A 54,798-nucleotide genomic window follows, 5' to 3' on the forward strand; every position below is an offset into this window, starting at 1 on the left:
TCACCTGCCGCACCACCTGGTCGAGGCGTTCCGCTCCACGATGGAGGAGGTCGGCGAGTCCGACCTGATCCTGCACGTGGTGGACGGTTCGCACCCGGCTCCGGAGGAGCAGCTGGCTGCCGTGCGCGAGGTGATCAGGGACGTCGGCGCCACCGACGTACCCGAGATCGTCGTGATCAACAAGGCCGACCTGGCCGATCCGCTGGTGCTCCAGCGGCTGATGCGGATCGAGAAGCGGTCCGTCGCCGTCTCGGCGCGCACCGGCCGGGGCATCGACGAGCTGCTCGGCCTGATCGACAACGAGCTGCCCCGACCGTCGGTCGAGATCGAGGCGCTGGTGCCGTACACGCACGGCAAGCTGGTCGCGCGCGCCCATGACGAGGGCGAGGTGATCTCCGAGGAGCACACCGCGGAAGGCACCCTGCTCAAGGTGCGGGTGCACGAGGAGCTGGCGGCGGAGCTCACGCCGTACGCTCCGGCGTCGCTCGCCTGACGCTCGGCGTCGCTCGGCTCGCCCGGCCGTCGATCGTACGAAGGCCCGCCCCCGTTCACGCGGGGGCGGGCCTTCTGCGTGTGCGGGTCACTGACCGCCGTACGCCTCGCTCATGTTCTCGTACATCGCCTCGGCGTCCCGGCCCAGCTGCGGGCCCGCCAGCCAGGTGTTGTCGGCCGGGCCGATCGAGGTGTTGGAGACCAGCTTCGTCTCCCCGTCCACCACCCGGAACCAGCCGCCGCCGGAGGAGCCGCCCGTCATGGTGCAGCCGATGCGGTACATCGTCGGCAGGGACGGGCTCAGCGACAGCCTGCCGGGCCGGTCGGCGCACTTGAACATCTTCAGGCCGTTGTAGGGCGCCGCGGCCGGATATCCCCAGGCGCCCATGCTGGAGACCTCGGTCGCGGACGGGGCCGAGAAGTCCACGTCCAGCGCGGCGCCGACCGTCTCCTCCAGGGACTTGGCGCCCTGCTCCGGCTTCACGTGCAGCACGGCGTAGTCGTGGGCGGCGCCGTCGCCGCCGGTCTCCGAGCCGCCCTGGATCCACTGGTTGGACGTCGACGCCCAGTCGGCCCACCAGGTGCCGTACGGGGCCATCTCCGTCGTGCTCGCGTTCGCCAGCTGCGCCTCGGACTTGCCGAGGTCGTTGTACGCCGGCACGAACGCGATGTTGCGGTACCAGCCGCCGCTGCCGCCGGCGTGCACGCAGTGGCCGGCGGTCCACACCAGGTTGGACTTGCCGGGGTGGTTGACGTCCTTGACGACCGTGCCCGAGCAGACCATCGACCCCTCGGGGGAGTCGAAGAAGACCTTGCCGACCGGGGCGGCGTTCTCGTGGTACGGCGTCTTCTCCGCCTCGGCCTCGACGGGAGCCGGCTCCGGGTCGCTGACGCCCTGGTCGGCGGCGGCGTCCTGCGTCGTGATGGTCTTGTCGGCCTCCTTCGCGGACTTCATCCGCTCCGGCTTCCACAGGCCCTCGATCACCGGGTTGACGAAGTCCTTGGCCTCACTGAGCCACTTGTCCTTGTCCCAGTCCTGCCAGCCGCCGTCCTTCCACTGGTCGACGTCGATGCCGTGCTCCTTCAGCCGGTCGGCGATGTCGGCCGGGATCTCGACCTTGCCGTCGCCGGCGCTGCCGGCGTCGGCGGCCCGCGAGGCGCCGCCGGTGGGCCTGGCGTCGGCCTCGTCCTTCTCCCCGCCGCCGCAGGCGGTCGCGGTGAGTGCCAGGGCCGCGACCAGGCCGGCGGCGGCGAGTGCGGTGCGCCGCCCGCGCCGTGGCGCGGCGGGCACAGGTGTGGAACGCATGGTGTGGTGACCCCCGTTGTTGTCGATGAATGTCATGTGCTTGTCATTAATTGACCGGTTCCGGCCGTGGAGCGGTGGGGCGCCGGCGACGTCCGTCGCGCGGCACACCCCACCGCGCCCGGGCTCAGCGAGCGGTCACTGGCCGGCGAACTTGCCGCTGACCGCGTCGTACACGCCCTTGGCCTCCTCGCCCAGCCGCGGACCGGCCAGCCAGCCGGCCGTCACCGGGCCGATCGAGGTGTTGGACACCAGCGCCGGCTTGCCGTCGGAACCCGTCCCGACCCAGCCGCCGCCGGACGAGCCGCCGGTCATGGTGCAGCCGATGCGGTACATCGTCGGGTCCGACGCGCTGATCGACAGCCGTCCCGGCTTGTCCTCGCACCGGAACAGCTTCTGACCGTCGTAGGGCGGCGCGGCCGGGTAGCCGATCGCCGTGAGGTTCTTCGACTGCGGCACCGCGGGGGCGTCGAAGTCCACCGGCAGCGCCGCGCCGACCGTCTCCTCCAGCGACTTGCCGGTGCCGCCCTTCTCCGGCGTCACGTGGATGACGGCGAAGTCGTACGAGGCGCCGTCGCCGCCCGTCGCACCGCCCTGCTCGATCCACTGGTCCGAGGTCTGCGCCCAGTCACCCCACCAGACACCGTAGGGAGCGACCTCCTCCTTGGTGGCGTTCTGCAGTTCCTCGGTGGACTTGCCCGAGTCGTTGTACGACGGCACGAACGCGATGTTGCGGTACCAGCCGCCCTTCTTGCCCGCGTGGACGCAGTGACCGGCCGTCCACACCAGGTTGGACTTGCCGGGGTTGGCCGGGTCCTTCACGACCGTCGCCGAGCAGACCATCGAGCCCTCGGGGGAGTCGAAGAGCAGCTTTCCGGCGGTGGCGGCGTTGTCGTGGTACTTGGGCGGTACGGCCTGCGCCTGGACCGGCGCCGGCTCCGGATCGGTGACGCCCTGGTCACCGGAGAGGTCGCTGTCGTCGACCTGCTGGTCCGGCTCCTGGGCGTCCCGCATGCGGTCCGGGTCCCACAGGTCCTCGATGATCGGGTTGACGAAGTCCTGCGCCTCGCGCAGCCAGTCGTCCTTGTCCCAGTTCTTCCAGGCGCCGTTCTTCCACTTGTCGATGTCGATCCCGTGTTCCTTGAGCTTGTCCTTGATGTGGTCCGGGATCTTGATCTCGCCGTTGCCGTTGCTGTCGTCGGCGACGGACGCGGAGGCCGAGGCGTCGCCGCCCGCCTCGGCGTCGCCCTCGCAGGCGGTCGCGGTGAGCGCGAGCGCCGAGGCGAGCGCCACGGCGGCCGGCAGGGGGAGGGTTCTGCGCCGCCCGCTCCTGTGTCCGCGAGTGGTGAACGACGGCCGTATGGATCGCATGGTGTTGACTCCCCCTGCTCTGAACGAACGTGCTGCTGCGGTCGTGCTACCGCATCCGGTTCCGGGGCGGGTTCGTAAGGCCTCGTGACGCCCGGGAACGGCACCACACACTATGCGTTCGCTGTGGGGGAGTTCCGACGGAACGGCAACGGTTCGGACACAGCCTTCTGACCTGTGACAACTGTCTCAACACGTGGTCGGGCCGCGGTCCTTCGGCTCGTCCGCGCACGCCTCGGGCACCGCCGTGATCCTCACCGTCCGGGGACGGCCCGGCGTCGCGGCCCGCGTTCCCGAAAGCCGCCACCGCCTCCGGCAGGACGCGTGCACGCGCCTGTCGACGCCGCCCGCGCATGGAGGCGATCAGTCCCGCGCCGGGAGGCGGTCAGTCCCGCGGCGGATGATCGCGCATCACGGCGCGTTCGGCCGCCTCGACGTCCAGCCGGCCGACCGGATCACCACCCCGCGCCAGCACCGCGGCGCGGACCAGAGCGAGATGGAACAGCGCCGGCGCGCACGGCGTCCAGGCCTCCGCAGGCTCCTGGGCGATGAACTCCAGGACGCTGCGGGCGTCGCCGGGGACGAAGGCGTGCCGTTCGTGCTCCCACTTGTCCTCGACGCCCTTGCTCCACCGGTCGCGCAGGTCGTCCTCGCCGAGACCCGGCAGAACCGCCCTGAAGAAGGCCGCCCACTGGTGGTTTCGCAGGTCCAGGCCGAAACCGAGGAGTTCCAGCTCCGCTTCGCCGGGCAGGACCGCCAGTTCCTCCTTGAGCGCCCGGCGTGCGACGGCGTGCAGGCTGATCGGCGTGCCGTCGGCCGGCAGGTCGTGCTTGCGGGCGAGGCCCTCGTTGGCGGAGGAGTTCCACCTCCTGCGGTTGCGGCCTTCGACGTTGCCGCTGCGGAACGAGAAGAGCATCTTCCGGTCGACGCCGGTCTCCACCGCGATGTTCACGCCGAAGCTGCAGGACATGTAGGCGGGGGCCAGGACAGGATCGCCGTGCTCCAGGAACTCCTGCCGCAGCGTCAGGCCGTTCTCGCGCACCCGGTCCAGGTGGTGGGAGGTGGCCATGAAGTCGTAGTAGTCGGCGGCGGACAGTGACAGCGTGACGACCGGCTCCTCGTCGGTGTGGGTCCGCGTGCTCACGAACCCGGTGACGGCGAACCGCTCGTTGTTCCAGGCGTGTTTCTCGCCGGCGGCCTCGCGGCGACGCTGTTCCTCCTCGATCTCGCGTCGCCAGGCGCCGATCTCCGGGGGGAACTTCACCCGCTCGTCGGTGAAGAGCACCCGGACGTTCTCCTCGGAGATGGGCCGCGTGCCGTCGCCCTCGATGACGTGGCAGTCCGTCTCCCTGCCGACCAAGCGGAACCTGTCACGATCCGACAACGGTCGCTCCTCCCCCGTCTGTCACCTGGTGCCCGAGGCGTGCGCCCCAGGTTGCTGATGCGCCATCATATGTGGCCAGGGGGAGGTGAGGTGGCGGTGTCAGGGGAGGCAGACGTCGAGGTGGCACGGTCGTCCGTCGTCGGCACGGTGACCATCGACCGGTACGGGTGTCCGCGATTCGACCGGGAGCACCTGGCCACGGCGCGGGAGCGTTTCGTCCAGGCCGCGCGCCGCCTGGGCTTCGCACATGACAGGGCGCTGGAGGGCTCCGGGCGGCACGAGGACGTCTACGACGCGGTCTCCGCGTTCGCCCGGCAGCCCGCCGAACGCAAGATCCTCTACTGGACCGGGCACGGTCAGATCGACGACCCCCATTACCGCCTGGTGTGCGCCGACGGCTACGACGCCGAGGGGAAACTCGTACGGAGCAACACCGTGACGTTCGACGACGTCGTCACGATGTTCTCCCACGACCCCGCGGACGTCCTGCTGGTGATCGACGCCTGCTATTCCGAGCGCCGCCTCGGCCACGCCGCCATGGCGGATCTGCTGAACCAGTGGGAACGGCGTGAGGCGAACCGGAGGGCGGGCACGTCTCCCGGCCTGGCCGTCGTCTGCACCGCCCGTGCCGACCAGCAGGCGGAAGCCGGCCAGTGGGTCGACTGGCTGGTCGACACCGTCAACGACCCCCACGCGGCCGTCAGGACCGAGCACCTCGACGAACGCCTCTTCCACCCGACCGCCAAATCCGTCGAGCTCAGTCACCTGCTCCACGCGGTCGACGGGCACGTGCCCGACGACGACTGGTCGCAGCGCCCGGTCGCACGCGAGATCCGCCGGCTGCGGCCCGGGTTCCTGCACAACCCGTACTTCACGAGCAGGCGCTTCCCGCCCGCTCGACGCCCGCCGGACGACCGGTCGTGGTTCAGGCTCGGCCCGGGTCCCGGATCCCGGGGGGCGTTCAGCACGGGCGGTGACCTGAAGCACTTCTCGGGCCGGCACCGAGCCCTGGGCCGTGTCGTGCGCTGGATGGAGACCCACGACCACGGTCTCCTGGCGGTCACCGGCCCGGCCGGATCCGGGAAGACCGCGTTCATCGGCTGCCTCGTGCACCTGACGATCCCCGGTTTCCCCGAGACGATGGCGGCCCAGCCGCCGGCCGTCGTCCAGCCGCGCCCCGACTCGGTGCACGCCGCCGTGCACTGCGCCGGAAAGTCGCTGCACGAACTCGCCGACGACGTCTGCAAGGCCCTGGAGCCCATGCTGGGACCGCCCGGACAGCAGACGGCGCCACCCGCTCCGGGGGCGGGCGCCACGATCGCCGAACGTGTGGCCTGGGTGGGCGCGCTGGTCGACGGGGCCGGCAGTCTGGTGCTCGTCTTCGACGGTCTGGACGAGGCCGCCCCCGGCCAGGCCACCGACATCGCCCGGGACTTCCTCAACCCGCTCTCCGCCGTGCCCGGGGTGAAGGTGCTCGTCGGCACCCGGGACCGGCCCAGACGCACGGCGCCCGGGCGGGTGTCCGAGGAATCCCTGCCCGAGGCGCTGCGGCAGACCGTTCCGGCGGTCGAACTCGACCAGGACGACGACAGCGAGGCGGACATCGCCCGTCACGTGGGGCGCGTCCTGGCCGCCGAGGGATCGCCGTACGCGGCGCGCGTGGACGAGCGGATCCAGGCCGCGCAGCGGATCGCGGCGCTCAGCCACCGCAACTTCCTCGTCGCGGACCTGTGCGCCCGGGACCTGGTACGGCGCGACGAGACCCTTCCCCCTCAGGCGCTGGACGAGATCGCCCGCCGCGGGACCCGCGACCTCGATCCCTTCCTGGACCGGGAGCTGATGGCGGTCGCCGACGTCATCCCACCGGTGAGCGGGGACGACTGGGAGGACGAGGACGACCCGGACGCGGAGCGCGGACGACGTCTGCGCGACCTGCTGCTGCCCGTGGCGGCGACGCAGGGCGCCGGACTGCCCGCATCCCTGTGGCTGGTGCTGGCCAACGCGGTGCGTCAGGAGCCCTCCCCGGAGTTCACCGGCGAACTGCTGTCCAGCGTCGCGAACCGCACGCAGGGTGCCCTGACCGCGTCGGTCTCCGACGACGACCGCGTCCTGCACCGCATGCTGCACCCCAGCTTCGGCGCCTGGCTCCTGGCGGACACCGACCAGCAACGCCTGCACCGGCGCATCTTCCAGGCCCTGCACCGCCACGCCCGCGGGGACTGGGCCGGCGCCGACCCCTACATCAGGCGGCACCTCGCCGCTCATGCGGCACTGGGCGGACGGGACCTGCTCGCCCGGCTGCTGGACGACGACGAGTTCCTGGTCCATGCGGACCCCGACATCCTGCTGCCGCTGGTCGGCACGGGCCCGGACGCGGGACGGCGGGAGCAGCTCTACCGCCGGGTGGCCGGCGAGTTCCAGCAGCGGCCGTCGCCGCAGGACCGCAGGGCGCTGCTGCTGGCCGAGCGCCGGGTCCACTACCCGGAGGACTACGTTCCGTCCCGTGCGCAGCTGTGGCGCGACCAGTGGACGGACGCCGGCCCCGAGCCGCTCCACCAGCAGTGGCCCGGCCCGGCCGGTGCCGTCACCGCGGTCCACTGGTCGGCACACGGGAGCGGCGACGACCTGATCACCGCCGCGGGGCGGGGCGAGGTGGCCAGCCGCCGGCCCCGTACGGGTCTGCGCACCCGTGTGCACCGGTCCTCGGCCGTGCCCTGGGAGACCGGTGGCTTTCTCTTTGGCGTGTGCGAGGTGGGCTCGGGCCTCGGACGGATGGTCGCCGCCCTGGACGGCCGGGGCGTGCTGCTGTGGCGCGGTGACGCGAACCTCCCCGTGCACCGGCTGTTCTGGGGCGGCCGCCCCCAGAGCCTGACCGCCGCGGAGTTCTACGGGCAGTCCTACCTGGCCGCCGCGGACGGGGGCCGGGCGTGGCTGTGGCGCTGGCCGGCCCGGCACCCGCCCGCCGACCACGAGATCACCCGCGTCTCTCTCGGACTGCCCGCCGCGCGGGTCGCTCTCCTCGCCCTCGACGAGGCCCTGCTGCTGCTCACCGCTGAGCACGGCGAACTCGTCGTGCACCGTCTCCCGTGGCGCCACAGACCCGGCGGCCCGGCCGTGGAGCTGAGCCGTCATGTGGGCACGGTCGGGGAAGTGACCGCGGTGGCCGCGCTCGCGACCGGCCCCGACAGCGCGTGGCTCGCCGCCGCCGGCACGGAGGTCCGCCTGTGGCGGCTGACGGATGCCGGCCGGACCCTCACGGCCGGCGAAGAGGAGTCGGCCGGTGTCGCGTGCACCGCGCGCGCCATCGCGCTCGGCCGGGCCGGCGACCGGCCGGTGCTCGCCGTTCAGGACGACGACGACCTGGTCACGGTGCGGCACATGGGCGAGGCCGCCCCCTTCACCTGGTTCCAGGCCGGGAAGAAGTACGCGTCTTTGAGCTTCGACCCGCGCGGCAGCGGGAGTCTCGCCGTCGCCGACGAGAGCCATGTCCGGGTGGTGCCGCCCACGCGCCGCGCCGGCGGACCGCGGCGCCGCCGCCGGCAGGACGAACGCTCCCTCGTCCACCTGACGGCCCACTCCGACGGGTCCGTGCTGCTGAGCCGCGTGCGGGGCTCCGACGTGCTCCTCGGCTCCCGTACGGCGACCGGCACGCTGTACCAGGACGCCGGCGTGCTGGCACACCAGGACAAGGAAGCGGTGGTCGGCGCGGTGACCGCGCTGGCGACCCGTGACGGCTGGGCCGTCGCCTCGGCGGCCGGACGCGTGATCCGCCTCTGGCACGTCCCGTCCCGGCCCGGCCCCGCACACCTGACGAAGGAACTGAGGCTGCCCGGCGACCAGAAGGACGAGCCCCTCAGCGGCGCCCTGTGCGAGACCGGCGGGCGCCTGCACTGGTTCGTGCCCCGCTCGCAGCGCCTGGAGCACTGGGCCACCGAGAACGACGGCTGGGGGGCGGACGGCTCGGGTGCGAATGGCTCCGGTGCGGACGGCTCCGGTGCGGACGGCTCGGGCGGGACGCACTGGCGGACGCTGCCGGCGGTGAACGTCCAGGACACGGCGAAGATCCGCTGGACCCAGACACTGGCGGCTCCCGACGGCAGGCTCTGGCTCGCCGCCGAGTGCGGAGCCTCGGTGCGCCTTTGGTGCCTCGACGAGGAGGCGAACCCGTCCGCCGACCGCAAGCCGCTCACGGTACGGCCCCCCACACCGCCCCGCCACCTCGCCCTCGGCGTGCTCTGCGAGGACGACCGGGTCACCCCGCTGCTCGCCGGCGCCGACCGGCAGCACATCTGGCTGGCCGTGGCCGGACCCGGCGACCGGGCCGCCCCCACGACGCTGCCGCCGCCGGCCCGGATCCCCGACCCGACCGGCGTCGTCCTGGTCGGACCGCCCTATCACCCGTTGCTGGTGGTGTGCGGGAAGGGCGCGGACTCGGCCGCGGTGTGGGACGTCGTCGGCCGGCGGTGGGTGGCCGCCGTCCCCTACCGGGGCTACGACGTCGAGGCTGCCGCCGCCGTGTGGGACGGACGTGACGTCCGCCTCGTCCTCCAGGGCGAGGACCGGTGCGACGAACTGGTCCTGGACGGTGACCGGTTGGCCGATCTCCTGGGCATCGAGACCGGGTGGTTCGGACGCCGGTGGTACGGACCGGTGGGAAGCTGAGGAAGGGAACTCATGGAACACGATCTCGTCGTCTTCGTCCCCGGCATCGGGGGAAGCCGGCTCACCCGGGACGGCGTCGATCTCTGGAACATGTCGCTGCAGGCCATGATGAGCCTGCGCAATCCCCGGCGCGCGCTGGAGGGCCTTGCGCTGGAACCCGGCATGGAGGACGGCCACCCGGAGGGACGCGACGCCGTCGAGGTCGCCGGACTGGTCCGGGAGCCGTTCGTCCTCAGCGGCCTCATGCGGCACCTCGGTTACCTCCGCATGCCCCAGGTCGAGGAGCACGCCAAGCCCGGCCAGTACCGCGAGTTCGCCTACGACTGGCGGCTTTCGAACCGCACGACCGCCGAGGACCTGCAGAAATGGACGGAGCGGGCGCTCGGCCAGTGGCAGGAGCAGGCGCGGACGTGGTACCCGGACATGCCGGACGATCCCAAGGTGGTCTTCCTGTGCCACTCCATGGGCGGCCTCGTCACCCGCTACTACCTGGAGTGCCTCGGCGGACGCGAGATCACCCGGAGTCTGACCACGATCGGCACGCCGCACCGCGGCGCCGCCAAGGCGGCGCGGTTCCTCACCGGCCATGCCTTCGGAACCCGCCATCCGCTCCGGTGGTTCGGCGAGAACATCACGGAGCTGTGCCGCCGGCTGCCGTCCGTCTGGCAGCTCCTGCCCGTCTACGAAGCGGTGATCAGACCCGGTGAGCCGGACCGCCGCACCCTCCTTGAGGAACCGCTGGGCCTGGACAGCGACCGTCTGCGGTACGCGTTCCGCTTCCACGAGCAGTTCGAGGAGGCCGCCGCGGCGAACCTCACCGCCGAAGGGCGCCCCTACCGGGTGCACTGCCTCGCCGGAAACGCCCATCGCACCTGGCACGGCGTCGTGGCGCGGCCGGAGGGCCCCCGCTATGTGAAGGAGCTGGACAACTCCGGTGCCTGGCGTGGCGACGGAACCGTGCCCGCGGGGTCGGCGGTGGCCGACTGGCACATGACGAGCTCGTCGGACGCCGTCTGGTACGGACACAAGCACGCCTCGCTGCACGGCGAGAAGCCGGTCGGTCGCCAACTCGCCCAGATCTTCCTGGACAAGCCGGTGCGCGGCATGCTGGCCGACGAGGAGGAGTTCGGCTTCGAGGCTCCCGACCTGGCGTCGGCCGACACACCGTTCGAGGTCGTGGTCGACCGGTGCGAGAGGCGTCGTCACGTGGTCGCGCGACTGCGCGGGAACGGCGTCGACCTGCCCTGGACGGAGCTGATCCCGGACGGGGCCGGCAGACGGCGCGGCAGCCTCAGTGCCCCCGCGGGCGTGTGGACGCTGGAGGTCCGCGCCGACAACCCCGACACCGTGCGGCGCGACGCGGTGCTCGTGATCGACGAGTAAATCGACAAGTAACCGGCACGGCGCCCGCCACCGCAAGGATCTTGAGACGACCCGTAACCCGGTGAACAGCCGGGGGTTGGTAGCGGTGGGGGCCTGCTGCCCGGGTGCGGTCCCCTGTGCCGATGGCGACGCGATACGTCGACTCGCCTGTGGACAGCGGGAGGACACAGAGCCGTGGCGGAATCCGCGTACGGGGGTTTGGCGGCCGGGGAGCAGGACCCGGCGGCAGCGCGTGCGGTGCCCGAAACCGCGCCGAGGTGCCGGCCGGCGCGCGAGCCGGCAGCGCGCACCTACGCCCGTGCGCTGCCGATCGTGCCGGTCCGCGCCCGGGGTCTGACCATCGAGGGCGCGGACGGCCGCCGCTACCTCGACTGCGCCTCGGGCGCCGGGACGCTCGCCCTCGGCCACAACCATCCGGTCGTGCTGGAGGCGATCCGCAAGGTCCTCGACTCCGGCGCCCCCCTTCAGGTCATGGACCTGGCGACCCCGGTCAGGGACGCCTTCGTCGCCGAGCTGCTCCGCACGCTGCCACCCGGGCTCGCCGACCGAGCGCGCGTGCGGTTCTGCGGGCCGGCCGGTACGGACGCGATCGAAACCGCCGTCGGACTGGTCCGGGCCGCGACGGGGCGAACCGGGACGATCACGTTCGCCGCCGCCGACCCCGCCGATGCCGCCGCCCACGCCGGTGTCGACTCCCACGCCGATGTCGATGTCGACGCCGGACTGACCGGCCGGGCGGTGACCGGGCCCGACGACGCCCGTGGCACCCCGCGCGCACGGCTGCCGTATCCGCGGGACTACCGCTGCCCGTTCGGCCTCGGCGACCAGCGCGGGGCCGAACTCGCCGCCCGGTGGACCGAGTCCGCCCTCGACGACGCTGCGTCGGATGCGCGGCTGCCCGCCGGGATGCTGCTCGAACCGGTCCAGGGCGGGGGCGGGGTGGCGCCCGCGCCCGACGCCTGGATGCGGCGCATGCGGCAGATCACGGCCGAACGGTCCGTCCCGCTGATCGTCGACGAGAGCGATACGGGCGTCGGGCGGACCGGCGCCTTCTGGGCGGTGGAGCACAGCGGTGTCACCCCCGACGTGATGGTCCTGTCCAAGGCGATCGGCGGCAGCCTGCCGCTGGCCGTCGTGGTCCACCGTGCCGACCTCGACACCGGGGAGTCCGGCGCCCACACCGCCTTCCGCGGCAACCAACTCGCCCTGGCCGCAGGCACCGCGACCCTCGCCCACGTCCGTGAGAACCGGCTCGCCGAGCATGCGGCGGCCCTGGGCTCCCGCATACTGAGCCGGCTTCGGGAACTGGCGCGGGAGTTCCCCTGCATCGGTGACGTGCGCGGGCGTGGCCTGATGGCCGGGATCGAACTGGTGGTTCCCGACGGCGATCCTGAACCCCTCGACGAGCGGACTCCGGCCGACCGCGCCGCCCCGCCGGCCCGGTCTTTGCACCGTCCAGGCCCCGCCGCCCCCGAACTCGCGGCCGCCGTCCAGCGCGAGTGCCTGCGCCGCGGACTGATCGTCGGCCTCGCAGGCCGCCGCATGAACGTCGTACGGCTGCTGCCACCGCTGACGATCAGCGAGGAACAGGCGGCGGCGGTCCTCGACCGACTGGCCGACGCGGTGCAGACGGTGGCCCGCGATCACGCCGAACAGGCTCCATCGCGACACCGACGTCGACCGGGCCGAGATCCCCGGTGACGCCCTGGTGACGCCCTGGTGGAGGTCGCCGCCGTCCTGCCGGATCGGTCGCGGACGGCGCCGACACCGGCAGGGTTCGCCGTCGCCGCACTCGCCGTCCCTGCCCGCTCGCGGTGCGGGACACCGAACGTCACGAGGACCCACCATGAACACCATTCCTGCCCCCAAGGACCACGCCGCTGTACCGGGTGCCGCTGCGCCGGCCGCCGCCGAAGGGACCGCCGCCGTGCCGGGTGCCGCGGTGCCGGCTGCCGTTGGGCGGGGCCCCGCTGTGCCGGGTGCCGCCGTGCCCGGTGCCGCTGAACGGAGCGCCGCAGTGCCGGGTGTCTTCACTTCGGCCGCCGTCGGGCGGGCCGCCGCCGTGCGGGCCGGCTCCGCGTCGGCTGCCGCCGGGCCGGACTCTCGTCGGCGGGAGCGGGCGCAGGGTGCCGAGACGTCCGGCGGCGTCACCACTGGTTTCTGGGACCACGCGGACCCGCGCACCACCGCCCAGGCCGCAGCCGTGGAGAACCTGCTGCGCTGCTGGACACGGGAGACCAACCTGCCCGCGCCCGGCGACGGCGTCCTGCGCATCCCGCTGCCCGCCACCGGAACGTGCCTGCTCGTGCCCGTCCAGTACTGGTCCCCGACAGGCCTGCACCGCTTCGGCCTTCCGCGCCTGGCCGGCGCCCCGGAATCCTCCCCACCGGTGGATGCGATCACCGCCGCCGCACTGCTCGTCCGGGAGACGGCCGGCGGCACGGACTCCGACGGCGTGGACCTCGTCGCACGCGTCGCCGACTCCGTCCGTCGTACCGCTGTCTTCATCCGCGACCGCAGGGAGCACCCCCGCGACGACTCCGATCTCTTCCTGGCCGCCGAGCAGGCTCTCGTCCTCGGCCACCCGCTGCATCCGACCCCCAAGAGCCGCGAGGGTCTCACCGACACCGAGGCACGGCTGTACTCACCCGAACTGCGCGGCTCCTTTCCCCTGCACTGGATGGCGGTCGCCCCCTCCGTCCTCGCCTCCGACTCGGCCTGGACCGAGCACGGCCGTCGCGTCACCGCGTCCCGTCTCACCGGACGCCTCGCCGGCCCCGGGCCGGCGCTGCCGGACGGATACGCGCTTCTGCCCCTGCACCCCTGGCAGCTCCGAGAGGTCCGGAACCGACCGGAGATCCAGGCCCTGCTCGACGCGGGGCTGCTCCGGGACCTCGGTGCGCACGGCGCCCCGTGGTGTCCCACCTCCTCTCTGCGGACCGTCCACCGCACCGGTGCCCCCGCCATGCTCAAACTGTCCCTGGCACTGCACATCACCAACTCCCGCCGTGAGAACCTCCGCAAGGAACTGCACCGTGGCGTCGAGGTGCACCGTCTGCTCCGCACCGGCCTGTCCCGGCAGTGGCACGCCGCACATCCGGGTTTCGACATCGTCCGCGACCCCGCCTGGCTCGCCGTCGACGCACCGGACGGCACGCCTGTGCACGGGCTCGACGTCGTCATCCGGCACAACCCCTTCCACCCGTCGGACGACGTCTCCTGCATCGCCGCACTCGTCGCGCCGCGGCTCCACCCGGGGGAGGGCGGCGCAGCGGGCACCTCGGAGGCGTCGGCGCCCGGTCGCGTCGAGCCGTCCCTAGTGGCCGAGACCGGCGAGCTTTCCCGACTGGCCGAGATCGTCAGACGGCTCGCCGCGCGAACCGGTCGCCCCCGCGAGGCGGTCGCCGCCGAGTGGTTCCTGCGGTACCTCGAACAGGTCGTACGTCCCGTGGTGTGGCTGGACGGCGAGGCCGGAGTCGCCCTTGAAGCGCACCAGCAGAACACGCTGGTCCTCCTGGACGCCGACGGCTGGCCCACCGGCGGCCGCTACCGCGACAACCAGGGCTACTACTTCCGCGAATCACGGCGTGCGGAACTCGACGCCCGCCTGCCCGGCATCGGCGAACACAGCGACACGTTCGTCTCCGACGAGGTCACCGACGAGCGATTCGCGTACTACCTCGCCATCAACAACGTGCTCGGCCTCATCGGCGCCTTCGGCTCCCAGCACCTCGCCGACGAGCGACTCCTGCTCGCCGCCTGCCGCCGCTTCCTCGGCGGACTCGCCTCGGGGCCGGCCCCGCTGCGCAGCTCGCTGCCCGCCCGCCTGCTCGACTCACCCGTACTGCGCTGCAAGGCCAACCTGCTGACCCGCCTGCACGGCCTCGACGAACTCGTCGGCCCGGTCGACACCCAGTCCGTCTACGTCACCATCTCCAACCCCCTTCACTGCTGAACCAACCCGAGATCCATGCCCGACCCCGCCCCCGAGAGGAGCGACGCCGTGCCTTCCACCGATGCCGGCACCGACGCCGGTACCGCCCCGACCGCAGACATGGGCGCCGACCCGGGTCCCGGCAGGGGCGCGGACAGCGAGGACACACTCGATCTGCACCTGCCCGGCGGGCTCGCCATGCTTCTCGCCGCCGAGGAGACCGCCATCACCGACGGGCCCCTGAGCGCCGGCGACGACCTGCTCGACCGCGTCGCCGACTGGGGACCGGCCGTCACCCCCGCGGGCGTGTTCCACCTGGTGCCGGTCCGACTCGGACGGGATCTCACGCTCATCAGCCGCTGGATGAACGACCCCGCCGTCTCCGCCTTCTGGGAGCTGACCGGACCCCAGAGCGTGACCGAGCACCACGTACGGGCCCAGCTCACCGGCGACGGGCGCAGCGTTCCGTGCATCGGCGTGCTGGACGGCGTGCCGATGAGCTACTGGGAGATCTACCGGGCCGACCTCGACCCGCTCGCCCGGTACTACCCCGCTCGACCCCACGACACCGGAATCCACCTCCTCATCGGCGATGTCGCCGACCGTGGACGAGGCCTCGGCGCGACCCTGATCAGGGCTGTCGCCGACCTCGTGTTCGACAAACGGTCCACCTGTTCACGTGTCCTCGCGGAACCCGATCTTCGCAATACCCCCTCCATCGCCGCATTCCTCAGCGCAGGCTTCCGGTTCTCCGCCGAGGCCGACCTGCCCGCCAAGCGAGCCGCCCTCATGGTCCGAGACCGGGCCCTGCGGCATCTGCTGTAGCGCCGTGCCGCAGCACCATCACTTCTGGTACACCGCTCGTGCCGCCGCGGTTCCCACCGCTGCGTCCCGAATGCGCTCGTGGCGCGGCAGCACCCACCGCGCATTGCTCCGTCGCCCACCGCGCATGTCTCCGTCGTCCGTCGTGCACGGCCTCTGCGCCATCTCCGCCATCTCCGCTCGTGCCGCCCGCCCCCACCGCCAAGGAGCCCGCGTCTTGTCCCCGCCCCCGCCTCCGTCCGTGCCCGTGGTCCGGGCCCGTCCCTCCCTCTCGCCCCTCATGTCTCCGCCACCTCTCCAGTCCCTGGTTCCCGCCTTGATCGCCCGTTTGTCAGTCCCGGGCCGTAGGGTGGTCGCGCTATGACGAAGCCCTCACTCCCCGAACTCCTGCACGCTGCAGTCACTGCCGTCGGCGGCACGGAGCGCCCTGGCCAGGTGGCCATGGCCGAATCCGTCGCGGAAGCGATCGACGGCGGCTCCCATCTGCTGGTCCAGGCCGGCACCGGTACCGGCAAGTCGCTGGGATACCTCGTGCCCGCGCTGGCGCACGGGGAGCGGGTCGTCGTGGCCACCGCGACCCTGGCCCTGCAGCGCCAGCTCGTCGAGCGGGACCTGCCGCGTACGGTCGAGGCACTGCACCCGCTGCTGCGCCGCCGCCCCGAGTTCGCGATGCTCAAGGGCCGGTCGAACTATCTCTGTCTGCACCGCCTGCACGAGGGCGTTCCGCAGGACGAGGAGGAAGGGCTCTTCGATCAGTTCGAGGCCGCGGCCCCCAGCAGCAAGCTGGGCCAGGACCTGCTGCGGATGCGCGAGTGGGCCGACGAGACCGAGACGGGCGACCGGGACGACCTCACGCCCGGCGTCTCGGACCGGGCCTGGTCGCAGGTGTCGGTGTCCTCGCGGGAGTGCCTGGGCGCCTCGAAGTGCGCGTACGGCGCCGAGTGCTTCGCCGAGATGGCCCGTGAGCGCGCCAAGCTGTCCGAGGTCGTCGTCACCAACCACGCGCTGCTGGCGATCGACGCCATCGAGGGCGCCCCGGTCCTGCCGCAGCACGAGGTGCTGATCGTCGACGAGGCCCACGAACTGGTCTCCCGGGTCACCGGAGTGGCCACCGGCGAGCTGACTCCCGGCCAGGTCAACCGCGCGGTGCGCCGTGCCGCGAAGCTGGTCAACGAGAAGGCCGCGGACCAGCTCCAGACGGCCGCGGAGGGCTTCGAGCGGCTGATGGAGCTGGCGCTTCCGGGCCGTCTGGAGGAGATCCCGGAAGACCTCGGGTACGCGCTGATGGCGCTGCGCGACGCCTGCCGCACGGTCATCTCCGCGATCGGGGCCACGCGGGACAAGTCCGTGCAGGACGAGGACGCGGTCCGCAAGCAGGCCCTCGCCTCCGTGGAGTCGGTGCACGACGTCGCGGAGCGGATCACGAACGGCTCCGAGTGGGACGTCGTCTGGTACGAGCGGCACGACCGCTTCGGCGCCTCCCTGCGCGTCGCCCCCATGTCCGTGTCGGGGCTGCTGCGGGAGAAGCTCTTCACCGACCGCTCGGTCGTCCTGACCTCGGCGACCCTGAAGCTCGGCGGCGACTTCAACGGTGTCGGCGCCTCCCTGGGGCTCGCCCCGGAGGGCACGGAGGGCGAGGACGTCCCCCAGTGGAAGGGCGTCGACGTGGGTTCGCCCTTCGACTACCGCAAGCAGGGCATCCTGTACGTCGCCAAGCACCTGGCCCGCCCCGCGCGCGACGGCGACCGTGCCGACATGCTCGACGAACTCACGGAGCTGATCCAGGCGGCCGGGGGCCGCACGCTGGGGCTGTTCTCCTCGATGCGGGCCGCCCAGCTGGCCGCCGAGGAGCTCCGTTCCCGCATCCCCGAGTTCCCCATCCTCCTCCAGGGGGAGGAGACGCTGGGGGAGCTGATCAAGAACTTCGCCGCCGACCCGAAGACCTGCCTCTTCGGCACGCTGTCGCTCTGGCAGGGCGTCGACGTCCCCGGCCCGAGCTGCCAGCTGGTCGTCATGGACAAGATCCCGTTTCCGCGCCCGGACGACCCGTTGATGAGCGCCCGCCAGAAGGCGGTCGAGGAGGCCGGCGGCAACGGTTTCATGGCGGTCGCCGCCACCCACGCCGCGCTGCTCATGGCCCAGGGCGCCGGCCGTCTCGTACGGGCGTCGGGCGACCGCGGCGTGGTCGCCGTACTGGACCAGCGACTCGCGACTGCCCGGTACGGCAGCTATCTCAAGGCGTCACTGCCCGACTTCTGGTACACCACGGACCGTAACCAGGTCCGGAAGTCGCTCGCCGCGATCGATGCGGCGGCGCAGCACGCGGAAGCGGGCTGATCCCGGGTGGGTGTGCCGCGACACCGCGACACACCCACTCCCGAGATGTGAGCGTGCCGTCGTCGGAGCCCTGGGTCCTGGCCCTGGCCCTGGGCAGCACAGGACCCCGGAACCGGCGCAGTGGTCCCGGGGCCCGGTCAGGTCGGCGGGGGCTGTAAGGACCTCCCGCCGCTGCGGTCAGACGCGGCGCAGAACGGCCACCACCTTGCCGAGGATGGTCGCGTCGTCACCGGGGATCGGCTCGTAGGCCGAGTTGTGCGGCAGGAGCCATACGTGCCCGTCCTCGCGCTTGAAGCGCTTGACGGTCGCCTCGCCGTCGAGCATCGCGGCCACGATGTCGCCGTTCTCGGCGACCGGCTGGCGGCGGACCGTGACCCAGTCGCCGTCGCAGATGGCCGCCTCGATCATCGAGTCACCGACGACCTTCAGGACGAACAGCTCGCCGTCACCGACCAGCTGCCGGGGCAGGGGGAAGACGTCCTCGACGGACTCCTCGGCGAGGATCGGGCCACCGGCGGCGATGCGGCCGACCAGGGGGACGTACGACGCGGCCGGCTTGCCGGCGGTGTCCGTGGGCTGGACGGAGGCGGCCTGGTCGGAGCCGCGCACCTCATACGCGCGCGGGCGGTGCGGGTCGCGGCGCAGGAAGCCCTTGCGCTCCAGTGCCATCAGCTGGTGCGCGACGGAGGAAGTGCTGGAGAGGCCGACGGCCTGGCCGATCTCCCGCATCGACGGCGGGTAACCGCGACGCTGCACGGAGTCCCTGATGACCTCGATCACCCGGCGTTGGCGGTCGGTGAGTCCGGAACTGTCCGCCCGGATACCTGGAGGTCGGCCCGGCAGGGAGCGCTTGTGCCCCTCGGGATTCGTGGTGTCGCTCATCGCATGCACCGGCTCAGGTCGGCCCTGGGGGCGGTCCTGGGCAGTGATGGTGGCACTGTCTGCGGTGGTGGTCACGTCGGCCCCTCTCGATGGTCTCCCTGCTGGACAACGGTAGTTGCTTTCGAAAGGTTGCGCCAAACACACGTTCGAGTGAAAAATCGCGAATCGCCCGTCGTGATCTTGTCTCCAGGTGTATGGCTATCGCGGCTTCTGGCGGACAAAAAGGCCCATTGCTGTACGCTTCCCCGCCGGGGTGACGGACTCGTGGCCTGTCGCCCCAGTCTGCCATCCGGCATTCCCCCCGGCCGGGACCGGCCCTCATCTGTGCGGTAGTCCCACGTCCCCTCCTCGCGGCGGCCACGGTATCTGCGCATGTCCAGGGGCGCTGCGGGCGTGTTCAGCGGCGGTGCGGGCGCGCGCGTGCGCATTCGCCGTACGGTGACGACCGCGGGCGCCTGTACGCACGGGCGCGACACGCGTGCAGCGCGTGTGCGTAAGGGTCAATCCCCACATCTAGTGGTTGGATTGCATCAGCAGCCCAGAAGTTGTGGTCCCCCGGGTCTTCGGGCCCTCGGCGATCGCCTATGCTTGAGGCTGCTTCGAGGGGCCTGAAGGCCCTTGCGAGGCTATTGAGTCTGCTGTGAGGAGGGTTGGGAGTACATGCACTGCCCCTTCTGCAGGCACCCCGACAGCCGCGTCGTCGACAGCCGTACGACCGACGACGGCACGTCGATCCGCAGGCGCCGCCAGTGCCCCGACTGCTCCCGTCGTTTCACGACCGTGGAGACGTGCTCGCTCATGGTGGTCAAGCGGTCCGGGGTCACCGAGCCGTTCAGCCGCACCAAGGTCATCAACGGTGTGCGCAAGGCGTGCCAGGGCCGGCCCGTCACCGAGGACGCGCTCGCCCAGCTCGGCCAGCGGGTCGAGGAGGCGGTACGGGCCACCGGAAGCGCCGAGCTGACCACCCACGACGTCGGGCTGGCCATACTCGGCCCGCTGCAGGAGCTCGACCTCGTCGCGTATCTGCGGTTCGCCTCCGTGTACCGGGCGTTCGACTCGCTCGAGGACTTCGAGGCTGCCATCGCGGAACTCAGGGAACAGACGGGACGTCCCGGCACGGGCGACGACGCCGGTGCTGCGGGGAGCGATGAAGACGACCGCGGGTCCACGGGGACGGCACAGGTCCCCGAGCCCGCAGGCGCCGCCGACTGACCGGCGGGCCGGACCCGGACCTCGGTACCGGGCCCGGCCGGGCGGCGGCGAGTGAGAAAGACCTGTTGCGGGCGGAGCCAGAGGTGCCCGCAACACCAGACAGAACACCGTGCCACGGGAACATCGGGGCACTTCAGGGCGTTTTCGCCCGTACAGGGAGGCGGCATGACAGAGACGGCGAGCGGTCCGGCACGGAGTACCCGCGCGAAGGGCACGAAGGGCGGCAAGGGACTCCGTATCGAGCGCGTCCACACCACTCCCGGGGTCCACCCCTATGACGAGGTGGCCTGGGAGCGCCGTGACGTCGTCATGACCAACTGGCGCGACGGCTCGGTCAATTTCGAGCAGCGCGGCGTCGAGTTCCCCGACTTCTGGTCGGTGAACGCGGTCAACATCGTCACCAGCAAGTACTTCCGCGGTGCCGTCGGCACCCCGCAGCGCGAGACCAGCCTCAAGCAGCTGATCGACCGCATCGTGAAGACGTACCGGAAGGCCGGCGAGGACCACAAGTACTTCGCTTCGCCCGCCGACGCCGAGATCTTCGAGCACGAGCTGGCCTACGCCCTCCTGCACCAGATCTTCAGCTTCAACAGCCCCGTGTGGTTCAACGTGGGCACGCCCCAGCCGCAGCAGGTCTCCGCCTGCTTCATCCTGTCCGTCGACGACTCCATGGAGTCGATCCTCGACTGGTACAAGGAAGAGGGCATGATCTTCAAGGGCGGTTCCGGCGCCGGCCTGAACCTGTCCCGGATCCGCTCCTCCAAGGAGCTGCTCTCCTCCGGCGGCAACGCCTCCGGTCCGGTCTCCTTCATGCGTGGCGCCGACGCCTCCGCCGGCACGATCAAGTCCGGTGGCGCCACCCGCCGCGCCGCCAAGATGGTCGTCCTCGACGTGGACCACCCGGACATCGAGGACTTCATCGAGACCAAGGTGAAGGAAGAGGAGAAGATCCGCGTCCTGCGCGACGCGGGCTTCGACATGGACCTGGGCGGCGACGACATCACGTCCGTCCAGTACCAGAACGCCAACAACTCGGTCCGTGTCAACGACGAGTTCATGAAGGCGGTCGAGCAGGGCGGTCAGTTCGGCCTGCGTGCCCGGATGACCGGCGAGGTCATCGAGGAGGTCGACGCCAAGGCGCTCTTCCGTAAGATCGCCGAGGCCGCCTGGGCCTGCGCCGACCCCGGCATCCAGTACGACGACACCATCAACAACTGGCACACCTGCCCCGAGTCCGGCCGGATCACCGCGTCGAACCCGTGCAGCGAGTACATGCACCTGGACAACACGTCCTGCAACCTGGCCTCGCTGAACCTGATGAAGTTCCTGAAGGACGACGGCAAGGGCAACCAGTCCTTCGAGACCGAGCGCTTCCAGAAGGTCGTCGAGCTGGTCATCACCGCGATGGACATCTCGATCTGCTTCGCTGACTTCCCGACCGAGAAGATCGGCGAGAACACGCGCGCGTTCCGCCAGCTCGGCATCGGCTACGCCAACCTCGGCGCCCTGCTGATGGCCACCGGCCACGCGTACGACTCCGACGGCGGCCGCGCCCTCGCCGGGGCCATCACCTCCCTGATGACCGGCACGGCCTACCGCCGCTCCGCCGAGCTCGCCGCGGTCGTCGGCCCGTACGACGGCTACGCCCGCAACGCGGACGCCCACCAGCGCGTCATGAAGCAGCACTCCGACGCCAACGGCACGGCCGTGCGCATGGACGACCTCGACACCCCGGTGTGGGCCGCGGCCACCGAGGCCTGGCAGGACGTGCTGCGCCTCGGCGAGAAGAACGGTTTCCGTAACTCCCAGGCGTCCGTCCTCGCCCCGACCGGCACCATCGGTCTGGCGATGTCCTGCGACACCACCGGTGTCGAGCCCGACCTGGCGCTGGTCAAGTTCAAGAAGCTGGTCGGCGGCGGTTCGATGCAGATCGTCAACGGCACCGTCCCGCAGGCCCTGCGCCGCCTGGGCTACCAGGAGGAGCAGATCGAGGCGATCGTCGCCCACATCGCCGAGCACGGCAATGTGATCGACGCCCCCGGTCTCAAGCAGGAGCACTACGAGGTGTTCGACTGCGCCATGGGCGAGCGCGCCATCTCCCCGATGGGCCACGTCCGCATGATGGCCGCGATCCAGCCCTGGATCTCCGGTGCCATCTCCAAGACGGTCAACATGCCGGAGACGGCGACCGTCGAGGAGGTCGAGGAGATCTACTTCGAGGCCTGGAAGCTGGGCGTCAAGGCGCTCGCCATCTACCGCGACAACTGCAAGGTCGGCCAGCCGCTCTCGGCCAAGAAGAAGGACTCCGCGGAGGAGAAGGCCGGGGAGCCGGCCGCCGTCGAGGCCAAGGTCGAGAAGGTCGTCGAGTACCGCCCGGTCCGCAAGCGCCTCCCGAAGGGACGTCCCGGCATCACCACCTCCTTCACCGTCGGTGGCGCCGAGGGCTACATGACCGCCAACTCCTACCCGGACGACGGTCTCGGCGAGGTCTTCCTGAAGATGTCCAAGCAGGGCTCGACCCTCGCGGGCATGATGGACGCCTTCTCCATCGCGGTCTCCGTCGGCCTCCAGTACGGCGTGCCGCTGGAGACGTACGTCTCGAAGTTCACGAACATGCGCTTCGAGCCGGCCGGCATGACGGACGACCCGGACGTGCGGATGGCGCAGTCGATCGTCGACTACATCTTCCGCCGCCTGGCGCTGGACTTCCTGCCCTTCGAGACGCGTTCCGCGCTCGGCATCCACTCCGCCGAGGAGCGCCAGCGTCACCTGGAGACGGGTTCGTACGAGCCCGCCGACGACGAGGTCGACGTCGAGGGCCTGGCCCAGTCGGCGCCGCGCGCCCAGGAGCTGAAGGCCGTCGCCACGCCGAAGGCCGAGGTCGAGGCGGCCAAGCCCGCTCCGAAGCAGGCGCACACCAGTGCCGAGCTGGTGGAGATGCAGCTGGGCATCCAGGCCGACGCTCCGCTGTGCTTCTCCTGCGGTACGAAGATGCAGCGGGCCGGCTCCTGCTACATCTGCGAGGGCTGCGGCTCGACCAGCGGCTGCAGCTGAGAATGAGCGGGATCGCGTCGGGTGCGACATCCGACGCGATCCGCTGAGCACTGATGACGGGAGGGCCGTCAGCCCTGTGGCTGACGGCCCTCCCGCCGTCGCGACCGTCCGGTACGTCGCGTGCCGAGTGCCCGGTGTGCTGAGTGCCGGCGGGCCGTGGAGGTGGTGACCTCGGGGGTCAGGGCGTCTTTCCGAGCAGCGTCGCGACCGCTGCGCGGGCATGACGGGCCGGGGCCGGGTCGCCACTGATGCCGGCGGTTACGATGGCTCCCTCGGCGAGCAGGAAGACCGGTTCGACCACCGGCACCCCGGTGCTGTGCACCCACCCTGCGATCTGGTCGTGGAACGCCCGCTTGTGCGACCGGACTTCGGCCAGCACCGCCTCGGACGACGAGCCGAGTTCGCCGAAGGCGTTCACCCAGGCGCATCCGCGGAAACCCGGCTGCGCGAACCAATCCGCGAGCCAGTCGAAGACCGCGAGTATGCGCTCGTGAGGATCCGGGACCTGTTCCACGTGGGCGGCCAGCTCTCCTCTCCACCGTCGGTCGCGACGCCTGAGCATCGCCACGACGAGATCCTCCTTCGCCGCGAAGAACCGGTAGATCCGCTTCAGCGGCAGTCCGGATGCCGCGCGGACTTCATCCATGCCGACCGCCTGGATGCCTCGCTCGTAGAAGAGCTTCTCCGCGGTGTCCAGCAGCGCTTCGCGGTCCACGCGGTTCTGTTCCTCGGTGATCGGGGCCGGCACCCGGGTCTCCTTGACGTTGAGAACGATCGTTCCCTACCTTAGCCTCCAGTCAGTGGAGAACGTACGTTTTCCATGTGAGGAGGTCGCAGTGCCGGAAGATCGCCCGCCCTACCCGCCGTTCACGCAGGAGACCGCCCTGCAGAAGGTCCAGGCCGCCGAGGATGCCTGGAACACCCGTGATCCCCAACGGGTGGCACTGGCCTACACCCCGGATTCGACGTGGCGGAACCGGGACACGTTCGTCAGCGGCCGCGAAGAGATCGTCGCTTTCCTGACGCAGAAATGGGAGCGCGAACTGGACTACGCGCTGCGCAAGAGCCTCTGGGGATTCCACGAGAACCGGATCGCGGTCCGATTCCAGTACGAGTGGCACGACGTCGAGGGCCAGTGGTGGCGCAGTTACGGCAACGAACTGTGGGAGTTCGACGAGCGCGGCCTGATGCGACGCCGTGAGGCGAGCATCAACGACATCGCCATCACCGAAGCCGAGAGGCGTATCCACGGACCGCGGCCCGTGGACGAACACGGGATCGACATCCCGCTCCAGTAGCGCACGCCACCACGCCGCTCCGGGACGGTGGGCCCGGGCGCCACGATCGCCCGAGCCCACCGCGCACCTTCACCTGGACAGGGGGCACGAGGGTCAGGGCCGGTGTATGGCGCCCATGGCCCTCGGGAAGGTCGCCGGGTCGCCCTCGAAGCCGTGGACGCCCGCGTGGAACGACCATGCGCCGGTTTCGTCCCGGACGAACTCCGCGACCGTCGCCGCGGTCGCCCCGGGAACGGAAGCGAAGTCGTCCTCGGCCAGGTCGGTGTAGCCCTCACGGATGCGCAGACCGGGTCCGGTCACGTCGGCGAAGGTGCGCTCGCCGGAGCGCTGCTGGATGGCGACGCCGACCACCACGCGCGCGTACCGGGGGTCGAGCCTGTCGAGCTCCAGCGTCATGACCTCGTCGTAGCCGAAGCCCTTGCCGTCCTTGCTGTCCCGGTTGAGGTAGATGGTGCCGTCGGGGGAGCGGCTGTCGAAGTGCACCACATAGGAGGGGTCGCCGTGCGGATCGCTCGCCGGATAGGTCCCGGCGACGAGATCCAGATCGGCCGACGGCTGCCCCGCCGGACTCGGATCCCACCTGAGCGCGACCTCGACCTTGCGGATCCCCTTGCTGAGGGCGTTCACAGACTTCCCCTTCCCCGGTCACCCGCCCTGCCCGTCCACGTCAACTGCCGAGCAGTGACGGCCGGTTGTCCATCCTGCCATGCGCGCGGGCGCCCATGAGGGCAAGAGGTCCGGCGGACAGTGACCGGCGCCACGTTCCCTGGCCTTACCATGGCGCGGTGCTGGTCAAGTGGATTCGCTGCACCGTGGTGGACCGCCGCGGTTTCGAGCGGGGGCAGCGGAAGTGGGCGGGGCTTCTGGGAGAGCCGGGGTTTCGCGGGCAGGGCGGGGGCTGGAGCCGTGGGCGGCCGGATGTGGCGCACGTCTTCGCCTTCTGGGAGAGCCGTGCCTTCTACGACTCGTTCATGGCCCGCTCCCACGACCGGCTCGCCTCGGCGCAGTCGGGCACCTTCAAGGACGCCCAGGTCAGACTCTTCGACCATCGATTCGACGTGAAGACCGGATTCGAACCGCGATTCACGGACGCCGATCTGCTGCGGGTGGCGCTCTGCCGTGTCCACGAGGCACGGGCCGAGCACTACGTGCTCATGCAGGAGAAGGTCTGGAATCCCGCGATGGCCGGCTCGCCGGGCATGGTCCGCGGGCTGTTCGGCGAGGCGCCGGGGAACGAGTACCTGGTGCTGTCGATGTGGCGGTCGGCCGCCGAGCACGGCAAGTACCGCACCGAGCGGGTGGAGCGCCTCGCCCTGCGTGCCCAGACCGAGGCGGACATCGCGGCCCTCACGGGAGACATCGTGGAGCTGGAACCGGCCTGGACGGTCTGACGTCCCGGTCCGCCCGGAGCCGGCGCCGGAACCTTGTCCGTCCGGACCGGCCGCCCGGGGCCGACGCGTGGAATGGTGTGACCTACGCCGTATGGGGCCCGTACGAATGCTCGGTTCCCGCCCCGGTCGATCTAGGGTTGTCACATGGCACGACCACGGCGCATCGTCCTTGTCCGGCACGGCGAGTCGACGGGCAATATCGACGACACCGTGTACGAGCGCGAACCCGACCACGCACTGGGCCTGACCGAGCGGGGCCGGCGGCAGGCCGAGGAGACGGGCGGAAGGCTGCGCGAGCTGTTCGGCCGTGAACGCGTCAGTGTCTACGTCTCCCCGTACCGCCGGACGCACGAGACGCTGCGCGCCTTCCGGCTCGACCCCGAGCTGATACGCGTCCGGGAGGAGCCCCGGCTGCGCGAGCAGGACTGGGGCAACTGGCAGGACTGCGACGACGTGCGTCTGCAGAAGGCGTACCGCGACGCCTACGGCCACTTCTTCTACCGCTTCGCCCAGGGCGAGTCCGGGGCCGACGTCTACGACCGGGTCGGCGGCTTCCTGGAGAGCCTGTTCCGCAGCTTCGAGGCCCCCGACCATCCGCCGAACGTGCTGCTGGTGACCCATGGTCTGGCCATGCGGCTGTTCTGCATGCGGTGGTTCCACTGGACGGTCGCGGAATTCGAGTCGCTGTCGAACCCGGGGAACGGGGAGACCCGGATGCTCGTTCTGGGGGACGACGGCAAGTACACGCTTGACCGGCCCTTCGAGCGCTGGCGAGATCCGGAACCCTACGGGATCACCGGCTAGAGTGGCAGGGCGATGACCGCTCCTTCATCTCCCGACGTGCGCCTGGACCGGGCCCTGGCCAGCCTGCGTGGACTCTCGGTCGGGGACGCGCTGGGCTCACAGTTCTTCGTGCCCGTGAACTATCCACTGCTGAAGCGCCGCGAGCTGCCCCCCGGGTCCTGGCAGTGGACGGACGACACGGAAATGGCCTGCTCCGTGGTCGCCGTCCTGGCCGCCCACCACCGCATCGACCAGGACGCACTGGCGCGGTCCTTCGCCGAGCACCACGACTTCGACCGGGGCTACGGTCCGGCGGTCAACCGGCTGCTGCGGCTGGTCCGGGAAGGCGGCGACTGGCGTGAGCTCGCCGCCCAACTGTTCAACGGCCAGGGCTCCTGGGGCAACGGCGCCGCGATGCGCATCGCGCCCCTGGGCGCCTGGTACGCGGACGACCCCGAGCAGGCGACGCATCAGGCCGAGATCTCGGCCTACCCCACGCACCAGCATCGCGAGGCGGTGGTGGGCGCCATGGCCGTAGCCGCGGCTGCCGCACTAGCAGCGGCTCCCGACGGCCCGCCCGGTGCCGAGGCGCTCCTCGACGGGGTGATCGGGCTGGTACCGGCGAAGAGCGCGGTCGGCGCGGGGCTGCGGCGGGCCCGGGACATGCTGGACTACGGCGACGCGGCCACGGTCGCGGCCGTACTGGGCTGTGGGAGGCGTACCACCGCCCACGACACGGTTCCCTTCGCTCTCTGGTCGGCCGCGCGAGCCCTCGGTGACTACGAGCACGCCTTCTGGACGACCGCCCAGGTCGGCGGGGACGTGGACACGAACTGCGCCATCGTGGGCGGGGTGGTCGCGTCGGGCCGGCCGGGGGCGCCTCCGGCTGAATGGCTGGAGCGGACCGAGGCGCTGCCCGGCTGGCTGACCGCGACCCGCTGACTCCGGCCGTCGGCACTCTCCGTGCATGGCGGGAACTCTGTGTGACCGCCTGTGCGTTGTCGTGACATCCGCTGTGCGAGGCATGGGGCCTGCGCAGGACGGGACCGTCACGAGGGGGTGGCATGGAGGTGCCGCTTGTTCCGGCTGTTGTGCTGCTCTTCGCGGCGCTGATCGTCCTGCTGGCCGTGCGCCGTCTCGCCCAGCGAGGTCCGCGAGCCCCGTGGGTGTCGTCGGCTCGGGTCCCCCACCCGTTGCCGCCGCAGGGCGGTGCGGGGTCACGTCCCGCCGTCGCGGGTCGGCGGGGGAGACGCCGACGGGGTGCCATGACGCCCGTCGGCGGGCCCGCGCCGACCCGCAGTACGCCGCTCCCCTCAGCCCATGCCGGGTCCGGCCGAGCCGGCCAGGGCGTCCAGGTCGCTCTTGCGGACCCGGATCACCAGCCAGGCGGTGGCGATCGCGAGGACGGCCATCGCGGCAGCCGGGACGAAGGCGGCCGAAATGCCCTGCGCCAGCACGTCGTGCCCCCAGGGAGCGGGCAGTTGGTGCGTCCTGGCGAACTCCGCCTTCTGTTCCGGCGAGCCGTTGGCGAGGAAGTCCGGCAGTTGCTTCTCCCCCTCGTCCCTGCTCGCCGTGCCGAAGACGGTCGTCAGAATGGCCAGGCCGATCGATCCGCCGACCTGCTGCGTGGCATTGAGCAGCCCGGACGCCGCACCGGCCTCGTGCTGGGCGACCCCGGAGACCGCGGTGAGCGTCAGCGTCACGAAGTTCAGGCCCATGCCGAAGCCGAATATCAGCATCGGACCGAGAACGCCGCCGACGTAGGAGCTGTCGGAGCTGATGAGCGCCTGCCAGGCCAGCCCGACCGCCGCCAGCGTGGAGCCCACGAGCATGAACGGCTTCGGGCCGAACACGGGCAGGAACCGCTGCGACAGACCGGCGCCGAGCGCGATCACCACCGTGACCGGCAGGAAGGCGAGGCCGGCCTCGATCGGGCTGTAGCCCAGCACGTTCTGGACGAACAGCACGATGTAGAAGAACATGCCGAACATCGCCGCGGCCAGGCTCAGCATGATCACATACGTGCCGGAGCGGTTGCGGTCGGCGAACATCCTCAGTGGGGTGATCGGTTCCTTGGCCCGGGACTCGATGAGCGCGAAGGCCACGAGCAGGACCACCGCGGCGCCGAAGGACCCGATCGTCAGGCCGTCCCGCCAGCCCTCTTCCGCGGCGCGGATGAAGCCGTAGACGAGGGACGCCATACCCGCCGTCGAGGTCACCGCCCCGGCGATGTCGAAGCGGCCGGAGTGCCGCTCGGACTCGCTGATGTACAGCGGTGTGAGCACGGCGATCAGCACGCCGATCGGCACGTTGACGAACAGCACCCAGCGCCAGTCGAGCCACTCGGTGAGCATGCCGCCCGCCAGCAGACCGATGGCGCCACCACCCGCCGAGACGGCCGCGAAGACGCCGAAGGCCCGGTTCCGCTCCGGGCCCTCGGGGAAGGTGGTGGTGATCAGTGCCAGCGAGGTGGGCGACGCGATCGCTCCGCCTACGCCCTGCAGGACGCGTGCGGCCAGCAGCTGCCAGGGTTCCTGGGCGAATCCACCGAGCAGCGAGGCGAGGGTGAACAGCAGGATGCCGGACATGAAGACCCGGCGCCGGCCGAGGATGTCACCGGCCCGGCCGCCGAGCAGCAGCAGGCCGCCGAAGGTGAGTGTGTAGGCGCTGACGACCCACGTGAGGTCGGTGGTGCTGAACTTGAGCGCGTCTTGAATGTGCGGGAGGGCGATGTTCACAATCGTCGCGTCGAGTACCACCATGAGTTGGCAGGCGGCGATGACCGTGAGTGCGATGCCGGGATGCCCCTCCCGGCGGGCCGCCCCTGGTTTCTGGCCTTGGAGCAACGGAGAGGTTGTCACTATGGGTCCCCCAGAAATGGCTTAGTGAACGATCGCGTTCACTGTTGCGTCAACGGTAGTGACTCTCCGACAGTGAACGCAAGCGTTCACTTATGCCGTCGTCGCGTGCCGGTCCCCCGTTGTGGCTGCGCGGCGCCCCCTTTCCCCGGAATCCCCCGCTTTCTGTTCCCTGGAGACATCCGAATGGCTACTTCGCACTGGGCGGCCGCCTCCGCCCAGACGGGCTCCCGCCGGCGTGGTGCGGTGCTCGAGCGCGCGATCCTCGACGCCGCCCTGGAGCAACTCGGCACCGTCGGCTGGAACGGTCTGACGATGGAGGGTGTGGCCGCCGGCGCCCAGACGGGCAAGGCGGCGGTCTACCGGCGCTGGCCGTCAAAGGAGGATCTCGTCGCGGACGCGCTGCGGGCCGGTCTGCCGCGCTTCGACACGGTTCCCGATCTCGGGAGCGTGCGCGAGGACCTGCTCGCGCTGTGCCGTCGGGCGCGCGACGCGATGTTCTCCCGTCCCGGATTCGCCCTCCGGTCGGTGATTCACGAATGCGACAGCATGCAGGCGGAGCGCTTCCATGGCGTGATCTTCGAGGGGGTCGTCGAGCCGACCATCGCGATGCTCCGCGACGTCATCACCCGCGGAATCGAGCGTGGTGAGGTGCGGCGCGACGCGGCGAACGGCTGTGTCTTCGATGTCGTACCGGCGATGATGATGTACCGCTCGAAGGTGTGCGGAAGTGAATGGAACGACCAGGAGATCGAGGAGATGATCGACCGGCTGATGGTTCCGCTGCTGAGGCCCGACCACGGCTGATCCCGGGATGCCTTCGGCATGGGCGACGCTGGGGGACCGGGTGTCGCGAGAGGAACAGGGCGGCGTAGGCTAAGGGCGCCATGCCGTACGAACCACCTACTCACACCGTCGAGCGCTCCCTTCGCGCAACGACCGGAGCGAAGATCATTGCCGGTGTCGACGAGGTGGGGCGCGGCGCCTGGGCCGGCCCGGTGACCGTCTGCGCGGCGATCACCGGACTGCGTCGGCCGCCGGCGGGCCTCACCGACTCCAAGCTGCTGACCGTCAAGCGACGCAACGAACTCGCCGCGGAACTGCAGCAGTGGGTGACGTCGTATGCCCTGGGCCACGCCTCCCCGGAGGAGATCGACGACCTGGGGATGACCGCCGCGCTGCGACTGGCAGCGGTGCGTGCTCTGGAGAGTCTGCCGGTCCGCCCCGACGCCGTCATCCTCGACGGCAAGCACGACTATCTCGGGGCTCCCTGGAAGGTTCGTACGGTGATCAAGGGCGACCAGTCGTGTGTGGCGGTCGCTGCCGCCTCGGTGCTCGCCAAGGTCCAGCGCGACAAAATGATGGCCGAACTGGGTATCGACCATGCAGACTTCGGTTTTGCGGACAACGCCGGGTATCCGTCGCCCGTGCACAAGGCCGCACTGGAGGAGCGGGGCCCCACCCCGTACCACCGGTTGTCGTGGGCGTATCTTGATGCGCTGCCCCAGTGGCGGCACCTCAAGAAGGCCCGCAGCTGGGCGGAGGGAAGCGTTCCGGAGATCGAGGGCCAGCTCGGCTTCGATTTCTGACGGTTCCGTTCGCGCATACGTGCCACCCGCCGACGCGAGCCGCACCAACGTTTGATAAATATCAACTCATGCCTCTCATTCCCGAGGAGCCTCAGATTCACGAGAGTGCCCAGGGTCCCCGCGCCACGCCGGCCAGCGGCCGCACCGCGCCGACCCCTCGCCCCGTACCCGGCCCCCGTCCCGCGGCCCCGCCGCGCCCCGGTCGTCCCGGCCCGCTCCGGCCGGCGCCGCCGGTGCAACGTACGTCGCGTGACGCCGCCACGGCCAAACCCGGACCGTCGGGTCCGGCCGCTCCCGCCGCCTCCGCGGCCACCCCGCAGATCCAGCTGATCCCGGCCTCGCCCGAAGGCGCGCTCGACGCCGCCGAGGAAGCGGTCGACCTGCTGCTGGAGTCGGGTCGTGCCCCGGGCGACGTCCTGGTGATCACCACCGGTGAGCCGCACCCGTGGGCCACCCATGAGCTGTCCTTCGGCGACGCCGCCTACTGGGCGCAGCACGACGCCGGCGACGACGTCTTCTACGCGGACGCCGCCGTCGCGGAGCGTGCCTCCTCGCGGTCCGTGGTCGTGGTCGCGATCAACGGTGGTTCCGAAGACGCTGCCGTCACCGCCCTGTCCCTGGCCCACTCCCGGGCCGGTGCCCTGCTGATCGTCTGCGGTGACCCGCAGCGCATCAACTCCGTGCTGGGCGCGGGCGTCTGAGCAGGCTCCGTCGCACCCGGAGAACGCCGGGGTGACGTAGGGACCGCCGTGCCGGCATCCGCGCGGTGGCGGCTTTGGTGTGCCTCGGTGGCCGAGGTGGTCCGGGGCGGGGTGCCCCACTTCCTCGGTGCCGCGCCACCGGCGACGTCGTCAAGCGGCGGCCGGCGGTCGTTGCGGCTCCGAGGGGCCTGGTGGCACACGGGGACTTCTTGCGTGCTGTACGGCAGGCGCGCCGCGGCGTCACCGGTGTGTGCCGGGGAGTCGGGGCAGACGTGCCGTGCGGAAGGCGACCGGCGTGCGGGGCCGGCCGGGCGCTGAGCCGCGGACGCTCAGCGAGCCGCCGCGCGGCGCAGCACGTCCGAGGCGACGCCGCCGGTGCGCGGCGGCGGGGGCGGTGCCTCCGACGTGGCGAACGGTTCCGGCGTCGACTCCGCGTTGGGCCGGCGCCCGCCGCGACCCTCGCCGAGGACCTGCCAGCCGTCACGGGTCAGCGTGATGTAGGCCCCGCAGCGCAGCCCGTGCAGTGTGCACGCGTCCCGCAGCCCCCACATCCATGCGCCGTCCTCCTCCGTCCAGCGCGCATCGCCGTCGCGGCAGTAGACCAGTACGGCTGTGCGCACGGGAGTGCGGCGCCGCAGGTCGTGCGGGATGACCCGGCGCAGCTGGGCGAGCAGGACGTTGCGGAACATCCACCCGTCGGCCGAGGTCGGACGACTGGTGAACGAGGCGCTCGCGCGCAGCCGTTCGTCGGGATCGAGCACGGCCACGATCGCGGTCGCGGGCTTGGGGTCGTGCCGGGAGTGGAGTCCGCTGACGACCTCCCGGGGATTGCGCAGCAGTGGTATCCCGGCGGCGGCCCACTCCGCCGGTTCGAGCATGCGAGTGGTGGAAGCGGCGGACGACGACAACGATGCCGCCGAGGACGGAGCGAATCCGAAGGTCACGTTCCTCCCTTCGGCTACGCGCCCATACTGCGGGCGGGGTCGGATTCGGGGAGCGCGCACCGCAGTGAAGCCCTACCGGGATCACGGACGAGCCGTGCGGGGAGCGGACTTCAATTCTTCCTGTCGAACTTGGATGCGGCAACGAGCAATTGGGACCGGCGACCCTTATCGGACGATGTGCGTTCTATATCCCTACCCAGGCCGTCGCCGAGTGACGCCCGCGGCCTCGTCCCACGAGTCCTCTCACCGTGCGGTGCGTGACACCACCCGCGGCGGTACGGGACGCCTGCGGTGAGGCGCCTGCGGTGAGGCGTCGGCGGTGTGAGCCGCTTGGCGCCGATCAGCCCTGCACGGCCAGGACCAGCGGCAACACTCCCTGGGCGCCTGCGCGGCGGAGCAGGCGGGCGGCGACCGCGAGGGTCCACCCCGTCTCGGTGTAGTCGTCGACGAGGAGTACCGGCCCCTCCAGTCCGGCGAGCGCGGTGGCGACGGCGGGCGGTACCGCGAGAGTGCCGTCGAGTGCCTTCAGCCGCTGGGCACTGTTGCTGCGGGACACGCGGACGGTCGCGCCCGTGTACTCGACCGAACCGAGCAGCGGCAGCCGCCCGACCTCGGCGATGCGCGCACCGAGGGACTGGATCAGCTGCGGCCGGGTGCGCGACGCCACGGTCACCACCCCGACCGGACGCGGCTGGGCGTCCGTCGTACCGGAGGCCCAGCCACCCGGCCCCTTGGCCCAGTCGGCCAGCACGGCCACGACGGCCTTCGCCACATCGTCCGGCACCGGGCCGTCCGGAGCCTGGGCCGCCAGCATGGGGCGCAGCCGATTGCCCCAGCCGATGTCGGACAGCCGTCCCAACGCCCGGCCCGACGCGGCTTGTTCTCCGGCCGGAATGCGCCCCTTGAGGTCGACTCCGATCGCGGGCAGCCCGGTGGGCCACATGCGGCGTGGCTCCACCTCGACACCCGCCCGCCCCAGATCGACCCGCGCGGCGTCGAGTGCGGCGGTGGTGGTGTCCGCGGTGAAGCGCGGGCCGGCGCAGTTGTCGCAGTGACCGCAGGGCTTGGCGCCCTCGTCGTCCAGTTGACGCTGCAGGAACTCCATCCGGCACGTCGTGGCCGATGCGTAGTCCCGCATCGCCTGCTGTTCGGCCTTCCGCTGCCGCGCCACCCAGGCGTACCGCTCCGCGTCGTACGTCCACGGCTGCCCGGTGGCGATCCAGCCGCCCTTGACCCGTTTCACCGCGCCGTCCACGTCGAGGACCTTGAGCATGGTCTCCAGGCGGGAGCGGCGCAGCTCGACCAGGGGCTCCAGGGCCGGCAGCGACAGGGGCTTCTCGGCACGCGCGAGGATGTCGAGTGTGCGGCGCACCAGGTCTTCCGGGGGGAAGGCCAGGGAGGCGAAGTACTCCCAGATGGCCTCGTCCTCCTTACCCGGCAGGAGAAGCACCTCGGCATGCTCCACACCGCGTCCCGCGCGACCGACCTGCTGGTAGTACGCGATGGGCGAGGACGGTGAGCCCAGGTGCACCACGAATCCCAGGTCGGGCTTGTCGAAGCCCATGCCGAGGGCCGAGGTGGCGACCAGCGCCTTGACCCGGTTGGCGAGCAGGTCCTCCTCGGCCTGCTGACGGTCGGCGTTCTCCGTCTTGCCGGTGTAGGAGGCGACGGTGTGCCCGCGCTGCCGCAGGAAGGCCGTGACCTCCTCGGCGGCGGCCACGGTGAGCGTGTAGATGATCCCCGAGCCCGGCAACTCGGCGAGGTGGTCGGCGAGCCAGGCCATCCGGTGAGCGGCGTCCGGCAGCCGCAGAACCCCCAGGCTCAGGCTCTCCCGGTCCAGCGGGCCGCGCAGTACCAGCGCGTCCGACGTGCCCCCGGTCCCCAGCTGTTCCGCGATGTCGGAGGTGACGCGCGCGTTCGCGGTGGCGGTCGTGGCCAGTACCGGCACTCCGGGCGGGAGATCGGTGAGCATCGTGCGCAGCCGTCGGTAGTCCGGACGGAAGTCGTGGCCCCAGTCGGAGATGCAGTGCGCCTCGTCCACCACGAGCAGCCCGGTGGCGGCGGCCAGCTTGGGCAGCACCTGATCACGGAAGTCCGGGTTGTTGAGCCGCTCGGGGCTCACCAGGAGGACATCGACCTCGCCGGAGGCGATCTCGCCCTGTACCGCGTCCCACTCCTCGGTGTTGGAGGAGTTGATGGTCCGCGCGTGGATGCCGGCCCGGGCCGCGGCCTCGACCTGGTTGCGCATCAGAGCGAGCAGCGGGGAGACGATGACGGTGGGGCCGCTGCCCCGGGCACGCAGCAACGCGGTCGCCACGAAGTAGACCGCGGACTTGCCCCACCCCGTCCGCTGGACGACCAGGGCCCGGCGCCGGTCGGCGACCAGCGCCTCGATCGCCCGCCACTGGTCGTCGCGCAGCCGGGCGGCGCCCGAGGCGTCCCCGACGAGACGGGCGAGGACCGCGTCGGCCGCCGTCCGGAGATCCGTGTTGCTCGTGTGCTCCATGCCTTCCATAGAACAGGACGGGACTGACAACCGGGCGTTCCGGGGCTGGGAGCGGCAGCGGGGGAGCTGTCGCAGGCGTCGCCGGCGCGAGATCGAGGGGGGTGACGCGTGCATGATCGGACTTATCCACAGGCCAAAGCGGAGCATTCAATTCCGCGAGATCGTCGGGCCATGACGAACCACAGCGAAACCACTGGATCATCCGAGAACGGCGACATCACCGGGCGGGCCAGGCCGGACCAGGAGGTGCAGACCTCGTACGACTGCCGTGGCGGCGCCGAACACCAGGTCACTCTGCGCACCCCGGCCGAACTGGCCGACGCTCTGCCCTATCTGCTCGGCTACCGCCCCGAGGACAGCATCGTCCTGGTCGCCCTGCACGACCGCGACGGCCGGGGCCGCTTCGGCGGCCGGGCCCGCCTCGGCATTCCCGCGCATGCGGACGACTGGCCGGCGGCGGCCACACAGTTGGTCCACGGCCTGGTGACCGGCAGCGAGCGCCGAGGCGCCCGGCCCGAGCAGATGGTCGCCTACCTCTGCCAGGAACCCCAGCCGGGTGAGACCGGCCGGCAGGTGATGGCACGGCTGAGGCCGCTGGCCCAGCGACTGCGCATCGAGTGCGGCTCCCTCGACGTACCGGTGATCGAGGCCCTGTGCATCTCGGACGGCCGCTTCTGGTCGTACTGCTGTGACGACGCCGCCTGCTGCCCGGCCGAGGGCGTCCCGATGGGGCTGCCGGGCACGTCCGTGCTGGCCGCCGCGGCCACCTACGCCGGGATCCAGGTGCGCGGCTCGCTGCGCGAACTGAGGGCCAGGCTGCTTCCCTGGGAGAACTCCGCCGCCGTCGAGCAGGAGGTGGCCCTCGACGCGGCAGGCATGACGCTGGTCCGCAGGATCCTGGACGAGGCCAGCCGGGCGGACGTGGCCGAGGAGACGCTGGACCTGGCGAAGCGGCTGATGGACCGCCTCGCCGAGGCCGCGCCCGTGTCCGGCTCACTCATGGCTGATCTGCGTGACGACCAGCTGCTCGGGCACGACGAGGCGGCGAGGCTGATCCTCGGCCTGCAGGACCGCACGACCCGCGACCGTGCGGCCGAGTGGATGGAGGGCGACGAGGCAAGCTCCGCCCTTCGTCTCTGGCGGGCCCTGGCCCGTCGCTGCGTCGGACCGTACAGCGAACACGCGGCCGCGCCCCTCACCCTCGCGGGATGGGTGGCATGGTCCACGGGGGACGAGCTGGAGGCCCGGGAGGCACTGGCCATGGCCTTGGGCGCGGACCCCGACTACCTCTTCGCCCGCCTCCTGCACCAGGCCTGCAACGAGGGCCTCGACCCGGAGTCGATCCGCCGTTGCCTGCGCGCGGAACGAGGGGGCCGTGACCGCGGGCCCACGGACACCGCCTGGTCGGAGGACTGTCAGGACGCCGACGAGCCGGTCGACGGGCAGGCGACCGAGCCCACTCCCACGGCGGGGGACCATCCCGGTCGTCGTCGCCGCACGCGTTCCAGCGCCTCGGCGGACGGAGTCCGTCGCAGGGCGAGGACACGGGGCCGTGAGCCGGGGGCTGGCGTCGTGGGTCCCACGAGTTCCGTGCGTTCCCGCACTCCGGCCGGTGGCGTGCGCCCCGGCGACGCCTCGACGAGCCGTGCGCGTCCGCGCGTCGCGGAGAAGGGAGCCGGGGGCCGTGCGGGCGTCTGCCAGGAGGACACACGTGCGGAGGAACACGGGGCCGGGGGAGAGGGGTGACGGACCGCGGCGGGGCGCTCGGTGGGTGACGCGTGTGAACCCGGTCATGGACGGCGAGCACGGCCCGGACCCGAGCACGGCCGCCTGTCTTGTCCCCCATTCCAAGGGCAAGGGATGTCGTCTGCCACGAGGCAAGAGGTGCCGTCACCGGCAGGGACCGGGCGTCGCGGTCCGTGCCTTCGTCGGCGTCCATGCGGGCACGCGGCCGTGGGCGTGACCCGGAGGACTCCCCCTGCGTTCACCTGAGTGGCGGAACGCCGGGACCGGTTGATACGCCGCTCCACCCATGATCCGCCGAACCGCCTCTCACACGGCGCCGCACACGCCCGAGGCACACCAGCGCAGAGGAAGAGCCCTCATATGCACCAGCCGACTCCGCCCTCCGCCACCACCGACAACGGTTCCGCCGCCGACCGGGCCGTGCGACGACTGTTCAGGCCGGGCAGCAGCCTGGTCCGGCCGATCGGACCGGGCGGCCCGAACCGGAGCCCCGGCCGGCCGACGGACCATGTCCGCAACCCGGGCGCGGGGCAGGACGTCGGCTCGCCGACGGGGCAGCGCAGGCCTCCGGCAGCGCCGTCGGCCGCACCTGGAGGCGGTGCCCCACTTCACCCTCCCCTCCGGTCCGCCGACCTGCCGCCCACCCACACCTCCATGATCTGTGTCGCCCTCCCCGGCCTGGTGATCTCCTCCGAACAGGGACAGCTGACCGGGCAGGGCCTGGAAGGGGTCTACCGTGCGGGCCGACGCCTGCTCTCCCGGTGCCGCCTGCGCGTGGCCGGACGTGAGCCGCTCCCGTCCCAGGCCCGCACGACCGGCGCCGACCAGGCCCGCTTCGTGGGGACTCTCCGCACGCCGTCCGCTTCGGGACCGGACCCCGATGTCATGGTCGAGCGAAGCCGTCATGCCGACGGCACGGAGCGGATCACGCTGCACAACTGGTCACCCCGTCCGCTGCGGCTCCCGGTCGAGGTGGCCCTCGGCACGGACCTCGCCGACCTCGGAACCATCGCCTCGGGCAACGCGGGCCCCGACCTGCCTGCCAGCGTCCACGATTCCGGCCTGCGCTGGTCCTGCGCCGACGGCAGCGCGACGGTCACGGCGGTGCCACCGCCCACGGACGCGCTGGCCTCGGCCGGACTCCTGCGGTGGGTGTTCCAGCTGCCTCCGGGCGCCAGCACCGGCCTCGAGTTGCGGGTGCGGTCGGACGGCGCGGGTCCGGTCCGGGCCGTGGGCCGTGGTGCGACCAACCCGCTGGCCTCCGCCCAAGCGGCGGGCGACTCGCCCGGAGCCACCGCGCTCCTGCGGACGAGCATCGAAGACCTTCGGGCCCTGCTGCTGCGCGATCCCGCGCACCCCACCGACACCCATCTGGCGGCCGGCGCACCCTGGCGCTGCGGTCTCGCCCCCGCGGAGGCACTGGCCGCCGCCCGGATGGCGCTCCCCCTCGGCACCCGGCTCGCGGCAGGCACACTGCGGACCCTCGCCCGCACCCAGCTCCTCGGTGCCGGACCACGGTCCGGCATGATCCCCGGACCGAGACGTGACGCCGGCCCGCACCTGCCGCCGGGCTGCACCGGGACCGAGGCGACCCTGCTCTTTCCCGTGCTCCTCGCCGAGGCCCGGCGGTGGGGGCTCGGCGACCAGGAGACGGAGGAGCTGCTGCCGGCGGCCGAGCGCTGTCTGACCTGGCTGCGGACCGCGGTGGGAGACGGCACGTACGTGCACGAGCCGCACCCCGCCGGGCCTGTCCGCTGCGAGACGCAGGCGCACGCCCACCGTGCGGCCCTGCTCGGCGCAGATCTCCTCGATGCCTGCGGCAGGCCCGGTGGCGACGGACTGCGGCAGTGGGCCCGCCACCTCCGGGCGCAGTTCCGGCAGGACTTCTGGATCGACGGGCCGGGCGGCGGCCGGCCGGCGGCGGCCCGTACCCCGGACGGGCGCCCGGCCCCGCACCTGGGTGCGGCCGCTGCCCACCTGCTCGACACCGGGCTGCTCGGGGGCGGCGCGCACGCGCCGGGCCTGCTCGACGCGGCACAGACCGGTCACCTCGCCCGGCTGCTGGGCAGCCCGGCCATGGACTCGGGCTGGGGACTGCGTGGACTCGCCGCCAAGGAGGCGGGACACAACCCCTTCGGTCATCGCGCGGGCGCCGTACGGGTCCAGGAGACGGCGGTCGCGGTGGCGGGACTGGCCGCCGCCGGGTACGAGAAGGAGGCATGTTCGCTGCTGAGAGGCGTACTGGCCGCCGCCGACGCCTTCGGGCACCGGTTGCCCGAGATGTACGCGGGGGTACAGCGCACCGCCGGTAGCGCCCCCCTGCCGCATCCGGCGGCCTGCCGGCCCGCCGCCACCGCGGCAGCCGCAGGCGTCCTCCTGCTGACCACGCTCGCGGGCATTCGCCCCGACGCCCCGGCCGGGACGGTCACCCTGCACCCCCTGCGCAGTGCCCCCTTGGGCGAGATCGGACTGACGGGGCTGCGGGTCGCCGGCGCCCCGTTCTCCGTACGGGTGAGCCGGCTCGGTCTGGCCATGGTCGAGGAGGCGGCCGATGGGCTGCAACTCGGGGTGTGACCTGGTATGACGCTGTACCGAGCGACGATCGGGGGCAGACGGTGATCAGCATGGCCGGACCGAGTGGACGGGCCGCCGATGCGGCCGATGAGGGGAGTGCTTATCGTCAGGAAGACGACTATGATCGCCGCATGCCCTACGACCCGTCAGCCTTTCCGCCCTTCGCCGTCACTGTGGACCTGGTCGTGCTGACCGTGCGCCGCCACTCCCTGTGCGCGCTGGCGGTGCGCCGGGGCGAGCCGCCCTTCCAGGGGCGCTGGGCCCTGCCCGGCGGATTCGTACGGGCCGACGAGGACCTGGCACAGGCGGCGGCGCGGGAGCTGGCGGAGGAGACGGGCCTGTGCGTCCACGACCCCGCCGCGCCCGCCCAGGACAACGGCGCCCACCTGGAGCAGCTCGCCACGTACGGCGACCCCAAGCGCGATCCCCGGATGCGCGTGGTGAGCGTCGCCCACCTCGCCCTCGCCCCCGACCTCCCCGCGCCGCGGGCGGGTGGTGACGCCAGCAACGCGCGCTGGGCGCCGGTCGAGGAACTGCTGGAACAGGGCGGCTACGGCCGTGACGGCGAGCCGCTGGCACCGCTCGCCTTCGACCACGCGCAGATCCTGGCGGACGGGGTGGAGCGGGCCCGCTCCAAGATCGAGTACTCCTCGCTGGCCACCGCGTTCTGCCCGCCCGAGTTCACCGTCGGGGAGCTGCGCCGGGTCTACGAGGCGGTGTGGAGCGTGGCACTCGACCCGCGCAACTTCCACCGCAAGGTGACGGGCACACCGGGGTTCCTCGTCCCCACCGGCGGTACGACCACGCGTCAGGGCGGTCGCCCGGCCCAGCTCTTCCGTGCCGGTGGCGCCACGCTGCTCAACCCACCGATGCTGCGGCCCGAGGTCTGACCCCGGGGCCGGACCGGACCCCGGGGCGACGGCGGGCAGAGGGCCGACCGGGCCTGTGTCCTGGCCACGACAGGCCTTCGGTGCCCGAAAAATCGGATATGGCACGCTATCTTGCTGCGGGTGATCCAGGCTTTCGGATTGACCAGCAACCCCCGCAAGGAGCTTCCCCCCGCCGTCGACGACGTTTCCTTCGAGGCGCGGGCCGGCCGCGTCACCGCACTGCTCGGAGCATCGGGCGCAGGCAAGACGACAGCGCTCAGACTCATGCTCGAACTCCAACGGGGACGTGGCATCACCTACTTCAGAGGCCGCCCCCTGCATCGCGTCGCCCATCCGTCGCGAGAAGTCGGCGTGCTCCTGGGTGACGTACCGGGGCATCCGGCCCGCACGGTCCGCGGCCACCTCCGCATGCTGTGCGCGGCGGCCGGCGTCCGGGTCCGGCGCGCCGACGAAGTCCTGGAGGCGGTCGGCCTCGTGAGCCTGCGCGACGAGCGCCTCGGCACCCTCTCGCGCGGCATGGACCGCCGGCTCGGACTGGCCTGTGCGCTGCTGGCCGACCCGCACACCCTGGTACTCGACGACCCGGCACGCGCTCTCTCCGTCAAGGAGGCCCGCTGGCTGCACGGAACCCTGCGTGCCCACGCGGAGCAGGGCGGCACCGTCCTGTTCAGCACGGCCGATCCCAAGGAGGCAGCACGCACCGCCGACCACGTCGTCACGCTGGAGCGGGGCAGAGTCGTCGCCGACCAGGACGCCGCCGACTTCTCCCGCACCCGGCTGCGCCCGCGCGTCGCCGTCCGCAGCCCGCATGCCGCACGGCTGGCCGCCCTCCTCACCAAGGAGGCCCGCACGGCTCACCGTTCCGTCGAGGTGGTGCGCGAGAGCGGCAATCGCCTCGCCGTGTACGGCAGTACGTGTGCCGCCGTCGGCGAGACGGCCTTCCGTCACGGGATCCTCGTGCACCAACTGGCCGACGAGGTCGGGGACATGGGTACGGAAGCGGATGAGGCGCCCATGGGCCCGGATCAGGCACCGGAAGGCACCTCGGCCCCGGGGGAGCCCGCCCGGCCGGCCGTTGCCCTCCCCCCACCCGCCGAGCCGCCGGAGCAGGCCGCCGCCGCAGCGCGGCCCGCCGCCTCGGGGCAGGCCCCCGCCGCCGACGGCGCAGCTCCGCCGGAGGAAGCACGGCCGTCCGCCGCCGCCATCAGACTCTCCACCGCCGACGCCGAGCCGCTGTCCGACGAATCCCCGGAGCCGGCAGACGACCACCCCCGGTCGCCGGCCGGTGAACCCCGGTCCCCGGCCGACGCCGCCATGCTCGCCCCCGTACCGCGTCTGCTCCTCGCCGACGAAGCCGAGCCCCCACTCACCGGCCCGCGATCCACGGCCGACGGGCCGAAGTCCCCGGTCGGCGGCCGACGGCCCTCGGCCGACGAGTCCCAGTCCCTGGCCGACGAGCTCCGGTCCCCACGCGCCGGCCTGCGATCCACGGCCGACGGGCCGCAGTCCCGGGTCGGTGGCCGAAGCCCCTCGGCCGACGAGTCCCAGTCCCTGGCCGACGAGCTCGGGTCCCCACGCGCCGGCCTGCGATCCACGGCCGACGGGCCGCAGTCCCGGGTCGGTGGCCGAAGCCCCTCGGCCGACGGGCCGCAGTCCCGGGTCGGCGGCCGACGGCCCTCGGCTGCCGATCCCCAGCCCCTGACCGACGGACTCCACTCCTCGGTCGGCGGTCTGCGACCCGTGACCGACGAGCCCCAGCCTTCAGGCGACGCCCCCCAGCCCACCGCCGACGGCCCGCGACCGTCAGCCAAGGAACCCCAGCACTCTGCCAAAGAACCCCGGCACTCAGCCGACACTCCCCAACCCACAGCCAAGACCCCCCAAACCCCAGCCGACACCCCCCAACCCCCAGCCAACGAATCCCCACCCCGGGCTGCCGACGCACCCCCCGCCGACATGTACGCCCCCCGCTCCCTGGCCGCCACCCTGGCCGGCAGGCCCCGTGGCGCGGGCGCGGGCTTCCGGAGGGTGGCGGCCACGCGCGGCGCACTCGATGCCGGCGATGCCGCCTTCCGTGGAGCCATGTCCTCGCTCCCGCCCCCGATCTCCGTGCGCTCCGCCCCCAGCCCCCTGCGTCCGCTCCGCTACGAACTGCGCCGCGCCGCAGGCATCGGTACCGGGTTCCTCACCGGCGCCGCCGTTCTCGTCGTGTCCGCGCTCACCGCACTGGTCCTGGCACGCATCGGGCACACCCCGCAGCCGCGCCTGCTGGTGGCGTGGCCGCAGGAGCTGCCGCTGCCGCCCGCGGCACTCGGCGCGGGGTTCCTCGGCGCACTCGCCTTCGGTGACGAGTTCCGCCATCCCGCCCTGGCGGCGGACCGGGGCACCGTGCCCCGGCGGCTCGGGCTGCTGACCGCCAAGCTCATCGTCTCGGCGGCCACCGCCGTCATGCTGGCGGTCCTCACTGTGGGCTGCGACGCCGAAGTGCTCTATCTGTTCTACGGAGGGGAGCTGGCGCGGATTCCCTCGGACTGGATCACCCTGGGCGCCGGCTGGATCGGTCTGGTGGTCGGGTGCGCCTGGGCGGGTGTGCTGGCCGCGGGCGTCTTCCGGTCCACCACGGCCGGGCTGGCCGCGGTCCTCGCCGTGCCCGTCCTCGTCGTACCCCTCGTACAGAAGGCCTGGGACGGTCCGTCCGTGCGGACCGCCGCCGGGCTTCCGCTGCGGCTGAGGGAGGTGTTCCTGGCGCAGTGGCCCTTCGGCGGAGAGCGTTACCTGGCCGGGGCGCTGCGCGTGATCGGTCAACCCGTGGGCAGCGCACTGACGTTGTCACTGACCGCTCTCCTCTGCGCGTATCTGTTCACGAACCTGCGCAGCAGGGTCCGATGACTTCGCTTCCGCACCCTTTCGGCCCGCCCGTGTGCGCAACTCCCCGGGGAAAGCCCATTTCTTTCCGATAAGGCGTCAATTGCGACGGGGTGAGCGATCACCCTTTCGTGTGCTTTTCACCAAAGACCTCAAGGGAGTTGGGAACGGCGCCGACAAAGGATGCGTGAGTACCCTTGCGCACACCATGATGACCGCCGCCCGCTCGGCCGACTCCGGCCTCACGAACCCGGGCGAACTCGACCCCTACCCCTACGCCGAGGCGTCCGCCGTCGACCGCGTCGGGACGCCCGCCTGGGAGGGGGCGGAGCCCGAGCTGGGCCGCGTGGGCCGGCGCGCCGCGGGCAGCCGCGGGCGCGGACTGCACGGGCAACTCGTCCAGCAGCTGGGACAGATGATCGTTTCGGGCGACCTGGGTGCGGACCGTCCGCTGGTGCCGGAGGAGATCGGCCAGCGTTTCGAGGTGTCCCGTACCGTCGTCCGAGAGTCGCTCCGTGTATTGGAGGCCAAGGGCCTGGTCAGCGCCCGTCCGAACGTCGGCACGCGCGTGCGTCCCGTCAGCGACTGGAATCTCCTCGATCCGGACATCATCGAGTGGCGGGCCTTCGGGCCGCAGCGCGACGACCAGCGCAGGGAGCTCAGCGAGCTGCGCTGGACGATCGAGCCGCTCGCCGCGCGTCTCGCCGCCGGGCACGGGCGCGAGGACGTCCAGCAGCGGCTGTCCGACATGGTCGGGATCATGAACCACGCCATGAGCCAGGGTGATGCGCTCACCTTCTCGCGCGCCGACGCCGAGTTCCACACGCTGCTCATCCAGGTCGCAGGCAACCGCATGCTGGAGCACCTCTCCGGGATCGTGTCCGCCGCGCTTCAGGTCTCCGGCGGCCCGGTCACGGGCTGTGACCGGCCGAACGACGCGTCGTTGGCGCAGCACGGCAGGATCGTCGACGCTCTCGCCGCGGGCGACGGCGCGGCGGCCGAAGCGGCCATGCGCCAACTTCTCACGGTCCACCCCGAGGTGGAACGGGTCGTGCCCGCCCCGCGCGAGCACTGACCGCGTTCCGCCGCAACGGCGCGGGCCGGGCCTGCCATCCCCCTCCTATGGCAGCGGCCGGCCGGTTCGCCGCAGCCGCGGACCCCGCGGAATCCTCGCGATTCCGCGGGGTCCGACGGTATGAGGTCGATGGTGTGATGAGACGGTGATCCCGGGGCGCGGCCGGACCGGACCATCAATGGCCGTAATTGTCCAGCTCTGACAGGTTTTGAACGCTTACGGGGTGTGACTCGGGCCACGCGGATTGGGCGTAACGCTCGTGGAGGCAGCGCGATGACCTAAGAGGTGACAGCCGCGGAGGGAATACGGACGCCGTTCATGGCGCTGTGCATCTCCCCGGCCCCCGCCCGCGCCGTCGGCCCATCCCCAAGCCGGCGGTCGGCTCCTGTCCCCAGTGGACGGGGCCGGAAGCCGTTTTCCAACGTTCCGAGAGGTTGTTCGTGTCGGCCAGCACATCCCGTACGCTCCCGCCGGAGATCGCCGAGTCCGTCTCTGTCATGGCGCTCATTGAGCGGGGAAAGGCTGAGGGGCAGATCGCCGGCGATGACGTGCGTCGGGCCTTCGAAGCTGACCAGATTCCGGCCACTCAGTGGAAGAACGTACTGCGCAGCCTCAATCAGATCCTCGAGGAAGAGGGTGTGACGCTGATGGTCAGTGCCGCAGAGCCCAAGCGCACCCGCAAGAGCGTCGCAGCGAAGAGCCCCGCCAAGCGCACCGCCACCAAGACGGTCGCGGCGAAGACCGTGACCAGCAGGAAGGCCACCGCTCCCGCCACCCCGGCGGCGCCCGCCACCGACCCCGCCGTCGAGGAAGAGGCACCGGCCAAGAAGGCGGCGGCAAAGAAGACCACCGCCAAGAAGGCGGCGGTGAAGAAGACGACCGCCAAGAAGACCGCGGCCAAGAAGACCACCGCCAAGAAGGACGACGGTGAGCTTCTCGAGGACGAGGTGCTCGAGGACACGAAGGTCGCGGACGAGCCCGAGGGCACCGAGAACGCGGGCTTCGTACTGTCCGACGAGGACGAGGACGACGCCCCGGCCCAGCAGGTCGCCGCGGCCGGTGCCACCGCCGACCCGGTCAAGGACTACCTCAAGCAGATCGGCAAGGTCCCCCTGCTCAACGCCGAGCAGGAGGTCGAGCTGGCCAAGCGCATCGAGGCGGGTCTGTTCGCCGAGGACAAGCTGGCCAACTCCGACAAGCTGGCGCCGAAGCTCAAGCGCGAGCTGGAGATCATCGCCGAGGACGGCCGCCGTGCCAAGAACCACCTGCTGGAGGCCAACCTCCGCCTGGTGGTCTCGCTGGCCAAGCGCTACACCGGCCGCGGCATGCTCTTCCTGGACCTCATCCAGGAGGGCAACCTCGGTCTGATCCGCGCGGTCGAGAAGTTCGACTACACCAAGGGCTACAAGTTCTCCACGTACGCCACCTGGTGGATCCGTCAGGCGATCACCCGCGCGATGGCCGACCAGGCCCGCACCATCCGTATCCCGGTGCACATGGTCGAGGTCATCAACAAGCTCGCGCGCGTGCAGCGCCAGATGCTCCAGGACCTGGGCCGCGAGCCCACTCCGGAGGAGCTGGCCAAGGAGCTCGACATGACCCCGGAGAAGGTCATCGAGGTCCAGAAGTACGGCCGCGAGCCGATCTCGCTGCACACCCCGCTGGGCGAGGACGGCGACAGCGAGTTCGGTGACCTCATCGAGGACTCCGAGGCCGTCGTCCCGGCCGACGCGGTCAGCTTCACGCTTCTGCAGGAGCAGCTGCACTCCGTGCTGGACACCCTGTCCGAGCGCGAGGCGGGCGTCGTCTCCATGCGGTTCGGTCTCACCGACGGTCAGCCGAAGACCCTCGACGAGATCGGCAAGGTGTACGGCGTCACGCGTGAGCGCATCCGCCAGATCGAGTCCAAGACCATGTCGAAGCTGCGTCACCCGTCGCGCTCCCAGGTGCTGCGCGACTACCTCGACTAGGCCGCGGCCCGAAGGACCGACGAGGCCCGGTTCCCCAGGCGGGGAACCGGGCCTTCTTACTGGCCAGCGGGTGCGGGGCGCGGTCGGCTGGATCACTCTGGGTGTCCCATGACCACCTCGGAGTGAGGAGCCTGCATGCGTCGCCCCCTTGCCCGGGCCCTGGCCCGGCCGCTGGTCCTGGCGGCCGCGGCGACCGCGATACCCCTGGTGTCCGCCGCCCCCGCCGCCGCAGACAGCATCGTCGTCGGAGGTTTCCCGGTCGATGCGTCCGACAGCCCGTGGACGGTGGCCCTGTCCAGCCGTGACCGGTTCGGGGGTACCCGGGCGGGTCAGTTCTGCGGGGGTGTGGCCGTCGGCCGGACCACCGTGCTCACGGCGGCCCACTGTCTGGCCGAGGAGCTCCTGGGATCGCCGTACCAGCAGGTGCGTGACCTGAAGGTCATCGCGGGCCGTACGGCCCTGCTGTCGGACGAGGGCCACGAGATCGCCGTGCGCGACGTCTGGGTGAACCCGGCGTACGACGCCGAGGACAAAACCGGCGACTTCGCCGTGCTGACCCTCTCGAAAGCCCTCCCCGCCGGCTCCTCCATAGGGATGGCCGCCGCCGGCGACCCCGCGTACGGGCCGGGGACCGGGGCGGTCGTCTACGGGTGGGGGGACACCTCGGGCTCGGGGAACTACGCCAACCGCCTGTGGGCGGCCCGCCTCCGCGTCCTGCCCGATGCGCTGTGCAAGCGGGCGTACCCGGGAGGTGGCAAGGGCAGGTACGTCGCCGACACCATGCTGTGCGCCGGCGAGGAGGACGGTGGCCCCGACGCCTGCCAGGGCGACAGCGGCGGTCCGCTGGTCGCCCGGGGGAGGCTCGTGGGGCTCGTGTCCTGGGGGGACGGCTGCGGGCGTCCGGGCAGCCCCGGGGTCTACACGCGCATCTCGGCCGTTCTGCGGGCGCTGGGCTGGGAAGCCCACGCGCAGAAGCCGAAGAGCCTGGAGAGCCCCTGACGGGCTCCTCGGGGATCACCCGATACGAGCGAGGGCGGCCGCCTCTGTGGTGCAGAGGCGGCCGCCCGTTGATCGGCCTGTGCCGGTCTCGCTCGTCGTTGCGCGCGTAGCGTCAGCGCTCTTCCTCGGAGGCGGAGGAGGGAACGGACGTCAGCCGCTCCGTCTCGTCCTGTATCTCAGCGGCGATCTTCTTGAGTTCCGGCTCGAACTTGCGACCGTGGTGGGCGCAGAAGAGCAGTTCTCCGCCGCTCAGCAGGACGACGCGCAGGTATGCCTGGGCGCCGCAGCGGTCGCAGCGATCAGCGGCCGTCAGCGGGCTCGCGGAAGTCAGAACAGTAGTCACGTCGCCTCTTCTCTAGCTCGACGAGCTGTCGTACCAGGGTCAACATCCAACCAGCCCCAAAACGTTCCCGCTCGTGGCTTTTCCTCGAAAAAATCTTTCCGAGGGGCCGGCTGTTGCCGGTTGGCGGCGAATGTGCCGTAGTGCGTGTCTGTGTGTCGTACGGGTTCGCGCAGTCGGTCAGTGTCGGTCCTGCCGGCTGGGTTGCCGGTTTGTTCATGAGGACGTGCCCGGAGCCTAAATGGTTCATGCCTCGAAGGGAACGTGATGTGTGCTTCACTCCATCGAGGGATCGAACAGGTATGCGACCGTGGACTAGGCTGAGTGCCTGACGAGGGTGGCGTTACAACGGCTCTACCAGGGCTCGGTACCCTCTCACCGGTGAACGAAGCCGCGCCCTTACCCAATGGCGCCCCATCTGAAATTCAGCGAGGAGCGAACCGCGTGACCGCCGAGACGTCCGTGCCGTCCACTGCGCTGCTGGCAGGAGCAGACCGGGACGGTTCCAACTACACCGCGCGGCACCTGCTCGTCCTCGAGGGGCTCGAGGCCGTGCGCAAGCGCCCCGGTATGTACATCGGGTCCACCGACAGCCGCGGTCTGATGCACTGCCTGTGGGAGATCATCGACAACTCCGTGGACGAGGCCCTCGGCGGCTACTGCGACCACATCGAGGTGATCCTGCACGACGACGCGTCGGTGGAGGTCCGGGACAACGGCCGGGGCATCCCGGTCGACGTCGAGCCGAAGACCGGCATGTCCGGTGTCGAGGTCGTCATGACCAAGCTGCACGCCGGCGGCAAGTTCGGCGGCGGCTCGTACGCCGCCTCCGGCGGTCTGCACGGCGTGGGCGCCTCCGTGGTGAACGCCCTGTCCGCCCGGCTGGACGTCGAGGTGGACCGCGGCGGCCACGTCCACGCGATCAGCTTCCGCCGCGGCGTGCCGGGCGCGTTCGCGGGGGCCGGACCGGACGCCAAGTTCGACCCCAAGGGCGGACTGCGCAAGGCCAAGAAGATCCCCAAGGCGCGCACCGGCACGCGCGTGCGCTACTGGGCCGACCGCCAGATCTTCCTCAAGGACGCCAAGCTCTCCCTGGAGACGCTGCACCAGCGCGCCCGCCAGACGGCGTTCCTGGTGCCCGGCCTGACCATCGTCGTCCGCGACGAGTTCGGCCTGGGTGAGGGCGGCAGCAAGGGCGAGGAGTCCTTCCGCTTCGACGGCGGCATCAGCGAGTTCTGCGAGTTCCTGGCGAGCGACAGGCCGGTCTGCGACGTCCTCCGCTTCAGCGGGCAGGGCACCTTCAAGGAGACGGTCCCGGTCCTGGACGAGCACGGTCAGATGACGCCCAAGGAGGTCACCCGCGACCTCGGCGTCGACGTCGCGCTGCGCTGGGGCACCGGTTACGACACCACGGTCAGGTCGTTCGTCAACATCATCGCCACGCCCAAGGGCGGCACCCACGTCGCGGGATTCGAGCAGGCGGTCACCAAGACGATGAACGAGGTGCTGCGCGCCAAGAAGCTGCTGCGCGTCGCCGAGGACGACATCGTCAAGGACGACGCCCTGGAGGGCCTCACGGCGGTCGTGACGGTCCGCCTGGCCGAGCCGCAGTTCGAGGGGCAGACCAAGGAGGTGCTCGGCACCTCGGCGGCCCGCCGCATCGTGAACAACGTGGTCACCAAGGAACTGAAGGCGTTCCTGACCTCGACCAGGCGGGACGCCGCCCAGCAGGCGCGGGTCGTCCTGGAGAAGGCCGTCGCGGCGGCCCGCACCCGCATCGCCGCACGTCAGCACAAGGACGCGCAGCGCCGCAAGACGGCCCTGGAGTCCTCCTCGCTGCCCGCGAAGCTCGCCGACTGCCGCAGCGACGACGTCGACCGCAGCGAGCTGTTCATCGTCGAGGGCGACTCCGCGCTCGGTACGGCGAAGCTGGCCCGGAACTCCGAGTTCCAGGCGCTCCTGCCGATCCGCGGCAAGATCCTCAACGTCCAGAAGTCGTCCGTGACGGACATGCTGAAGAACGCCGAGTGCGGTGCGATCATCCAGGTCATAGGAGCCGGGTCGGGCCGTACGTTCGACATCGACGCGGCCCGCTACGGCAAGATCATCATGATGACGGACGCCGATGTGGACGGCTCCCACATCCGTACGCTGCTCCTGACGCTGTTCCACCGCTACATGCGGCCCATGGTCGAGGCGGGCCGGGTGTTCGCCGCCGTGCCCCCGCTGCACCGCGTCGAGCTCGTCCAGCCGAAGAAGGGCCAGGACAAGTACGTCTACACGTACTCGGACCGCGAGCTGCGCGACAAGCTCATGGAGTTCCAGAGCAAGAACATCCGCTACAAGGACTCCATCCAGCGGTACAAGGGCCTCGGTGAGATGGACGCCGACCAGCTGGCCGAGACGACCATGGACCCGCGCCGCCGCACCCTGCGCCGGATCAACCTCACCGACCTTGAGGCGGCCGAGCACGTCTTCGACCTGCTGATGGGCAACGACGTCGCGCCCCGCAAGGAGTTCATCTCCAGCTCCGCCGCGACGCTGGACCGGTCGCGTATCGACGCCTAGCCGGTGCTTGGGGGGAGCGGGAAGGGACCCATGCGGCCACCAGTGGCTCGAATCACCTGATGGGGTGAAGAGCGCAGGGAAGAAGAGTCGGGGATCTTCCCGTTCTGTCCATCCTTGGGCATGCAGTCAAGCAACGAGCGTCCTCGCGGAGCCGGGGGCGGTCGCGAGAGCACGGTCGGCGACCGTGCCGCCCGGGACCGCGGCCCCGCCGAGACGTCCGCGAGCCCGGCGTACGACGACCCCTGGTACGACGCGCTGGCCTCCGGCTGGGCGGAGCCCGCGGGCGCGGCGGCCCCCGCCCCGGCGGTGCCGCCGGCGCGCGCAGAGACCGGCGCCGAGCCCCGGGCCGCGGCCGACGTGTACCTGGAGGTTCAGCGCAGCGCGGCCTTCCGGGAGGTGCGCGGCCGCTACCGGCGGTTCGTGGTGCCGGCGGTCGTCGCCTTCTTCGTCTGGTACGTCGTCTACGTGGTGGCCGCCACGACGGCGCCCGGTCTGATGGCCCGGCCCGTCACAGGGGCGGTGAACGTGGCGATGGTCGCGGGGCTGGGCCAGTTCCTCACCACCTTCCTGCTCACCTGGGCGTACGCGCGGCACGCCCGGCTGCGCAGGGACCGGGCGGCGCTCGAACTGCGCTGGGACACCCAGGAACTGGCGCGCGGGGTCCGGGGCGGTGCGTCGTGACGGGCGACCACCAGACGCTGGCGTTGCTGCTCTTCAGCACGTTCGTCGCGGTCACGCTGGCGATCACCACATGGGCGAGCCGCAGCAGGCAGGGCTCCGCGGAGGAGTTCTACGCAGGCGGCCGCCTCTTCTCTCCCATGGAGAATGGTTTTGCCATCGCGGGCGACTACATGTCGGCCGCTTCCTTCCTCGGCATCTCCGGGCTCATCGCGCTCTACGGCTACGACGGCATGCTGTATTCGGTGGGCTTCCTGGTGGCCTGGCTGGTCGTGCTGTTCCTCGTCGCCGAACTCGTGCGCAACTGCGGACGGTTCACCCTCGCGGACGTCGTGGCGGCCCGGATGAGGGAGCGGCCGGTGCGCATCGCGGCGGGAACCTCCTCGGTCACCGTGTCCGTTCTGTACCTGGTGGCGCAGATGGTGGGTGCGGGCAGCCTGGTCGCGCTGTTGCTGGGAGGTACGGGAGAGGCGGCGCAGGCATGGACCGTCATCGGTGTCGGCGCGCTCATGGTGATCTACGTGTCGCTGGGAGGCATGCGGGCCACCACGTGGATCCAGATCGTCAAGGCGGTCCTGCTGCTCGGCGGCACCGTGGCGCTGACGGCGCTGGTGCTGGTGCGGTTCCACGGCGACTTCGACCGGCTGCTGCTCACGGCGGCCGAACGCAGCGGCCACGGCGAGGCGTTCCTGGTGCCGGGACTGAAGTACGGCGGGGACTGGATCGCCCGTGCCGACTTCATCAGCCTCGGGCTCGCCCTGGTCCTCGGCACGGCCGGGCTGCCCCACATCCTGTCCCGCTTCTACACCGTGCCCACGGCACGGGCCGCACGGCGGTCGGTCGTCTGGTCGATCGGCCTCATCGGCGGCTTCTACCTCATGACGATCGTGCTCGGCCTCGGCGCCGCCGCCGTCGTCGGACCGGATGCGGTGCGCGAGTCGAACGCCGCCGGGAACACGGCGGTCCCGCTGCTGGCGCTCGATCTGGGCGGCGGCGCCGACTCCACCGGTGGAACGGTGCTGTTCGCGGTCGTCGCGGCCGTCGCCTTCGCCACCATCCTCGCGGTGGTCGCCGGCGTCACTCTGGCCTCCTCGGCGTCCGTGGCCCACGACCTGTACGCGTCGCTGCGGCGCCGGCGCGCCGAGCCGCGCAGCGAGGTGACCGTGGCGCGGGTCGCCGCCGTCGGCATCGGTGCCGTCGCCATCGCCCTCGGGCTACTGGCCCGCGACCTCAACGTCGCCTTCCTGGTGGGCCTCGCCTTCGCGGTCGCCGCCTCCGCCAACCTCCCGGTCCTGCTCTACTCGCTGTTCTGGCGCGGCTTCACCACACGCGGCGCCGTGTGGTCCGTCTACGGCGGCCTGGTGCCGGCCGTGTTGCTCGTGCTGCTGTCCCCGGTGGTGTCGGGGAGCCCTCAATCCCTGTTCCCGGGCGTCGACTTCCAGTACTTCCCGCTGCAGAACCCGGGGATCGTCTCGATCCCGCTCGGTTTCGCCGCGGGCTGGCTCGGCACGGTCACCTCGGCGGAGACCCCCGACGAGGCCAAGCACGCCGAGACGGAGGTGCGGTCGCTGACCGGGGCGGGGGCCGTGTAGCACCCTCCGCGCCCGGGGAGCTCTCACCTCGGCCCGGCCTCCTCAGACGCGGGTCGCCCACTCGTACCGGTGTTCCGGGCGGCCGGCGTCGCCGTACTTGAGGGTCAGCCTGGCCCGTCCCGTGCGCTCCAGGAGCTTCAGATAGCGCTGGGCGGTCTGGCGGCTCACCCCGGTCAGTTCGGCGATCTCCTGAGCGGACAGCGGGCCGTCGGCCTTCATCAGGCACTGGCGCACCGACTCGGCGGTGGTGGGGGAGTGCCCCTTCGGCAGCCCCGGCTCCGACGGCGCCGACAGGGCACCGAAGATGCGGTCCACCTCCGCCTGCTCCGCCTCGCCGCCGCTGTCGAGGGTGCGGCGCAGTTCCGCGTACGCCTCCAGCTTGGCGCGCAGCCCGGCGAAGGCGAACGGCTTGACCAGGTACTGCAGCGCACCGTGCCGCATCGCCGCCTGCACGGTCGCCACGTCCCGCGCGGCCGTCACCATGATCACGTCGGTCTGGTGGCCGCGCCGCCGCATCTCCCGGACGACCTCCAGGCCCGTCCGGTCGGGCAGATAGTGGTCCAGCAGGACCAGGTCGAGCCGGGGCAGCGCCTCCACGCTCCGCAACGCCTCCGCCGCACTGTGCGCCTCGCCGGCGACGTGGAAGCCCGGCACCTTCTCGACGTAGGCGGCGTTGACCCGCGCGACCCGCGTGTCGTCGTCCACGACCAGGACCTCGATCATCGGGACTCCTCCTCGGCAGCGGTGTTCACGGCGGCGGTGAGGGCGGGCTCCGGCGGGGGTTCGGCCAGTGCCTCGGGCAGGACGACGGTGAACTCCGCGCCACCGCCGCGCGCCTCGCCGACCACGGCGCTGCCCCCCTGCCGTTCGGCCAGCCTGCGCACCAGGGACAGCCCCAGTCCGCGCCCGCGGTGGGCCGGCGGCTCCTTGGTGGTCCACCCCTCCGTGAACACCAGCTCACGGTGCTCGGCCGGGACGCCGGGCCCCGTGTCACGGACCCGGAGGATCGCGGTGCGGCCCTCCGCACGCAGTTCCACCTCCACGCGCGCGTGGGGGGTGCCCGCGACGGCGTCGAGCGCGTTGTCCACCAGGTTGCCCACGATCGTGACGAGCCCCCGCGGATCGACCAGGCGGTCCGGCAGCCGTGTCCGGTCCGACACCCACAGGGCGACGCCGCGCTCGGCCGCGACGGTCGCCTTGCCGACGAGCAGTGCGGCCAGAAGGGGCTCCTGGATCCGCTCGGTGATCTGCTCCGCGGTGGCCCGGTGGTCGCCGACCACCTCGCCGACGAACTCCACGGCGTCGTCGTACATCTCCAGTTCGAGCAGCCCCAGCAGGGTGTGCATGCGGTTGGCGTGCTCGTGGTCCTGCGCGCGCAGCGCGTCGATGAGGCCGCGCGTCGAGTCCAGCTCCCGGCCGAGCTGTTCCAGCTCGGTGCGGTCGCGCAGCGTGGCGACGGCGCCGCCGTCGCCGGTGGGCATCCGGTTGGCGACCAGGACGCGCTGACCACGGACGGTGAGCAGGTCGGTGCCCGTCACGCGGCCGGCCAGGACGTCGGCCGTGCGGCCTTCGCCGAGCGCCTCGTGGGGCGTGCGGCCGACCGCCTCGCCGGCGATGCCGAGCAGGCGCTGGGCCTCGTCGTTGAGCAGGCGGATGCGCCCGCCGCGGTCCAGGGCGACGACACCCTCCCGGATGCCGTGCAGCATGGCCTCGCGCTCGGCGAGAAGCGCCGCGATGTCCGAGAAGGCCAGGTCGCGGGTCTGCCGCTGGACCCGGCGCGAGATCAGCCAGGCGGCGAGCGCGCCGACGGCCAGGGCGCCGCCGGCGTAGGCGAACAGCCCGGGAATGGCGTGGATCAGCCGGGCCCGGACGCTGTCGTAGGCGATGCCCACCGACACGGCCCCGACGATCCGGCCGTCCTCGTCGTGCAGCGGCACCTTGCCGCGCGCGGAGCGGCCCAGGGTGCCGTCGTCGATCTCCATGACCTCCCGGCCGGCCAGGGCCTGACCGGGGTCGGTGGAGACGACCTCGCCGATCCGCTCCGGGTCGGTGTGCGACCAGCGCACGCCCTGGCGGTCCATCACGACGACGTACTCCGCCTGCGTCGCCTCGCGGATCCGCTCGGCCTCCTTCTGCACCGGGCCGTCGGGCTCCGGAGCGGTGCCGCGCAGGTCCCGGACGATCTGCGGCTGCTGGGCGGTGGTCTGCGCGATCGCGAGGGCGCGGCGCATCGCCTGGTCGTCCAGCTGGTCGCCGAGCGGCGCGAGGAACAGCCCGGTCGCGAGCACCGCGACTCCCGCGGCGATCGCCAGCTGCATCAGCAGCACCTGCGAGAAGACCCGCCGCGGCAGGCCGAGGCGCAGACGGCGTACGGGGGGAGTGGGGCTCATACCCATGACGGTACGTGGGGCGCGCACGGTGCCGTAGAGGGGTGTGGCGGGGATCTCCTGGCCACGGGGCCCGCGGAAGCCGCCGAGCCGCTGGGGCGGGGCTCGCCCGGTAGGGCCGCGCCGCCGGGTTCGGCCGGCGAGTGCCGTTGTGATCCCGGCTGGGGCCGCCCGGTACGGCCGCGCCGCCGGGTTCGGCCGGTGAGTGCCG

Annotated in this window: 38 protein-coding genes (1 of these 38 running past the window's edge); 26 read left to right on the forward strand and 12 right to left on the reverse strand. The window is 71.7% G+C overall.

The features are described from left to right. Window positions 1-493, forward strand: the 3' portion of a protein-coding gene (gene hflX, locus H0H10_RS05340) for a GTPase HflX (RefSeq protein ID WP_188179652.1). Its footprint begins 1,001 nt before the window's first position; the window shows 493 of its 1,494 coding nt (coding positions 1,002-1,494); its start codon lies beyond the left edge, outside the window; the stop codon is at window positions 491-493. An 87-nt stretch (window positions 494-580) separates the two neighbouring features. Here hflX and H0H10_RS05345 read toward each other — a convergent pair whose 3' ends face one another. The 3 genes from H0H10_RS05345 to H0H10_RS05355 all read right to left on the reverse strand — a co-directional run bounded on the left by H0H10_RS05345 (window position 581) and on the right by H0H10_RS05355 (window position 4,547). After that, entirely contained in the window at window positions 581-1,798 is a 1,218-nt protein-coding gene (locus H0H10_RS05345; protein ID WP_188179688.1) for a trypsin-like serine peptidase, read from the reverse strand. A 135-nt stretch (window positions 1,799-1,933) separates the two neighbouring features. Then, complete coding sequence (locus H0H10_RS05350) at window positions 1,934-3,166, reverse strand: trypsin-like serine peptidase (protein ID WP_188179653.1); 1,233 nt, start codon at window positions 3,164-3,166, stop codon at window positions 1,934-1,936. A gap of 382 nt (window positions 3,167-3,548) precedes the next feature. Then, on the reverse strand, window positions 3,549-4,547 hold the full coding sequence (locus tag H0H10_RS05355) for a translation initiation factor 2 (protein ID WP_188179654.1): 999 nt from the start codon (window positions 4,545-4,547) through the stop codon (window positions 3,549-3,551). 96 nt (window positions 4,548-4,643) lie between these two features. Between H0H10_RS05355 and H0H10_RS05360 the strand changes: the two genes are divergently transcribed. The 6 genes from H0H10_RS05360 to H0H10_RS05385 all read left to right on the forward strand — a co-directional run bounded on the left by H0H10_RS05360 (window position 4,644) and on the right by H0H10_RS05385 (window position 17,685). After that, entirely contained in the window at window positions 4,644-9,209 is a 4,566-nt protein-coding gene (locus H0H10_RS05360; RefSeq protein ID WP_188179655.1) for a hypothetical protein, read from the forward strand. Between the two features lie 12 nt (window positions 9,210-9,221). Next, window positions 9,222-10,592, forward strand: coding sequence for an esterase/lipase family protein (locus H0H10_RS05365; RefSeq protein ID WP_188179656.1), 1,371 nt, complete (start codon window positions 9,222-9,224; stop codon window positions 10,590-10,592). A 174-nt stretch (window positions 10,593-10,766) separates the two neighbouring features. Then, window positions 10,767-12,293, forward strand: coding sequence for an aminotransferase class III-fold pyridoxal phosphate-dependent enzyme (locus H0H10_RS05370; protein ID WP_373566807.1), 1,527 nt, complete (start codon window positions 10,767-10,769; stop codon window positions 12,291-12,293). Window positions 12,294-12,438: 145 nt separating this feature from the next. Then, the gene (locus tag H0H10_RS05375) at window positions 12,439-14,547 is read left to right on the forward strand and encodes an IucA/IucC family protein (protein WP_223179400.1); all 2,109 of its coding nucleotides are present in this window, start codon (window positions 12,439-12,441) and stop codon (window positions 14,545-14,547) included. Between the two features lie 15 nt (window positions 14,548-14,562). Continuing rightward, window positions 14,563-15,351: a GNAT family N-acetyltransferase gene (locus tag H0H10_RS05380; RefSeq protein ID WP_188179657.1), complete on the forward strand. Its 789-nt coding sequence runs from the start codon at window positions 14,563-14,565 to the stop codon at window positions 15,349-15,351. A 357-nt stretch (window positions 15,352-15,708) separates the two neighbouring features. Further along, window positions 15,709-17,685, forward strand: a complete 1,977-nt coding sequence (locus H0H10_RS05385) for an ATP-dependent DNA helicase (protein ID WP_188179658.1) — start codon at window positions 15,709-15,711, stop codon at window positions 17,683-17,685. A gap of 177 nt (window positions 17,686-17,862) precedes the next feature. Here the strand turns inward: H0H10_RS05385 and lexA are convergent, their stop codons facing one another. Continuing rightward, window positions 17,863-18,642: a transcriptional repressor LexA gene (lexA, locus tag H0H10_RS05390; RefSeq protein ID WP_188179659.1), complete on the reverse strand. Its 780-nt coding sequence runs from the start codon at window positions 18,640-18,642 to the stop codon at window positions 17,863-17,865. A gap of 585 nt (window positions 18,643-19,227) precedes the next feature. Here lexA and nrdR point away from each other — a divergent pair. After that, a complete protein-coding gene (nrdR, locus tag H0H10_RS05395) occupies window positions 19,228-19,779 on the forward strand; it encodes a transcriptional regulator NrdR (protein WP_188179660.1) in 552 nt (183 codons plus the stop codon). A 165-nt stretch (window positions 19,780-19,944) separates the two neighbouring features. After that, window positions 19,945-22,833 carry a vitamin B12-dependent ribonucleotide reductase gene (locus H0H10_RS05400; protein WP_188179661.1) on the forward strand — a complete coding sequence of 963 codons (2,889 nt, stop codon included), beginning with the start codon at window positions 19,945-19,947 and terminating at the stop codon, window positions 22,831-22,833. Between the two features lie 178 nt (window positions 22,834-23,011). On the opposite strand, the gene H0H10_RS05405 is transcribed toward H0H10_RS05400, so the two are convergent. Further along, complete coding sequence (locus H0H10_RS05405; RefSeq protein ID WP_188179662.1) at window positions 23,012-23,581, reverse strand: TetR/AcrR family transcriptional regulator; 570 nt, start codon at window positions 23,579-23,581, stop codon at window positions 23,012-23,014. Between the two features lie 88 nt (window positions 23,582-23,669). Here H0H10_RS05405 and H0H10_RS05410 point away from each other — a divergent pair, with 88 nt between their 5' ends. Continuing rightward, a complete protein-coding gene (locus tag H0H10_RS05410) occupies window positions 23,670-24,131 on the forward strand; it encodes a nuclear transport factor 2 family protein (RefSeq protein ID WP_188179663.1) in 462 nt (153 codons plus the stop codon). A gap of 93 nt (window positions 24,132-24,224) precedes the next feature. On the opposite strand, the gene H0H10_RS05415 is transcribed toward H0H10_RS05410, so the two are convergent. Further along, complete coding sequence (locus H0H10_RS05415) at window positions 24,225-24,758, reverse strand: TerD family protein (RefSeq protein WP_188179664.1); 534 nt, start codon at window positions 24,756-24,758, stop codon at window positions 24,225-24,227. 158 nt (window positions 24,759-24,916) lie between these two features. On the opposite strand from H0H10_RS05415, the gene H0H10_RS05420 reads away from it, so the two are divergent. From H0H10_RS05420 to H0H10_RS05430, 3 genes are all read left to right on the forward strand, one after another. Continuing rightward, a complete protein-coding gene (locus tag H0H10_RS05420) occupies window positions 24,917-25,522 on the forward strand; it encodes a YdbC family protein (RefSeq protein ID WP_188179665.1) in 606 nt (201 codons plus the stop codon). 144 nt (window positions 25,523-25,666) lie between these two features. Next, the gene (locus tag H0H10_RS05425; protein WP_188179666.1) at window positions 25,667-26,326 is read left to right on the forward strand and encodes a histidine phosphatase family protein; all 660 of its coding nucleotides are present in this window, start codon (window positions 25,667-25,669) and stop codon (window positions 26,324-26,326) included. 12 nt (window positions 26,327-26,338) lie between these two features. Then, window positions 26,339-27,247, forward strand: coding sequence for an ADP-ribosylglycohydrolase family protein (locus tag H0H10_RS05430; RefSeq protein WP_188179667.1), 909 nt, complete (start codon window positions 26,339-26,341; stop codon window positions 27,245-27,247). Window positions 27,248-27,618: 371 nt separating this feature from the next. Here H0H10_RS05430 and H0H10_RS05435 read toward each other — a convergent pair whose 3' ends face one another. Beyond that, the gene (locus H0H10_RS05435; protein WP_188179668.1) at window positions 27,619-29,166 is read right to left on the reverse strand and encodes an MFS transporter; all 1,548 of its coding nucleotides are present in this window, start codon (window positions 29,164-29,166) and stop codon (window positions 27,619-27,621) included. 183 nt (window positions 29,167-29,349) lie between these two features. On the opposite strand from H0H10_RS05435, the gene H0H10_RS05440 reads away from it, so the two are divergent. The 3 genes from H0H10_RS05440 (at window position 29,350) to H0H10_RS05450 (ending at window position 31,453) form a co-directional block, all read left to right on the forward strand. Continuing rightward, window positions 29,350-29,970 carry a TetR/AcrR family transcriptional regulator gene (locus H0H10_RS05440; RefSeq protein ID WP_188179669.1) on the forward strand — a complete coding sequence of 207 codons (621 nt, stop codon included), beginning with the start codon at window positions 29,350-29,352 and terminating at the stop codon, window positions 29,968-29,970. An 80-nt stretch (window positions 29,971-30,050) separates the two neighbouring features. Then, a complete protein-coding gene (rnhB, locus tag H0H10_RS05445; protein WP_188179670.1) occupies window positions 30,051-30,752 on the forward strand; it encodes a ribonuclease HII in 702 nt (233 codons plus the stop codon). A gap of 68 nt (window positions 30,753-30,820) precedes the next feature. Beyond that, window positions 30,821-31,453: a hypothetical protein gene (locus tag H0H10_RS05450; protein WP_188179671.1), complete on the forward strand. Its 633-nt coding sequence runs from the start codon at window positions 30,821-30,823 to the stop codon at window positions 31,451-31,453. A gap of 329 nt (window positions 31,454-31,782) precedes the next feature. On the opposite strand, the gene H0H10_RS05455 is transcribed toward H0H10_RS05450, so the two are convergent. Both H0H10_RS05455 and H0H10_RS05460 read right to left on the reverse strand, forming a co-directional pair. Further along, entirely contained in the window at window positions 31,783-32,397 is a 615-nt protein-coding gene (locus H0H10_RS05455; RefSeq protein ID WP_188179672.1) for a hypothetical protein, read from the reverse strand. Between the two features lie 340 nt (window positions 32,398-32,737). Continuing rightward, the gene (locus tag H0H10_RS05460) at window positions 32,738-34,903 is read right to left on the reverse strand and encodes a RecQ family ATP-dependent DNA helicase (RefSeq protein ID WP_188179673.1); all 2,166 of its coding nucleotides are present in this window, start codon (window positions 34,901-34,903) and stop codon (window positions 32,738-32,740) included. Between the two features lie 171 nt (window positions 34,904-35,074). On the opposite strand from H0H10_RS05460, the gene H0H10_RS05465 reads away from it, so the two are divergent. From H0H10_RS05465 to H0H10_RS05495, 7 genes are all read left to right on the forward strand, one after another. Next, window positions 35,075-36,649 carry a DUF4192 domain-containing protein gene (locus H0H10_RS05465; protein WP_188179674.1) on the forward strand — a complete coding sequence of 525 codons (1,575 nt, stop codon included), beginning with the start codon at window positions 35,075-35,077 and terminating at the stop codon, window positions 36,647-36,649. Window positions 36,650-37,303: 654 nt separating this feature from the next. Further along, complete coding sequence (locus tag H0H10_RS05470) at window positions 37,304-39,223, forward strand: glycogen debranching N-terminal domain-containing protein (protein ID WP_188179675.1); 1,920 nt, start codon at window positions 37,304-37,306, stop codon at window positions 39,221-39,223. 131 nt (window positions 39,224-39,354) lie between these two features. Continuing rightward, window positions 39,355-40,113, forward strand: a complete 759-nt coding sequence (locus tag H0H10_RS05475; protein ID WP_188179676.1) for an NUDIX hydrolase — start codon at window positions 39,355-39,357, stop codon at window positions 40,111-40,113. Between the two features lie 120 nt (window positions 40,114-40,233). Beyond that, a complete protein-coding gene (locus H0H10_RS05480) occupies window positions 40,234-43,002 on the forward strand; it encodes an ATP-binding cassette domain-containing protein (RefSeq protein WP_188179677.1) in 2,769 nt (922 codons plus the stop codon). A gap of 163 nt (window positions 43,003-43,165) precedes the next feature. Continuing rightward, window positions 43,166-44,053, forward strand: a complete 888-nt coding sequence (locus H0H10_RS05485; protein ID WP_188179678.1) for a FadR/GntR family transcriptional regulator — start codon at window positions 43,166-43,168, stop codon at window positions 44,051-44,053. A 440-nt stretch (window positions 44,054-44,493) separates the two neighbouring features. Then, window positions 44,494-46,023: an RNA polymerase sigma factor gene (locus H0H10_RS05490; protein ID WP_188179679.1), complete on the forward strand. Its 1,530-nt coding sequence runs from the start codon at window positions 44,494-44,496 to the stop codon at window positions 46,021-46,023. Between the two features lie 135 nt (window positions 46,024-46,158). Next, a complete protein-coding gene (locus H0H10_RS05495) occupies window positions 46,159-47,022 on the forward strand; it encodes a S1 family peptidase (RefSeq protein ID WP_188179680.1) in 864 nt (287 codons plus the stop codon). A 112-nt stretch (window positions 47,023-47,134) separates the two neighbouring features. On the opposite strand, the gene H0H10_RS05500 is transcribed toward H0H10_RS05495, so the two are convergent. Beyond that, on the reverse strand, window positions 47,135-47,365 hold the full coding sequence (locus H0H10_RS05500) for a DUF7455 domain-containing protein (RefSeq protein WP_188179681.1): 231 nt from the start codon (window positions 47,363-47,365) through the stop codon (window positions 47,135-47,137). Window positions 47,366-47,806: 441 nt separating this feature from the next. Between H0H10_RS05500 and H0H10_RS05505 the strand changes: the two genes are divergently transcribed. The 3 genes from H0H10_RS05505 (at window position 47,807) to H0H10_RS05515 (ending at window position 52,200) form a co-directional block, all read left to right on the forward strand. Beyond that, the gene (locus tag H0H10_RS05505; RefSeq protein WP_188179682.1) at window positions 47,807-49,930 is read left to right on the forward strand and encodes a DNA gyrase/topoisomerase IV subunit B; all 2,124 of its coding nucleotides are present in this window, start codon (window positions 47,807-47,809) and stop codon (window positions 49,928-49,930) included. A gap of 120 nt (window positions 49,931-50,050) precedes the next feature. Then, window positions 50,051-50,611 carry a DUF485 domain-containing protein gene (locus H0H10_RS05510; protein WP_188179683.1) on the forward strand — a complete coding sequence of 187 codons (561 nt, stop codon included), beginning with the start codon at window positions 50,051-50,053 and terminating at the stop codon, window positions 50,609-50,611. Further along, window positions 50,608-52,200 carry a monocarboxylic acid transporter gene (locus tag H0H10_RS05515; RefSeq protein WP_188179684.1) on the forward strand — a complete coding sequence of 531 codons (1,593 nt, stop codon included), beginning with the start codon at window positions 50,608-50,610 and terminating at the stop codon, window positions 52,198-52,200. Before H0H10_RS05510 ends, H0H10_RS05515 begins: the two co-directional genes overlap by 4 nt. A gap of 42 nt (window positions 52,201-52,242) precedes the next feature. On the opposite strand, the gene H0H10_RS05520 is transcribed toward H0H10_RS05515, so the two are convergent. Next, entirely contained in the window at window positions 52,243-52,923 is a 681-nt protein-coding gene (locus H0H10_RS05520; RefSeq protein WP_188179685.1) for a response regulator, read from the reverse strand. Then, window positions 52,920-54,590 carry an ATP-binding protein gene (locus H0H10_RS05525; RefSeq protein WP_188179686.1) on the reverse strand — a complete coding sequence of 557 codons (1,671 nt, stop codon included), beginning with the start codon at window positions 54,588-54,590 and terminating at the stop codon, window positions 52,920-52,922. The genes H0H10_RS05520 and H0H10_RS05525 overlap by 4 nt, the downstream gene beginning before the upstream one ends. Window positions 54,591-54,798: the final 208 nt, after the last annotated feature.

The sequence above is a fragment of the Streptomyces griseicoloratus genome (assembly GCF_014534645.1).
Classification (GTDB): Bacteria; Actinomycetota; Actinomycetes; order Streptomycetales; family Streptomycetaceae; genus Streptomyces; species Streptomyces griseicoloratus.

What these genes read in the sequence shown, in the direction of transcription:
- nrdR (WP_188179660.1), top strand. Translation starts at nt 19,228, where the DNA reads ATGCACTGCCCCTTCTGCAGGCACCCCGACAGCCGCGTCGTCGACAGC.
- H0H10_RS05385 (WP_188179658.1), top strand. Translation starts at nt 15,709, where the DNA reads ATGACGAAGCCCTCACTCCCCGAACTCCTGCACGCTGCAGTCACTGCC.
- H0H10_RS05475 (WP_188179676.1), top strand. Translation starts at nt 39,355, where the DNA reads ATGCCCTACGACCCGTCAGCCTTTCCGCCCTTCGCCGTCACTGTGGAC.
- H0H10_RS05430 (WP_188179667.1), top strand. Translation starts at nt 26,339, where the DNA reads ATGACCGCTCCTTCATCTCCCGACGTGCGCCTGGACCGGGCCCTGGCC.
- H0H10_RS05470 (WP_188179675.1), top strand. Translation starts at nt 37,304, where the DNA reads ATGATCTGTGTCGCCCTCCCCGGCCTGGTGATCTCCTCCGAACAGGGA.
- H0H10_RS05525 (WP_188179686.1), bottom strand. Translation starts at nt 54,590, where the DNA reads ATGAGCCCCACTCCCCCCGTACGCCGTCTGCGCCTCGGCCTGCCGCGG.
- H0H10_RS05380 (WP_188179657.1), top strand. Translation starts at nt 14,563, where the DNA reads ATGCCCGACCCCGCCCCCGAGAGGAGCGACGCCGTGCCTTCCACCGAT.
- H0H10_RS05495 (WP_188179680.1), top strand. Translation starts at nt 46,159, where the DNA reads ATGCGTCGCCCCCTTGCCCGGGCCCTGGCCCGGCCGCTGGTCCTGGCG.
- H0H10_RS05460 (WP_188179673.1), bottom strand. Translation starts at nt 34,903, where the DNA reads ATGGAGCACACGAGCAACACGGATCTCCGGACGGCGGCCGACGCGGTC.
- H0H10_RS05440 (WP_188179669.1), top strand. Translation starts at nt 29,350, where the DNA reads ATGGCTACTTCGCACTGGGCGGCCGCCTCCGCCCAGACGGGCTCCCGC.
- H0H10_RS05375 (WP_223179400.1), top strand. Translation starts at nt 12,439, where the DNA reads ATGAACACCATTCCTGCCCCCAAGGACCACGCCGCTGTACCGGGTGCC.
- H0H10_RS05365 (WP_188179656.1), top strand. Translation starts at nt 9,222, where the DNA reads ATGGAACACGATCTCGTCGTCTTCGTCCCCGGCATCGGGGGAAGCCGG.
- H0H10_RS05465 (WP_188179674.1), top strand. Translation starts at nt 35,075, where the DNA reads ATGACGAACCACAGCGAAACCACTGGATCATCCGAGAACGGCGACATC.
- H0H10_RS05350 (WP_188179653.1), bottom strand. Translation starts at nt 3,166, where the DNA reads ATGCGATCCATACGGCCGTCGTTCACCACTCGCGGACACAGGAGCGGG.
- H0H10_RS05510 (WP_188179683.1), top strand. Translation starts at nt 50,051, where the DNA reads ATGCAGTCAAGCAACGAGCGTCCTCGCGGAGCCGGGGGCGGTCGCGAG.
- H0H10_RS05520 (WP_188179685.1), bottom strand. Translation starts at nt 52,923, where the DNA reads ATGATCGAGGTCCTGGTCGTGGACGACGACACGCGGGTCGCGCGGGTC.
- rnhB (WP_188179670.1), top strand. Translation starts at nt 30,051, where the DNA reads ATGCCGTACGAACCACCTACTCACACCGTCGAGCGCTCCCTTCGCGCA.
- H0H10_RS05450 (WP_188179671.1), top strand. Translation starts at nt 30,821, where the DNA reads ATGCCTCTCATTCCCGAGGAGCCTCAGATTCACGAGAGTGCCCAGGGT.
- H0H10_RS05400 (WP_188179661.1), top strand. Translation starts at nt 19,945, where the DNA reads ATGACAGAGACGGCGAGCGGTCCGGCACGGAGTACCCGCGCGAAGGGC.
- H0H10_RS05425 (WP_188179666.1), top strand. Translation starts at nt 25,667, where the DNA reads ATGGCACGACCACGGCGCATCGTCCTTGTCCGGCACGGCGAGTCGACG.
- H0H10_RS05345 (WP_188179688.1), bottom strand. Translation starts at nt 1,798, where the DNA reads ATGCGTTCCACACCTGTGCCCGCCGCGCCACGGCGCGGGCGGCGCACC.